Annotated in this window: 59 protein-coding genes and 1 pseudogene (2 of these 60 cut by a window edge); 38 read left to right on the forward strand and 22 right to left on the reverse strand. The window is 66.9% G+C overall.

Going from position 1 to position 54585, the window contains the following annotated elements; genetic code table 11:
- Nucleotides 1-702, forward strand: partial view of a carboxylesterase family protein gene (locus AC5P6S_RS10275; RefSeq protein ID WP_049459825.1) — the 3' portion only. The gene continues 96 nt to the left of window position 1, outside the view; the window shows 702 of its 798 coding nt (coding positions 97-798); its start codon lies off the left edge, out of view; its stop codon occupies nt 700-702.
- Between the two features lie 219 nt (nt 703-921).
- Here AC5P6S_RS10275 and AC5P6S_RS10280 read toward each other — a convergent pair whose 3' ends face one another.
- The 4 genes from AC5P6S_RS10280 to AC5P6S_RS10295 form a co-directional block, all read right to left on the reverse strand.
- Nucleotides 922-1413, reverse strand: a complete 492-nt coding sequence (locus AC5P6S_RS10280) for an REP-associated tyrosine transposase (protein ID WP_005408380.1) — start codon at nt 1411-1413, stop codon at nt 922-924.
- Nucleotides 1414-1710: 297 nt separating this feature from the next.
- Entirely contained in the window at nt 1711-2661 is a 951-nt protein-coding gene (locus AC5P6S_RS10285) for an aspartate carbamoyltransferase catalytic subunit (RefSeq protein WP_495204593.1), read from the reverse strand.
- Nucleotides 2662-2676: 15 nt separating this feature from the next.
- Complete coding sequence (gene ruvX, locus AC5P6S_RS10290) at nt 2677-3171, reverse strand: Holliday junction resolvase RuvX (RefSeq protein WP_005408378.1); 495 nt, start codon at nt 3169-3171, stop codon at nt 2677-2679.
- A complete protein-coding gene (locus AC5P6S_RS10295) occupies nt 3164-3730 on the reverse strand; it encodes a YqgE/AlgH family protein (RefSeq protein ID WP_005408377.1) in 567 nt (188 codons plus the stop codon). Before AC5P6S_RS10295 ends, ruvX begins: the two co-directional genes overlap by 8 nt.
- 91 nt (nt 3731-3821) lie before the next feature.
- On the opposite strand from AC5P6S_RS10295, the gene AC5P6S_RS10300 reads away from it, so the two are divergent.
- Complete coding sequence (locus AC5P6S_RS10300; protein ID WP_495204594.1) at nt 3822-5609, forward strand: DUF4153 domain-containing protein; 1788 nt, start codon at nt 3822-3824, stop codon at nt 5607-5609.
- A complete protein-coding gene (locus AC5P6S_RS10305; RefSeq protein WP_005408375.1) occupies nt 5606-6151 on the forward strand; it encodes a DNA-3-methyladenine glycosylase I in 546 nt (181 codons plus the stop codon). Before AC5P6S_RS10300 ends, AC5P6S_RS10305 begins: the two co-directional genes overlap by 4 nt.
- Nucleotides 6152-6234: 83 nt before the next feature.
- Here the strand turns inward: AC5P6S_RS10305 and AC5P6S_RS10310 are convergent, their stop codons facing one another.
- Both AC5P6S_RS10310 and AC5P6S_RS10315 read right to left on the reverse strand, forming a co-directional pair.
- On the reverse strand, nt 6235-6942 hold the full coding sequence (locus AC5P6S_RS10310; RefSeq protein WP_014036228.1) for a YitT family protein: 708 nt from the start codon (nt 6940-6942) through the stop codon (nt 6235-6237).
- Nucleotides 6943-7052: 110 nt separating this feature from the next.
- Nucleotides 7053-7262: a DUF4287 domain-containing protein gene (locus AC5P6S_RS10315; RefSeq protein ID WP_005412490.1), complete on the reverse strand. Its 210-nt coding sequence runs from the start codon at nt 7260-7262 to the stop codon at nt 7053-7055.
- 93 nt (nt 7263-7355) lie between these two features.
- Between AC5P6S_RS10315 and AC5P6S_RS10320 the strand changes: the two genes are divergently transcribed.
- Nucleotides 7356-8255, forward strand: a complete 900-nt coding sequence (locus AC5P6S_RS10320; RefSeq protein WP_005412489.1) for a LysR family transcriptional regulator — start codon at nt 7356-7358, stop codon at nt 8253-8255.
- 47 nt (nt 8256-8302) lie between these two features.
- Here the strand turns inward: AC5P6S_RS10320 and AC5P6S_RS10325 are convergent, their stop codons facing one another.
- The 3 genes from AC5P6S_RS10325 to AC5P6S_RS10335 form a co-directional block, all read right to left on the reverse strand.
- Complete coding sequence (locus tag AC5P6S_RS10325) at nt 8303-9286, reverse strand: aldo/keto reductase (RefSeq protein WP_100437965.1); 984 nt, start codon at nt 9284-9286, stop codon at nt 8303-8305.
- Nucleotides 9287-9493: 207 nt separating this feature from the next.
- Nucleotides 9494-10636 (reverse strand): PilT/PilU family type 4a pilus ATPase, encoded by a 1143-nt coding sequence (locus AC5P6S_RS10330; protein WP_005408369.1) that lies wholly within the window; start codon nt 10634-10636, stop codon nt 9494-9496.
- A 100-nt stretch (nt 10637-10736) separates the two neighbouring features.
- Nucleotides 10737-11774 (reverse strand): type IV pilus twitching motility protein PilT, encoded by a 1038-nt coding sequence (locus AC5P6S_RS10335; RefSeq protein ID WP_004147099.1) that lies wholly within the window; start codon nt 11772-11774, stop codon nt 10737-10739.
- Between the two features lie 87 nt (nt 11775-11861).
- On the opposite strand from AC5P6S_RS10335, the gene AC5P6S_RS10340 reads away from it, so the two are divergent.
- Together AC5P6S_RS10340 and proC are read left to right on the forward strand one after the other, a co-directional pair.
- Nucleotides 11862-12539: a YggS family pyridoxal phosphate-dependent enzyme gene (locus AC5P6S_RS10340; protein WP_049397192.1), complete on the forward strand. Its 678-nt coding sequence runs from the start codon at nt 11862-11864 to the stop codon at nt 12537-12539.
- Nucleotides 12540-12557: 18 nt separating this feature from the next.
- A complete protein-coding gene (gene proC, locus AC5P6S_RS10345; RefSeq protein WP_060381039.1) occupies nt 12558-13379 on the forward strand; it encodes a pyrroline-5-carboxylate reductase in 822 nt (273 codons plus the stop codon).
- A 176-nt stretch (nt 13380-13555) separates the two neighbouring features.
- Here the strand turns inward: proC and AC5P6S_RS10350 are convergent, their stop codons facing one another.
- Nucleotides 13556-14431: a LysR family transcriptional regulator gene (locus AC5P6S_RS10350; RefSeq protein ID WP_060381038.1), complete on the reverse strand. Its 876-nt coding sequence runs from the start codon at nt 14429-14431 to the stop codon at nt 13556-13558.
- Between the two features lie 71 nt (nt 14432-14502).
- On the opposite strand from AC5P6S_RS10350, the pseudogene AC5P6S_RS10355 reads away from it, so the two are divergent.
- Nucleotides 14503-15132, forward strand: a pseudogene (locus AC5P6S_RS10355) (short chain dehydrogenase); the annotation flags it as partial.
- Nucleotides 15133-15204: 72 nt separating this feature from the next.
- Here AC5P6S_RS10355 and soxR read toward each other — a convergent pair.
- Nucleotides 15205-15639, reverse strand: coding sequence for a redox-sensitive transcriptional activator SoxR (gene soxR, locus AC5P6S_RS10360; protein ID WP_005415534.1), 435 nt, complete (start codon nt 15637-15639; stop codon nt 15205-15207).
- Between the two features lie 29 nt (nt 15640-15668).
- Here soxR and AC5P6S_RS10365 point away from each other — a divergent pair, with 29 nt between their 5' ends.
- A complete protein-coding gene (locus tag AC5P6S_RS10365; protein ID WP_049397187.1) occupies nt 15669-17090 on the forward strand; it encodes an MFS transporter in 1422 nt (473 codons plus the stop codon).
- A gap of 88 nt (nt 17091-17178) precedes the next feature.
- Here AC5P6S_RS10365 and AC5P6S_RS10370 read toward each other — a convergent pair whose 3' ends face one another.
- Nucleotides 17179-19200 carry an esterase/lipase family protein gene (locus AC5P6S_RS10370; RefSeq protein ID WP_201861895.1) on the reverse strand — a complete coding sequence of 674 codons (2022 nt, stop codon included), beginning with the start codon at nt 19198-19200 and terminating at the stop codon, nt 17179-17181.
- Nucleotides 19197-20174 carry an Lnb N-terminal periplasmic domain-containing protein gene (locus AC5P6S_RS10375; protein WP_044569600.1) on the reverse strand — a complete coding sequence of 326 codons (978 nt, stop codon included), beginning with the start codon at nt 20172-20174 and terminating at the stop codon, nt 19197-19199. Before AC5P6S_RS10375 ends, AC5P6S_RS10370 begins: the two co-directional genes overlap by 4 nt.
- A 171-nt stretch (nt 20175-20345) precedes the next feature.
- Here AC5P6S_RS10375 and AC5P6S_RS10380 point away from each other — a divergent pair, with 171 nt between their 5' ends.
- Nucleotides 20346-20750, forward strand: coding sequence for a GFA family protein (locus tag AC5P6S_RS10380; protein ID WP_005408360.1), 405 nt, complete (start codon nt 20346-20348; stop codon nt 20748-20750).
- Between the two features lie 279 nt (nt 20751-21029).
- Here the strand turns inward: AC5P6S_RS10380 and AC5P6S_RS10385 are convergent, their stop codons facing one another.
- Complete coding sequence (locus tag AC5P6S_RS10385; protein WP_099524424.1) at nt 21030-22547, reverse strand: MFS transporter; 1518 nt, start codon at nt 22545-22547, stop codon at nt 21030-21032.
- A gap of 107 nt (nt 22548-22654) precedes the next feature.
- Between AC5P6S_RS10385 and AC5P6S_RS10390 the strand changes: the two genes are divergently transcribed.
- Entirely contained in the window at nt 22655-23590 is a 936-nt protein-coding gene (locus AC5P6S_RS10390; RefSeq protein WP_049397181.1) for a LysR family transcriptional regulator, read from the forward strand.
- 39 nt (nt 23591-23629) lie between these two features.
- Here the strand turns inward: AC5P6S_RS10390 and AC5P6S_RS10395 are convergent, their stop codons facing one another.
- Entirely contained in the window at nt 23630-24493 is an 864-nt protein-coding gene (locus tag AC5P6S_RS10395) for a DMT family transporter (RefSeq protein ID WP_099527135.1), read from the reverse strand.
- A gap of 133 nt (nt 24494-24626) precedes the next feature.
- Between AC5P6S_RS10395 and AC5P6S_RS10400 the strand changes: the two genes are divergently transcribed.
- Nucleotides 24627-26006, forward strand: coding sequence for an aminotransferase-like domain-containing protein (locus AC5P6S_RS10400; RefSeq protein WP_495204595.1), 1380 nt, complete (start codon nt 24627-24629; stop codon nt 26004-26006).
- Here the strand turns inward: AC5P6S_RS10400 and AC5P6S_RS10405 are convergent.
- The gene (locus AC5P6S_RS10405; protein WP_114618879.1) at nt 25945-26889 is read right to left on the reverse strand and encodes a LysR substrate-binding domain-containing protein; all 945 of its coding nucleotides are present in this window, start codon (nt 26887-26889) and stop codon (nt 25945-25947) included. The genes AC5P6S_RS10400 and AC5P6S_RS10405 overlap by 62 nt on opposite strands.
- Before the next feature lie 115 nt (nt 26890-27004).
- On the opposite strand from AC5P6S_RS10405, the gene AC5P6S_RS10410 reads away from it, so the two are divergent.
- Together AC5P6S_RS10410 and AC5P6S_RS10415 are read left to right on the forward strand one after the other, a co-directional pair.
- On the forward strand, nt 27005-27703 hold the full coding sequence (locus AC5P6S_RS10410) for a glutathione S-transferase family protein (RefSeq protein ID WP_043033649.1): 699 nt from the start codon (nt 27005-27007) through the stop codon (nt 27701-27703).
- Nucleotides 27704-27790: 87 nt separating this feature from the next.
- Nucleotides 27791-28465 carry a class I SAM-dependent methyltransferase gene (locus tag AC5P6S_RS10415; protein WP_005412477.1) on the forward strand — a complete coding sequence of 225 codons (675 nt, stop codon included), beginning with the start codon at nt 27791-27793 and terminating at the stop codon, nt 28463-28465.
- Between the two features lie 3 nt (nt 28466-28468).
- Here the strand turns inward: AC5P6S_RS10415 and smqnr are convergent, their stop codons facing one another.
- Nucleotides 28469-29116 (reverse strand): SmQnr family pentapeptide repeat protein, encoded by a 648-nt coding sequence (smqnr, locus tag AC5P6S_RS10420; RefSeq protein WP_414498233.1) that lies wholly within the window; start codon nt 29114-29116, stop codon nt 28469-28471.
- Nucleotides 29117-29273: 157 nt separating this feature from the next.
- Here smqnr and AC5P6S_RS10425 point away from each other — a divergent pair, with 157 nt between their 5' ends.
- Nucleotides 29274-30050, forward strand: coding sequence for a DeoR/GlpR family DNA-binding transcription regulator (locus AC5P6S_RS10425; RefSeq protein ID WP_005408351.1), 777 nt, complete (start codon nt 29274-29276; stop codon nt 30048-30050).
- A gap of 11 nt (nt 30051-30061) precedes the next feature.
- Entirely contained in the window at nt 30062-31195 is a 1134-nt protein-coding gene (locus AC5P6S_RS10430; protein ID WP_049459421.1) for an MFS transporter, read from the forward strand.
- A gap of 9 nt (nt 31196-31204) precedes the next feature.
- Here the strand turns inward: AC5P6S_RS10430 and AC5P6S_RS10435 are convergent, their stop codons facing one another.
- From AC5P6S_RS10435 to AC5P6S_RS10455, 5 genes are all read right to left on the reverse strand, one after another.
- The gene (locus AC5P6S_RS10435; protein WP_060380076.1) at nt 31205-32710 is read right to left on the reverse strand and encodes a PepSY domain-containing protein; all 1506 of its coding nucleotides are present in this window, start codon (nt 32708-32710) and stop codon (nt 31205-31207) included.
- Nucleotides 32711-32721: 11 nt separating this feature from the next.
- Complete coding sequence (locus AC5P6S_RS10440; RefSeq protein ID WP_483723695.1) at nt 32722-34860, reverse strand: TonB-dependent receptor; 2139 nt, start codon at nt 34858-34860, stop codon at nt 32722-32724.
- A 129-nt stretch (nt 34861-34989) separates the two neighbouring features.
- Nucleotides 34990-35376: a DUF2946 family protein gene (locus AC5P6S_RS10445; protein ID WP_099484769.1), complete on the reverse strand. Its 387-nt coding sequence runs from the start codon at nt 35374-35376 to the stop codon at nt 34990-34992.
- 211 nt (nt 35377-35587) lie between these two features.
- Complete coding sequence (locus AC5P6S_RS10450; protein ID WP_012479313.1) at nt 35588-35842, reverse strand: hypothetical protein; 255 nt, start codon at nt 35840-35842, stop codon at nt 35588-35590.
- Nucleotides 35843-35853: 11 nt separating this feature from the next.
- Nucleotides 35854-36078, reverse strand: coding sequence for a hypothetical protein (locus AC5P6S_RS10455; RefSeq protein WP_005408344.1), 225 nt, complete (start codon nt 36076-36078; stop codon nt 35854-35856).
- Nucleotides 36079-36564: 486 nt separating this feature from the next.
- Here AC5P6S_RS10455 and AC5P6S_RS10460 point away from each other — a divergent pair, with 486 nt between their 5' ends.
- The 23 genes from AC5P6S_RS10460 to AC5P6S_RS10570 all read left to right on the forward strand — a co-directional run.
- Nucleotides 36565-38901 (forward strand): VapE domain-containing protein, encoded by a 2337-nt coding sequence (locus tag AC5P6S_RS10460; protein WP_099484768.1) that lies wholly within the window; start codon nt 36565-36567, stop codon nt 38899-38901.
- A complete protein-coding gene (locus tag AC5P6S_RS10465; RefSeq protein WP_483723694.1) occupies nt 38902-39183 on the forward strand; it encodes a DUF7696 family protein in 282 nt (93 codons plus the stop codon).
- A 64-nt stretch (nt 39184-39247) separates the two neighbouring features.
- The gene (locus tag AC5P6S_RS10470; protein ID WP_024956102.1) at nt 39248-39475 is read left to right on the forward strand and encodes a hypothetical protein; all 228 of its coding nucleotides are present in this window, start codon (nt 39248-39250) and stop codon (nt 39473-39475) included.
- 41 nt (nt 39476-39516) lie between these two features.
- The gene (locus AC5P6S_RS10475; protein WP_060380096.1) at nt 39517-40155 is read left to right on the forward strand and encodes a deoxynucleotide monophosphate kinase family protein; all 639 of its coding nucleotides are present in this window, start codon (nt 39517-39519) and stop codon (nt 40153-40155) included.
- Nucleotides 40156-40307: 152 nt separating this feature from the next.
- Nucleotides 40308-40691 (forward strand): hypothetical protein, encoded by a 384-nt coding sequence (locus tag AC5P6S_RS10480; protein ID WP_060380095.1) that lies wholly within the window; start codon nt 40308-40310, stop codon nt 40689-40691.
- Nucleotides 40692-41046: 355 nt separating this feature from the next.
- A complete protein-coding gene (locus AC5P6S_RS10485) occupies nt 41047-41475 on the forward strand; it encodes a helix-turn-helix domain-containing protein (RefSeq protein ID WP_223846372.1) in 429 nt (142 codons plus the stop codon).
- The gene (locus AC5P6S_RS10490; protein WP_043033662.1) at nt 41472-41822 is read left to right on the forward strand and encodes a hypothetical protein; all 351 of its coding nucleotides are present in this window, start codon (nt 41472-41474) and stop codon (nt 41820-41822) included. The genes AC5P6S_RS10485 and AC5P6S_RS10490 overlap by 4 nt, the downstream gene beginning before the upstream one ends.
- On the forward strand, nt 41819-42304 hold the full coding sequence (locus tag AC5P6S_RS10495; RefSeq protein ID WP_049459412.1) for a glycoside hydrolase family 24 protein: 486 nt from the start codon (nt 41819-41821) through the stop codon (nt 42302-42304). Before AC5P6S_RS10490 ends, AC5P6S_RS10495 begins: the two co-directional genes overlap by 4 nt.
- Nucleotides 42301-42678, forward strand: coding sequence for a hypothetical protein (locus AC5P6S_RS10500; protein ID WP_024956106.1), 378 nt, complete (start codon nt 42301-42303; stop codon nt 42676-42678). Before AC5P6S_RS10495 ends, AC5P6S_RS10500 begins: the two co-directional genes overlap by 4 nt.
- 352 nt (nt 42679-43030) lie before the next feature.
- Nucleotides 43031-43585 carry a hypothetical protein gene (locus AC5P6S_RS10505; RefSeq protein WP_099527123.1) on the forward strand — a complete coding sequence of 185 codons (555 nt, stop codon included), beginning with the start codon at nt 43031-43033 and terminating at the stop codon, nt 43583-43585.
- Nucleotides 43582-44172, forward strand: a complete 591-nt coding sequence (locus AC5P6S_RS10510; protein WP_495204596.1) for a phage baseplate assembly protein V — start codon at nt 43582-43584, stop codon at nt 44170-44172. Before AC5P6S_RS10505 ends, AC5P6S_RS10510 begins: the two co-directional genes overlap by 4 nt.
- 52 nt (nt 44173-44224) lie before the next feature.
- The gene (locus tag AC5P6S_RS10515; protein WP_005408332.1) at nt 44225-44563 is read left to right on the forward strand and encodes a GPW/gp25 family protein; all 339 of its coding nucleotides are present in this window, start codon (nt 44225-44227) and stop codon (nt 44561-44563) included.
- 2 nt (nt 44564-44565) lie between these two features.
- Nucleotides 44566-45462 (forward strand): baseplate assembly protein, encoded by an 897-nt coding sequence (locus tag AC5P6S_RS10520; protein ID WP_049459408.1) that lies wholly within the window; start codon nt 44566-44568, stop codon nt 45460-45462.
- A gap of 223 nt (nt 45463-45685) precedes the next feature.
- Complete coding sequence (locus tag AC5P6S_RS10525; RefSeq protein ID WP_134948479.1) at nt 45686-46234, forward strand: phage tail protein I; 549 nt, start codon at nt 45686-45688, stop codon at nt 46232-46234.
- Nucleotides 46235-46241: 7 nt separating this feature from the next.
- Nucleotides 46242-48209 carry a tail fiber domain-containing protein gene (locus AC5P6S_RS10530; RefSeq protein WP_483723692.1) on the forward strand — a complete coding sequence of 656 codons (1968 nt, stop codon included), beginning with the start codon at nt 46242-46244 and terminating at the stop codon, nt 48207-48209.
- A 1-nt stretch (nt 48210) separates the two neighbouring features.
- Nucleotides 48211-48870: a hypothetical protein gene (locus AC5P6S_RS10535; protein WP_111173608.1), complete on the forward strand. Its 660-nt coding sequence runs from the start codon at nt 48211-48213 to the stop codon at nt 48868-48870.
- Nucleotides 48871-48976: 106 nt separating this feature from the next.
- A complete protein-coding gene (locus AC5P6S_RS10540; protein WP_024956112.1) occupies nt 48977-50179 on the forward strand; it encodes a phage tail sheath C-terminal domain-containing protein in 1203 nt (400 codons plus the stop codon).
- 2 nt (nt 50180-50181) lie between these two features.
- The gene (locus AC5P6S_RS10545) at nt 50182-50685 is read left to right on the forward strand and encodes a phage major tail tube protein (protein ID WP_005412457.1); all 504 of its coding nucleotides are present in this window, start codon (nt 50182-50184) and stop codon (nt 50683-50685) included.
- A gap of 80 nt (nt 50686-50765) precedes the next feature.
- The gene (locus AC5P6S_RS10550) at nt 50766-51056 is read left to right on the forward strand and encodes a phage tail assembly protein (RefSeq protein ID WP_005412456.1); all 291 of its coding nucleotides are present in this window, start codon (nt 50766-50768) and stop codon (nt 51054-51056) included.
- Between the two features lie 120 nt (nt 51057-51176).
- Nucleotides 51177-53624, forward strand: a complete 2448-nt coding sequence (locus AC5P6S_RS10555) for a phage tail tape measure protein (protein WP_495204597.1) — start codon at nt 51177-51179, stop codon at nt 53622-53624.
- A gap of 2 nt (nt 53625-53626) precedes the next feature.
- Nucleotides 53627-54094, forward strand: a complete 468-nt coding sequence (locus AC5P6S_RS10560; protein WP_005408323.1) for a phage tail protein — start codon at nt 53627-53629, stop codon at nt 54092-54094.
- Nucleotides 54078-54293: a tail protein X gene (locus AC5P6S_RS10565; protein ID WP_005408322.1), complete on the forward strand. Its 216-nt coding sequence runs from the start codon at nt 54078-54080 to the stop codon at nt 54291-54293. The genes AC5P6S_RS10560 and AC5P6S_RS10565 overlap by 17 nt, the downstream gene beginning before the upstream one ends.
- A protein-coding gene (locus tag AC5P6S_RS10570) for a phage late control D family protein (RefSeq protein WP_049397149.1) crosses the window boundary here: on the forward strand, nt 54284-54585 show its start. It continues 772 nt past the right edge of the window; 302 of the gene's 1074 nt are visible here — the first part of the coding sequence; the start codon lies at nt 54284-54286; its stop codon lies beyond the right edge, outside the window. The genes AC5P6S_RS10565 and AC5P6S_RS10570 overlap by 10 nt, the downstream gene beginning before the upstream one ends.

Raw genomic sequence — 54585 nt, forward strand, 5'->3', positions numbered from 1 at the left:
GCACGTGCGGTGAAGGTGGACGGGCAAACGGCTTACTACCAGGTGTTCATTCCGGCCGGCGTGCAGGCCGCCGCTCCCACCCACCTTCCGGTCGTCCTGTTCCTGCACGGCTCGGGCGAGCGCGGCGCCGATGGCGTCAAGCAGATCCACGCCGGGCTGGGGCCTTACCTGCGCGCGCATCCCGATTTCCCCGCCCTGGTGGTGTTCCCGCAGGTACCGGGCCACGAGGAATGGAGCGGCCGCAACAACCGTGCGGCAGTGGCCGCGCTGGACGCGACGATCGCCGAATTCGGCGCCGACCCGGCGCGGCAATACCTGACCGGCATGTCGATGGGCGGCTATGGCAGCTGGAACATCGCATTGGATGACCCACGCCGCTTTGCCGCGATCGTCCCCGTGTGCGGCGCGGTGCTCGCCCCGCGTGCGGTACGCCCGACCCTGTTCGTCGAGCAGGTCGCGCACGAAGCGGACCCGTACGCGGTGATTGCCCAGCGCCTGCAGCACACGCCGATCTGGATCTTCCACGGCGCACTGGATGACGTGGTGCCGCCGGACGACGACCGCAGACTGCATGCCGCATTCCAGCGCGCCGCCGCACGCGACGTGCGCTACACCGAATACCCGGAAGGCAACCACAATGCCTGGGACGCCACCTACGCCGACCCGGCAATGTGGGAATGGCTGTTCGCGCAGAAGCGCTGAACCACAGCTTCTGCTGGGAAACACCTGTTGGTGGATGCCTACCGTTGGTCGGCTTGGGTATTGGTGGGTGCCGACCGTTGGTCGGCTTGGGTATGGGTGGGTGCCGACCGTTGGTCGGCTTGGGTATGGGTGGGTGCCGACCGTTGGTCGGCTTGGGTATGGGTGGGTGCCGACCGTTGGTCGGCTTGGGTATGGGTGGGTGCCGACCGTTGGTCGGCACTACCTCTCCGCTTCGGGGTAATCCATTGCCTGGTACCTCTCATCGATCTCCCATCGGCACCAGGCATACGGATACTCTCCCACGCAGCTCGCCAAGTTCGCCCTGACCGGGTTGGCGACGATGTACATCGCATGGCGAAACAGTGATTCTTCAGAACGAATGGCGTGATCGTGATAGCTCGATTGCCAGAATGGTCCTGTCCTACCCAGCATGCGGTTGATCCGCAATGCACTGCTCGATTTGAAGCGTTGCATGATGTAGTCCAGCGAGAACGCACGGATCTCCACAAGCCAATGGATGTGGTCCGGCATGACGACATAGGCAAGTGAGTGCGTCAGGCCCTCAGCATCAATGCGACGGAACACATCCATCACCTCCTGTGCCGCAGTGGCATCATCGAAGTAGCGTCGACGCTCCTGGATGACGGTGGTCAGGATGTAGGATTGTCCGATCCGGGAATGGCGGCCAAGGCGTAGGCGTGCGCGGCTCATGGGCCCAAGCGTGCGCCTGCCGCTACTCCGGTTCTATCGGGCAATCACGTCAGTACAGGTAGGCCCGGAACCATTCAATGGCTAGGCCCGCACTTCACCGCACTGACGGTTCAGTGCCGACCAACGGTCGGCACCCACCGGATCGGATAAGGACAGATCAACCGTGCCGACCAACGGTCGGCACCCACCGGATCGGATAAGGACAGATCAACCGTGCCGACCAACGGTCGGCACCCACCGGATCGGATGAGGACAGATCAACCGTGCCGACCAACGGTCGGCACCCACCAGGGCAGGTCAGCCCAGCAGGGTTTCCAGCACGGCCATGCGCACGGCGACGCCGTTGGCGACCTGGCGCAGCACCCACGACTGCGGGCCGTCGGCCACCTCGTCGGTCACTTCCACGCCGCGGTTGATCGGGCCCGGGTGCAGCACCGCGGCATCCTTGCCCGCGCGCGCCAGGCGTTCGCTGGTCAGGCCGTACTGCGCGTGGTACTGCTCCAGCGACGGCACCAGGCCTTCTTCCATGCGCTCGCGCTGCAGGCGCAGCATCATCAGCGCATCGACGCCTTCCAGCATCGCGTCGAAATCATCGCCGACCACGCAGCCCTTCAGGGTCTCGTCGTCCGGCAGCAGCGACTGCGGGCCACACACGCGCATCTCGCCCACGCCCAGCGTGCGCAGCGCATGCAGGTCGGTGCGGGCCACGCGCGAGTGCTTCACGTCGCCGACGATCACGACTTTCAGCTTCGAGAAATCCGGGCCCTTGGCCTGGCGCAGGGTCAGCATGTCCAGCAGGCCCTGGGTCGGGTGCGAACTGCGGCCGTCACCGGCATTGATCAGCGCGGTGCCCTCGCCTGCCGCATCGGCCAGTGCGGCCACGGCGCCGTCATCGGGGTGGCGCACCACGAAGCCGCGCACGCCCATCGCTTCCAGGTTGCGAAGCGTGTCGCAGGCGGTCTCACCCTTGCGGGTAGAGGAGGTCGAGGCGTCGAAATTCAGCACGTCCGCCCCCAGCCGCTGCGCGGCCAGCTGGAACGAACTGCGGGTGCGCGTGGACGGTTCGAAGAACAGCGTGCACACCGCCGAACCGGCCAGCACCTGGCGCTTGTTGCCGACGCGGCCGACTGCGGCATCGCGGATCTGCCCTGCGCGGTCGAGCAGCTGAAGCAGCGTTTCGCGCGGCAGGCCCTCCAGGGTCAGCAGGTGGCGCAGGCGTCCGGAGGCATCGATTTGCTGGGCGGTCATGGCGGTGTCGGGCAGTCAGGGAATGGGGGTGGCGTCGTCCGGCGACGACAGCCAGCGATCGATGATCACCGCTGCGGCGACGGCATCGAGGGCAGCTGCATCACGGCGGCGCTTGCGCCCTTCGGCGCGCTCGACGGCGAAGCGGCGTGCGGCCTCGACCGAGCTGGAACGCTCATCGATCATCACCACCGGCAGCTTGAAGCGCTCCCGCAGCTGGCGGGCGAAGCCCTGCGCGCGCTTGCGGTTGGGCTGGTCCTGGCCGTCCAGGGTCAGCGGGTCGCCGACCACCAGGCCGTCGGGCTTCCATTCCTTGAGCAGGCGTTCGATCGCGGTCCAGTCCGGGCCGTTGCCGTGCACATCGACCACGGCCACCGCGCGCGCATGCGCGGCGAAGGCACTGCCGATGGCCACGCCGATCCGTCGCGAGCCGACATCGAAACCCAGAACGGTGCCATCACGACGGATCGCCGGGGCAGCAGAATCCGGCGCGGGCGTGATGGGCTCAGACATGGCCGCTGTAGTCGGTCAGCCGGAACAGGTCCACGCCGATGCGCGAGGCCGCACCCTGCCAGCGCTGCTCCAGCGGCAGCTGGAACACCAGCTCGGCATCGGCCGGCACGGTCAGCCAGCTGTTCTCGGACAGCTCGCTTTCCAGCTGCCCTGCGCCCCAACCGGCACAGCCGAGGGTGACCACGGCATTGGCCGGGCCTTCGCCGCGCGCCATCGCTTCGAGGATGTCGCGCGAGGTGGTCAGGTACAGGCCGTCGCCCACGGTCAGGCTGGAATCCCACGCCCGCGCGTCGTCATGGATGACGAAGCCGCGCTCGGGATGCACCGGGCCGCCGTTGAGCACCATGCGCGCCTGCAGGTCGCCATCACCGGTGGTGATGTCCATCTGTGCAAGCACTTCACCCAGCGTGTACTCGGAAGGCTGGTTGACCAGCACGCCCATCGCCCCGTTCTCGTCGTGCTGGCAGATCAGCGCGACGCTGCGGGCGAAGGTCGCGTCGAGCAGCGACGGCAGCGCGACGAGCAGGTGATCGGCAAGGGAGGTCGGCGTTACAGGCATGGCCCTATTCTACCTGCTGGGGGCGGGATGGTCGCGCGATGGCGTCGAACAGCGATGGGCTAGGATGGTGCTTTGCCATGGAAGGTCATCGATGCAGTCTTCAACGCCCCTGACCCTGCCGGCACGCAGCGCCATCGTCCTGCTTGCCCTGCTGCAGGGCCTGATGCTGTATGCCGCGCAGGAACTGTCCGACGCGTGGCCGTTCCGCGATATCGGCTGGCGCTACTGCTGGTACGCCTGGGTGCTGGCCATTCCCAGCGCGGTGGCGCTGAGCCTGGTGGAGCTGGGCCAGCGCCGCCTGTGGCTGCAGGCCGTGCTCGGCTCGACGGTGGTGCTGGCGCTGGCCGCCTGGATCGGCTGGAACCTCAATGGCGAGACCGCACTGGAATCGGGCGCGTTGCAGCTTCCGTTGACCCTGGGCATTGCCGTTGCGGTGTTCGTGGTCCTGCCCTGGTGGCAGTTCCAGCTGCAGCACGGGCACTGGCGTGCCAGTTACCCCGAGCTGTTCGAGCGCGCCTGGCAGAATGGTTTGACCCTGGCCCTGGCGGCACTGTTCACCGGGCTGACCTGGCTGCTGTTGTGGCTGTGGTCGGCGCTGTTCCAGCTGCTCGACGTGACCGTCTTCCGCGACCTGTTCCGGCAGGACGCGTTCATCGCACTGGCCACCGGCAGCCTGGCCGGGTTCGGCGTACTGATCGGGCGCACCCAGCACCGCGCCATCCAGATCACCCGCCAGGTGCTGTTCGCGATCTGCCGTGGGCTGTTGCCGCTGCTCTCGTTCATCGCCGTATTGTTCGTGCTGAGCCTGCCGCTTACCGGGCTGGAACCGTTGTGGAAGACCCGCTCGGCCGCCGGCCTGCTGCTGGTGCTGTCGCTGCTGCTGGTGACGTTCACCAATGCGGTCTACCAGCAGGGGGAAGACAGCGCCCCCTACCCGCTGCTGCTGCGCCGGCTGGTTGAAGCCAGCCTGCTGGCACTGCCGGTCTACGCGGCGTTGGCCCTGTATGCACTGGGCCTGCGCGTGGTGCAGTACGGCTGGACCCTGGACCGGTTCTGGGCGGTACTCGTCGCAGTGGCCATGGCCGGCTATGCCGTGGGCTATGCGCTGGCAGTGCTGCGCCGGCAGGGGCGCTGGTTGCAGACACTGGAACCGGTCAACCGCTGGATGTGCTGGGCGGTGCTGGCACTGGCGTTGCTGGGCAATTCGCCCCTGCTGGACCCGGTGCGGCTGACCCTGTCCAGCCAGTTGGCGCGCCTGCGTGCGGACCCGCCTGCAATCACCGGCAGTGACGTCAACGTGCTGCGCTTCGATCTTGGCCACCGCGGCGTGCGGGCGCTGCGCGAGCTGCAGCGTGATCCAGCCATCACCGCCGATGCCAACGCGCCACAGGTGATCGCTGCCGCGCTGGCACGTACCTCGCGCTGGGATGACGGCCACCGCCTCGACAAGGGGCCGCAGGACGTCGTCGCCCTGCAGCGCTCGTTGAAGCTGGCCAAGGGATCCAGCTCGCCACCGGACGATTGGTGGCAGGCACTGGCCACGCGCGCGATCGATGGCGAATCCTGCGCCCAGAGCGAGCGCGACTGCCTGATCGTGCATCGCGACCTGGACGGCGATGGCACTGGCGAAGTGCTGCTGTGCGAGCTGTACACCCACCGTGGGCCGGACTGCGTGCTGTACGCACGTGGCAGGGATGCCCACTGGCGCCGGGCCGGTTCGCTGTTCGGCACCGCCAGCGGCCAGGCCGAGGCGATCAACCAGGCGCTGCGTGATGGCAAACTCACGCTCGAACCGCCACGCTGGCCGATGCTGTCCATCGATGGGCGCCCCGCAGTGGCCATCGATCCCGAACCCGAATCCACCGAGTCTTCCCCATGAGCGGCTACTGCCTCATCGCCCCGGGCCATCCGGTGCATGACTACTACCACGCCAACGAGTACGGCTTCCCGCAGCGTGACGAGCGCGAACTGTTCGAGCGGCTGGTGCTGGAAATCAATCAGGCCGGCCTGAGCTGGGAAACGATCCTGAAGAAGCGCGAGGGCTTCCGCACGGCCTATGACGGCTTCGATGTGGACTGCGTGGCGGCGTACGCCGAGCAGGACATCGAGCGCCTGCTGTCGGACGCAGGCATCATCCGCAACCGGCTGAAGGTGCTGGCGGCCATCCACAACGCGCAGGTGATCCAGCAGCTGCGGGCCAGCCATGGCAGCTTCGCGGCGTGGCTGGACGCGCACCACCCGCGCAGCAAGGCCGACTGGGTGAAGCTGTTCAAGAAGACCTTCCGCTTCACCGGCGGCGAGATCACCGGCGAGTTCCTGATGAGCCTGGGCTACCTGCCCGGTGCGCATGCCGAGGACTGCCCGGTGCATGCGCGACTGCTGACGCTGTCGCCGCCGTGGCTGAGGGCCGCCGCCCGCTGATGGATATCTGCCGGGCATAGCCCGGCCTTGCCACGCGTGGGTTCCGGTAGTGCCGGCCGCTGGCCGGCAACCCCGTTGAACGGTCAAACGCCCATGTAGCGGCCGGGGCGGTGGTTGAACATCAGCACCAGGCTGAGCACCACCGCGCCGATGGCCGAGTACAGCACCTTCGACGGCGACAACACGAAGAACGCGGCCACCATCAGGCAGGCGTCGTAGGACATCTGCACCTTGCCCGCGCTCCAGCCACGGGTGCGCTGCAGGTACACCGCCAGGATGCCGATGCCGCCGAGACTGGCACGATGGCGGATGAAGAACAGGATGCCCAGGCCGGACAACGCACCGCCGACGATCGCCGAATACAGCGGGTTGATGTGCGAGAAGTCGATCCAGCGCGGCAGCAGGTCGGTCAGCACGCCACAGGCGGTGACCGCGGCGAAGGTCTTCAGGGTGAATTCCCAGCCCATGCGCCGCAGCGCCACCCAGTAGAACGGCAGGTTGACCAGCACGAACACCAGGCCGAAGTTCCAGCCCATCGCGTAGTGCAGCAGGAACGCCATGCCCGCCATGCCGCCGATCATCAGCCCGCCCTTGGCGAAGATGGCCAGGCCCAGCGAAGCCACCATCGTGGCCAGCACCATGCCTTGCACGTCCTCGGCGATCGAGTGGCGCAGCGCTTTTTCGTCGGCGGTGGTGCCGGCGCTGTCGGGCGGCGGGGTCAGCGGACCGGCGGTGACCAGATGGCCGTCAGCGTCGTCGCACGGCGCGGGGCCATGGGAGGGAAGGGACATACGGGTGGGGAACAGCAGGTGGGGAGCGGTATTAGACACGATCTGCATGACAGTTGCAGATGAAATCGTTCAGCTGAATGCGCCCCGCCCGATCTCCGGCCCGCCGCTGCTCAGCCCTTGCCGGCCAGATGGTGCGCCACCAGCGCATTGGCATGGCCATGGCCCAGCCCATGCTCACTTTTCAGGAAGCTGACCAGTTCCATGTGTTTCAGGCCCTTCTTCCCGGCCAGCAGCCCGAACCAGTGCGCCACCGGCTGCCCGTAGGTCTTCTCGATGGAGGGGAAGTACGAAGCCGGGCCCTTGGGCTTTTCAGTGCTCATGCGGAAGCTCCTTGCGTTGGATGTACCGGTACGACGAACAGGGGAGCCGGAAATCGACAGGTCCGTTCAATCCGGGAGCCGTATCATCCCGTCATGCCCCGCGAAAACCTCAACGACCTGCAGGCCTTCGTCCACGTTGCCCGCGAGGGCAGCTTCACCAAGGCCGCCGCCCAGCTGGGCGTGTCCCAGTCCGCGCTCAGCCATGCCATGCGCGGCCTGGAACAGCGCCTGGGCGTGCGCCTGCTGACCCGCACCACCCGCAGCGTGTCCACCACCGAAGCCGGTGCCCGCCTGCTCGACACCCTGGGCCCGCGCCTGGCCGAGATCGAGGACGGACTGGCCGCGCTGGCCGAATACCGTGAACGCCCGGCCGGCACCATCCGCATCAATGCCACCGGCCATGCCGCCGAGTACATCGCGTGGCCACGGCTGGCGCCGCTGCTGCAGCAGTATCCGGACCTCAAGGTGGAACTGGCCGCCGACTACGGGCTGGCCGACATCGTGGCCGAGCGCTACGACATCGGCATCCGCCTCGGCGAACGCCTGGCCCGCGACATGGTCGCCGTGCCGATCAGCCCGCCGCTGCGCATGCGCGTGGTCGGTGCACCCGGCTACTTCCGCCAGCACGTGGTCCCACGCCATCCGGACGAGCTGGCAGACCACAACTGCGTGACCCTGCGCCTGCCCACGCATGGCGGGCTGATGCCGTGGGATTTCGGCCAGGACGGCAACGAACTGAGCGTGCGCGTGAGCGGCCAGTGGACCTTCAACACCATGGGCATGACCCGCGCCGCTGCGCTGGCCGGCAGCGGATTGGCCTGGCTGCCGGAAGACCAGGTGCAGCCGATGCTGGACGACGGCCGCCTGCAGTCGGTGCTGGACGACTGGTGCCCGCACTTCGATGGCTACTACGCGTACTACCCGTCGCGCCGCCACGTCACGGTGGCGATGCGCACGGTGCTGGATGCGCTGCGCGGGCCGATGGCTGGATGAGGTGTGCGGACCAACGGTCCGCACCCACCTCGGTCCGCACCCGGTGATCAGCCCTTGGCCTGGGCCGCACGCTGTGCGTTGTAGCGCTCACCGACGATCGACACTTCATCCAGCGCCTGCGCGATGCGCTGCAGCTCCTCCGGCGCCAGCTGCAGGTCAGCCGCGCCCAGGTTCTCTTCCAGGCGGTGGATCTTGGTGGTGCCCGGAATCGGCACGATCCACGGCGCCTGCGCCAGCAGCCAGGCCAGCGCCACCTGCGCCGGGGTCGCGCCGCGTGCTGCAGCAATCGTACTGATGCGATCCACCAGCGCCTGGTTGGCGCGGCGGGCTTCCACTTCGAAGCGCGGCACGCTGTTGCGGAAATCGTTGGCGTCGAAGGTGGTGTCGGCGTTGATCGCACCGGTCAGGAAGCCACGGCCGAGCGGACTGAACGGCACGAAGCCGATGCCCAGTTCCTGCAGGGCCGGCAGCAGTTCGCGCTCCGGTTCACGCCACCACAGCGAATACTCGCTCTGCACGGCAGCCACCGGCTGCACCGCGTGCGCACGGCGCACGGTGGTGGCGCTGGCCTCGGACAGGCCGAAGTGGCCGACCTTGCCCTCGGCGATCAGGTCGCGCACGGTGCCGGCCACGTCCTCGATCGGCACGTTCGGGTCGACACGGTGCTGGTAGAACAGGTCGATATGGTCGGTGCGCAGGCGTTTGAGACTGGCTTCGGCCACGGCGCGGATGTTCTCGGGGCGGCTGTCCAGGCCGGTATCGGTGCGCGCATCCCTGAAGCCGAACTTGGTGGCGATCACCAGCTTGTCGCGGTAAGGCGCCAGAGCCTCGCCGAGCAAGTCTTCATTGGTGTACGGGCCGTACACTTCGGCGGTGTCGAAGAAGGTCACGCCGCGTTCAACGGCAGCGTGCAGCAGGGCGATGCCCTGGCTGCGCTCGACCGGCTGGCCATAGGCATGGGTCAGGCCCATGCAACCCAGGCCCAAGGCGGAAACCTTCAGGCCGCTGCGGCCGAGTTCACGTGTCTGCATCGTGGTGCTCCAGAGGGGGAACGCTGACGATACGCCTGCAGGGGCCGCCGATTGAATGGGCAGCATTGCAGTTGGTCATGACTGGAATTCATCAATCGCCAACGCGCCCGGTAGAGTCGACTGTTAGTCGACTGCTCTTTCACCGGCCGGGAAAATCCCGCGCTGCGCGCGAGAGTCGACTGACAGTCGACTCTACAGAGTCGCAGGTCACCGGATCTCGGAGATCTCCACGCCATCCAGGCCCTGTGACAGCGTGCGTGCGTCGCCGCCCTGGCTGAGCTTGATGCGCAGGCGCACTTCGTTCTGCGAATCGGCGTAACGCAGCGCGTCCTCGTAGCTGATCTCGCCGGCCTGGTACAGCTCAAACAGGCTCTGGTCGAAGGTCTTCATGCCCAGCTGGACCGAGTCCTTCATCACTTCCTTCAGCTTGTGGATCTCGCCGTCGCGGATGTAGTCCTGCACCAGCGGCGTGCCCAGCAGGATCTCCATCGCCACCTTGCGCGAGCGGCCATCGGGCGACGGCACCAGCTGCTGCGCGACCACGCCCTTGAGATTCAGCGACAGGTCCATCAGCAGCTGGTTGCGGCGGTCTTCCGGGAAGAAATTGACGATGCGGTCCATCGCCTGGTTGGCGTTGTTGGCATGCAGGGTGCACAGCACCAGGTGGCCGGTTTCGGCGAACGCGATGGCGTGGTCCATGCCTTCGCGGGTACGCACCTCACCAATCATGATCACGTCCGGCGCCTGGCGCAGGGTGTTCTTCAGCGCGGCTTCCCAGCTGTCGGTATCGATGCCGACTTCGCGCTGGGTGATGATGCAGCCCTCGTGCTTGTGCACGAATTCGATCGGATCTTCGATGGTGATGATGTGGCCGGTCGAGTTCTGGTTGCGGTAACCGATCATCGCTGCCAGCGACGTCGATTTACCGGTGCCGGTGGCGCCGACGAACAGGATGATGCCGCGCTTGGTCATCGCCAGCGTCTTGATGATCGGCGGCAGGCTCAGTTCTTCCACCGTCGGAATGCGCGTCTCGATGCGACGCAGCACCATGCCGACCTGGTTGCGCTGGTAGAAGCAGCTGACGCGGAAGCGGCCGACACCGGACAGGCCGATGGCGAAGTTGCATTCATGGGTCTTCTCGAATTCCTCGCGCTGCGCCGGAGTCATCACGTTGAGGACCAGGTCGCGGCTCTGCTGCGGCGTGAGCGGGGTCTGCGTGATCGGCGAGATCTTGCCGTTGACCTTCATCGCCGGCGGCATGCCGGCCGTGATGAACAGGTCCGAGGCGCGCTGGTGCGCCATCAGCTTGAGGAACGAAGTGAAATCGATGGTGGTCGCGGTGGTGTTCACGGCAGGCTCCCGGAAAGCGGTTTACCAGGTAACGGTCGGTGGAGGAAACAACACGGGAACAGCAGCGCACTGGCGCACGCTGCCCCGTTACTGCCCCGCCTTACTCGAACAGGCGCTTGTCCTTGGCGTACTCACGGGCCTGGTTTCGGGTGATCAGGCTGCGCTTGACCAGGTCCTGCAGGTGCTGGTCCAAGGTCATCATGCCGTACTGCTGGCCAGTCTGGATGGCCGAGTACATCTGCGCCACCTTGTCCTCGCGGATCAGGTTGCGGATGGCCGGGGTGCCGACCATGATTTCCCACGCTGCGGTACGACCGCCGCCAACCTTCTTCAGCAGCGCCTGCGAAATGACCGCGCGCAACGACTCGGACAGCATCGAGCGCACCATCGGCTTTTCGCCGGCCGGGAACACGTCGATGATGCGGTCGATGGTCTTGGCCGCCGAGCTGGTGTGCAGGGTGCCGAACACCAGGTGGCCGGTTTCCGCCGCGGTCAGTGCCAGGCGGATGGTTTCCAGGTCACGAAGTTCGCCCACCAGGATGATGTCCGGGTCCTCACGCAGCGCCGAGCGCAGTGCTTCATTGAAGCCATGCGTGTCGCGGTGCACTTCGCGCTGGTTGATCAGGCACTTCTGCGAGGTATGCACGAATTCGATCGGATCCTCGACGGTGAGGATGTGGCCGTATTCGTTCTTGTTGATGTAGTCGATCATCGCCGCCAGCGTGGTCGACTTGCCCGAACCGGTCGGGCCGGTCACCAGGATCAGGCCCTGCGGCTGCTGGATCACTTCGCGGAACAGCGGCGGGCAGGCCAGGTCCTCGAGGGTGAGCACCTCGGACGGAATGGTACGGAACACCGCACCGGCACCGCGGTTCTGGTTGAACGCGTTCACTCGGAAGCGCGCCAGCGATGGAATCTCGAAGGAGAAGTCCACTTCGAGGAATTCCTCGTAATCGCGGCGCTGCTTGTCGGACATGATGTCGTACACCAGCGCATGGACCTGCTTGTGGTCCAGGGCTGGGATGTTGATCCGGCGAACGTCGCCGTCGACGCGGATCATCGGCGGCAGGCCTGCGGACAGGTGCAGGTCGGACGCTTTGTTCTTTACGGAAAACGCCAGCAGTTCGGCGATATCCATGAGCGGCTACTCCCCAATAACGGCTTCGACTGGAAGGATCTTTCCCCGGGCGGCAGTATAGCCTCCTGATTCAACGGAACGCGTTACGTGGCCACTTCCCTGCCCCAGATCCTGAGCAACCTGCATGCCGCCGCCGAGGCCGCTGGCAGGCCCGACCCACGCCTGCTGGCGGTGTCCAAGACCCAGCCGGCCGAGGCCGTGGCCGCGCTGGCCGCGCAGGGCCAGCACGCCTTCGGCGAGAACTACGTGCAGGAAGCACTGGCCAAGATGCAGGCGCTGCAGCACCTGGCGCTGGAATGGCACCTGATCGGCCACCTGCAGTCGAACAAGGCCGAGGCCGTGGCCAGCCATTTCGACTGGGTGCAGAGCGTGGACCGCCCCAAGCTGGTGACCGCGCTGGCACGCCATCGCCCGGCCGCGCGAGGCCCGCTGAACGTGCTGATCCAGGTCAACATCGACGACGAATCCAGCAAGCATGGCTGTGCACCGGAAGAAGTGGATGCACTGGCCGCAGCGATTGCCGCCGAACCCACCCTGCGCCTGCGCGGACTGATGGCGATTCCCGCGCCATGGCCCGAAGCCGAGCGCCGTCGGGATGCATTCGTGCGCATGCGCACACTTTTCCAGTCGCTGGCTGCCCAGCACGCGCAGATCGACACGCTGTCGATGGGCATGAGCAGCGACTACGCCGAAGCCATCGCCGAGGGCGCCACCCTGGTGCGCATCGGCACCGCCCTGTTCGGCGCGCGCCCGCGCCCGGCCTGATTTTTCAAGGAGATTTCCATGGCAGCTGATTCCATCACCTTCATCGGCGGCGGCAACATGGCGCGCAGCCTGATCGCCGGCCTGATCCGCCAGGGCGTGCCGGCCGCGCACATCCACGTCGCCGAACCGGTGGCCGAACTGCGCCAGGCGCTGGCCGCCGACTTCGGCGTGCAGGTGCATGACAACGCGAGCGATGCCGCCGCGCAGGGTGGCACCTGGCTGCTGGCGGTGAAGCCGCAGGTGCTGCGCGAAGTCTGCCAGTCTCTGCAGGCGCTGGCACAGGCGAGCCGACCGCTGGTGGTGTCGATTGCCGCCGGCATCACCAGTGCGCAGCTGCAGCGTTGGCTGGGGGGCGACCTGGCAGTGGTGCGCGCGATGCCGAACACCCCTGCCCTGCTCGGCGCAGGTGTGACCGGCCTGTTCGCCACACCGTCGGTGGACATGCAGCAGCACGCGCGGGCCGAGCAGGTGCTGGCCAGTGCCGGGCGCACGGTGTGGATCGACAGCGAGGGGCTGATGGATTCAGTGACTGCCGTTTCCGGCAGCGGCCCGGCCTATGTGTTCCTGCTGGCCGAAGCGATGGAAGCGGCGGGTATTGCCCAGGGCCTGCCGGCCGACGCCGCGCGCACGCTGGTGGTGCAGACCCTGCTGGGTGCCTCGCGCATGCTGGATGAGGCTGGTGAAAGCCCGGCGGAACTGCGCCGCCGCGTGACCTCGCCCAACGGCACCACCCAGGCCGCGATCGAGAGCTTCCAGGCCGGTGGCTTCGAGGCTCTGGTGGATACGGCACTGCGCGCTGCGCAGGTGCGTGGGCAGGAACTGTCTGCGGTGAATGATTGACCCCGATGTGTGCCGACCAATGGTCGGCACCTACCATCATCCACGCATGGCGTGGATCTATTGATACCTGTCGCCGCTGGAATGCACGGTGCTCTGCTGTCTGCGGTGAATGATTGCCCCCGATGTGTGCCGACCAACGGTCGGCACCCACCATCATCCACGCATGGCGTGGATGCTCATTGCCCCAACGTCGTCATGACGAAATCGACGAAGCACTGCAACCGCGGGCGCGGTCTGCGGTCGGGCAGGTAGATCAGGTGCATCGGCCGCGGTTCGGGCAGGTAGTCGCGCAGCAGCGGCTTCAACCGCCCGGCTGCAATCTCCCCGGCCAGCAGTGCGGTCGGCTGCAGCACCAGCCCGGCTCCGGCCACGGCGGCTTCGCGCAGTGCAACACCATCATTGCAGGTCAGGCGCGCTTCCCAGTCCACCTGTTCACCGTTGGCCAGCTGCCAGCCGTGGCCACCGCGCCAGGCCAGATGGCTCAGGCAGTCATGCCCTTCCAGATCGGCGGGCGTACGCGGCGTGCCGCGCCGGCGCAGGTAGGACGGCGCCGCGCACAGGCTCATCGCATACGGTGGCAGCGGCCGCGCCACCACCTCCTGCGACGGCAGCGGCCCGACCCGGATCGCCACGTCGAAGCCGTCCTCGATCAGATCCACACGGCGGTTGCTCAGATCCAGTTCGACGTTCAGCTGCGGCTGCGCGCGCAGCAGGCCGGCGAGCTGTGGCGCCAGCACGCAGCTGCCCCAGGTGGTGGGTGCGCTGACCCGCAGCAGCCCGCGCGGTTGCACCTGCAGTCCAGCCACGTCGGCCTCGGCCTGCTGCACCTGCTCCAGCACCTGCCGGCACCCGGCCAGGTAGGCGCTGCCGGCTTCGGTCAGGCGCTGGCGGCGGGTGTTCCGTTGCAGCAACCCGGTGCCCAGGTGCGCCTCCAGCTGCTGGATGTACTTGCCGACCATCACCGCCGAGACCTGCAGCTGTTCAGCGGCCCCTGCAAAGCTGCCGCACTCGGCTACCGCGACGAAAGCCTGCATGCAGCGAAGGGTATCCATTGCTAATCCGGAGTTAGGAATCTGCAAAGCATACGCCGCTTACCTAACCCCGCTGTGACGGCGCAGACTGCGTTCACTCCCTCACGCAAGGAACGGCCATGAAGATCCTCCTCGTTGGTGCCAGCGGCACCCTCGGCCAGGCAGTCGCCCGCCAGCTCGGCCAACAGCATCAGATTCTCGCCGCCGGCCGCAACAGTGGCGAACTGCGCGTGGACCTGACCGACGACGCCAGCGTCGCCGAACTGTTCTCGCGTACCGGCCCGGTTGATGCGGTGATTTCCACCGCCGGCAAGCTGCACTTCGGTCCGCTGCAGGACATGACGCCGGCGCAGTTCAACCTCGGCCTGCAGGACAAGCTGCTGGGCCAGGTGCGGCTGGCACTGGCGGCGCAGCACCATCTCAACGCCGGCGGCTCGATCACCCTGACCAGCGGCATCGTCAGTGCACAGCCGATCCGCGATGGCGTCAACGCCACCTCGGTGAATGCCGCGCTGGAAGGCTTCGTGCGTGCCGCCGCGTTGGAACTGCTGCCGCGTGGCCTGCGCATCAACGTGGTCAGCCCGAACGTGCTGATCGAATCGATGGCGGCCTACGGACCCTACTTCCCGGGCTTTGAAGCGGTGAGCGCGCAGCGCGCGGCGCTGGCCTTCAAGCGTGCAGTGGAAGGCATCCAGAGCGGCGAGACGATCACGGTCTGGTAAGAAAAAAGGGACGGAGGGGATCAAGTCGTCAATGCACAAACGACATAATCCCCTCCGTCCCCTTTTCGCGGGTCATTCCCAGCGCATCGGGCCGTCGCCGCGTTCGCCAAGCACATCGCCGGGGTTGGCCAGGCGGCAATGCTGCAGCGACAGGCAGCCACAGCCGATGCAGCCGGTCAGTTCATCGCGCAGCAGCTGCAGCATGTGGATGCGCTCTTCCAGCTCGGTGCGCCAGCGCGCGGACAGCTTGGCCCAGTCGGCCTTGGTCGGCGCGCGGCCTTCAGGCAGGCTCTCGAAGGCGCGGCCGACCGCTTCCAGTGGCATGCCCACCCGCTGCGCCACGCGGATCACCGCCAGCCGGCGCAGCACGTCGCGGCTGTAACGGCGTTGGTTGCCCGAGGTGCGCAGACTGCTGATCAGCCCCTTGCGCTCGTAGAAATGCAGCGCGGAAACGGCCACGCCACTGCGCTGGGAGACCTCGCCAACGCTGAGTTCCTGGGATGCCATTGCTTGACCTCAACTACAGTTGAGGTGGCATGCTGCTATCTTCGCCGCCAGTTGACAAGCGCGGCCCGTATCTGACCTGTATGACCCCGACCCTCTCTCCCACTGACACCGGCCTGCCGGCTGAAACGTCGATCCTGTCCGCGCGTTACCGCGCCACGACCATCGGCATGGTCGCGCTGGTCGCGCTGCACGCCTTCGAAGCACTGGCCGTCGCGGCCGCGATGCCCACCGTGGCCGAAGCACTCGATGGCCTGCGCCTGTACGCGCTGGCTTTTGGCGGCACCCTGGCCACCAGTGTGATCGGCATGACCCTGGCCGGTCGCTGGGCCGATCGCCACGGCCCTGCGCGGCCACTCTGGCACGGCCTCGGCTGCTTCGTGCTGGGCCTGCTGCTGGCCGGCTTTGCGACGCGCATGGGCATGCTGGTGGCCGGGCGCCTGATGCAGGGCCTGGGCGCGGGCGCGATTTCGGTCTCGCTGTACGTGATGGTTGGCCGCAGCTACCCCGAACACCTGCGACCGAAGGTGTTCGCCGCGTTCTCGGCCGGTTGGGTGGTGCCTTCGATGGTCGGCCCGGCGTTGAGCGGGCTGATCGTGCAGCATCTCGGCTGGCGCTGGGTGTTCCTGGCGGTACCACTGCTGGCGATACCGGCGGCACTGCTGCTGCGCCCCGCGCTGGCACGCATGCAGCCCAGTCCCGCCAGCACCGCCGACGATGGGCGTGGCAACGTGGTGCGCTGGGCCAGTGGTGCCTCGCTGGCCGCGTTGCTGCTGTACTTCGGCGGTCAGCAACAGGGCCTGCCTGCCCTGCTCTGCATCGGTGTGGCGATGCTGGCGCTGTTGCTCTGTGTGCATCGGCTGCTGCCGGCCGGAACCCTGATCCTGCGCCGTGGCCTGCCCAGCGTGATCGCACTGCGCGGCATCGCTGCGGCGGCGTTCTTCGCCTGCGAGGCCTATCTGCCCCTGCTGCTACAGCGCGAACGCGGGCTCTCGCCCAGCTGGGCCGGCGCAGTGCTCAGCCTCGGTGCGCTGGGCTGGTTCGCCGGCTCGTGGCTGCAGGGCCACCAGCAGCGTGGCTGGTCACGCCAGCAGCTGCTGCGCGCCGGCACGATGATGATGACGGTCGGCATCGCCGCCACGCTGGCCGTGCTGTTCAACGTAGTGCCACTGCCGGTGTCGCTGCTCGGCTGGGCCGTGACCGGCTTCGGTATGGGCATGATCTACGCCAGCCTGTCGGTGTTGACGCTGTCGTTGTCGGCGCCGCGGGAGCAAGGTGCCAACACCTCGGCACTGCAGCTGAGCGAGGCCCTGTCGGTGACCACCGCGCTGGCGGTCTCCGGCGCATTGTTCGCGTTGTTCGTGGAAAGCACCCCGCACACCGGCTACCTGCTGTGCCTGGCCATCACCTTCGGCCTTGCGCTGTTGGCCACGGTGATCGCGCGACGGGTGTAGCGCCGCCGCGCATCGCGGTAGTGCCGGCCGCTGGCCGGCAACCTCACGAACGCTGGAATGTCCAGATGATGACGGCCAGGGGCCGGCATTACCGCGTACCGGCCCCCACATCATCGATGTCCCGATGCAGGATGCGCCGCACTTCCAGCACCGCCTGCGGGGTCTCCTGCACGCTGTGGCCGGAGATGATCACCTTCTCGGACAATGCACCCGGCAGGTGCGCACTCCAGTACGGCACCAGCCCGTCATCGGATTTGTCCACCGGCAGTTCCGGTTTGCGCTGGGCGATGATCGAGTGGTACTTCAGGCCCGCTTCGATCGGCAGCTGTGCGGCGGCCTTCACGAACGGATCGCTGGCCTTGAGGTTGTCGATGCTGTTCGGAATCTTCGGCTTGGCCGTGCCATCGACCTGCTGTTCGGCCTGCGCCAGTGCCAGGAACACATCCTCGAATTTGCCGAGGATGGTCAGCGGCAGGCGTACCAGGCGACCGATCAGGCGCCCGACCTTGTTGCCGGCAATGTCGGTGCCCTGGTGCGGCGCGGCGATGAAGATCGCGCGTTCCACGTTCGGCTGCGCCTTGAAATGCAGCAACGGCCCCAGCTTGTTCTGCACCCGCTTCAGGCGCTCGCCCTTCAGGTCGTAGTTGGCCAGCAGGTCATTCCACAGTACGTCGCCCGAGTCACTGACCAGCAGGCGCGCCAACACGCCGCCCATGCTGTGGCCGATGTAGACCATGTCCTTCGATGCACGCGTGCTGCCGTTGGGATCGAAGTGCTTCAGCGTGTCGTTGAATGCATTGGCGATCTCGTAGCGGTTCAACGCGATCGGCGCATTGGTCGGGTAGTAGACCTGCCACACCTGGAACTGCTGGCGCAGCTCGGGGTCGCCCATGATCTCGTTGGCCAGGTTCACCCAGGCTTCCGGGCTGCTGGCCAGGCCGTGCAGCATGAAGATGATGCGACGATTCGGGTCCCACGGCTGCATCAGGTAGATGTGCGGTTCGCCGATGCCCTCGCTCATGCCGAACAGGGTGCGCAGCGATTGCCGGGCGAAACCGCTCTGCGCCAGCCACAGGCCATAGGCGGCGGTGAAGTTGCCGGCCAGCGGCACCTGCTCGCCATGCAGGGTGATGCGCTCGGTGGCTTCGGGCGAATAAGCGTCCAGCTCGACCCGGCGCGTGCGCATCACATCGTCCAGGTTGCTGCCCTCGAAGCGCAGCAGTGCGGTGACGTTGATCGAAGACATCTCGCTGAACTCGGGCACCGAATCGTCATGGCGATGACGGCGGCCACGGCGTGCGTCGTCCTCATCCTCCTGCGGTGTCTCGGCCTTGGGGCCCTCGGGTGCGATCACCGGTGCAACCAGCTTCGGCGGGTCCATCACCATCACCAGCTCGGCACCGAAGCCATCGCGGCGATAGGTACTGCGCAGGCCGACGAAGCTGACCGTGCCGGCCGGCACCAGCTGCGCGGGAATGCTCTTCAGGTTCAGCTGCTGGTAGTTGGAGGCCAGCGACCAGCTGCCGACCGTGAGCGGCTTCGTGTAGTCCTCGCCGGCCAGCGCAGCGGCGCGTGCGCGCACGAACAGCACCACTGCCGCCTTCTCGGCCGCGTAGTTGTAATAGTCGCGCACCTGCGTCTGGCGGTCCTCGAAGGCACGGTCGGACGGTGAGCGGCCGCTGTAGAACAGGTAGGCATAGGCATAGCGCGCCGCTTCCAGCCAGGCATCCAACGCCGCATCGCTCATCGGCGGATCGCCGGCAGCCGTCTTCTTCGGCGTCATCGCCAGCGCGGCCTTCACCCACAGTTCGGACAGCGCCGACAACCGCTGCTCGACATTGAGGTCGTCGGTCATCAGCAGCGTGCTGCGGCAGACCAGGAAGTCCTTTTCGCACTGCGACTCGTCCAGGCCTGCCGCGCTGAGCGTCTCGCGCGCGGCCGGGCTGAGCTTGCCCGTGTTGAGCACGTCGGCACGCTTGTTGACCAGCGAATCGCTGGACTTGACCTGCTTGACGGTAACCATCGCGCAACCGCTGCTACCCAGCAGCAGGGAGGCAGCGAACAACACCGGCAGCAGGCGCTGCCAGCGGCGTGGGAGGAATCGGGTCATTGCTGCGGGTCCTGCTCGGTGCCGGGCACGCCCTGGCGGATTACGGTGGAGAAGTGGTCGCCGCTGCCCAGGTCCAGCGCACGCTGGGTGATGCGGCCCTTGTCATGCAGCTCGGCGTACGGCACACCTGGAGCGAGCGCGCCGACCTCCTGCGCGTACTCGGCCAGGTAACCGGACAGCAGCAGGCGGTAATCCAGCGGCAGGCGCGGTGCGATGTGCCGGGCCAGGTCGAAGACGATGGTGGTGCAGTTGCTGGTCAGCGTGTTGTAGAAGCCGGGCTTGGCATCCAGTTCGCGGGCCTGCGCGATGTACGCAGCGAACAGTTCCTTCAGCTGTGCGCGGTTCATGCCATGCAGCCGGTACAGGTAGACATCCTCGCCGCGCGCGTTGGTGCGGGTGCGGATGATGTCGGTCTCCTCCGAAGCTACCAGGGTCATCTCGAACTTGCGGAAGAAGCCGCCCAGCGCAGAGAACGATTCACCGCGCTCCTTGCGGATCTCCAGCGAGAACACCACGTGGCGGCCGTCCTCGAAACCAAACGAGATCAGGGTGTGGGCGATGGCCGGGCCCATCCAGTACGACAGCACCAGATCGGCCGAGCGCAACTGGTCCAGGTCGTACTCGCGGCGCACCCAGCGGGCGTCGTAGTCGTTTTCGCTGCGCCAGCTGAAATCACGCACGTTGTCCAGCACGACGTGGCGGCCATCGAAAGACACCACGTGCAGGCGCTGGGCCACGTCATCGGCCCACACGCGGTCCTGGCGCGGGGTCAGCAGCAGCCACCACAGGCCGGCCAGCGCCAGCGATGCCCCGAACGCCAGGCCCAGGCGGCGCGAGGCACGGCCCCGCGCGACCCGCCACGACACCCACAGCGCTACCAGCAGCCACAGCCCGGCGACGCCGGTAGCCAGCCAGCCCGGCCCCGGCAACTGATAGGCCAGCAGCCCGGTCACCCACAGCGCCAGCAGCGCCATGGCACTTCCTGTCATCCATCGTCCTGCGGCTTTCACTGGCATCCTGTCGCGGTCCTGAAGCCGCATAGTTAGCCACAAGCGGGTTCACCGTGGCATCTACGGCCCGTTCAGGCACATCGGCGCACCGTCTGCGGCGGCCCCCGCGGCCAGACGGATCACACAGGAGCAATGATGGGCATCACTTCCGTGGCCGGCGTTCCGGTCCAACCCCAGCACCGCGCAACCTGCCACTGCGGCACCGTCGAGCTGCTGCTGGACCTGCCGGACGGCATCGTCGATCCCCGCCGCTGCGACTGCTCGATGTGCCGGCGCCGGGGCGCCATCGCCGCCAGCGTCCCCCGCCAGGGCCTGCAGGTGCTGCGCGGGCAGAACCATCTGCGGATGTACCAGTTCAACACCCATGTGGCCGAGCACTACTTCTGTGGCGTGTGCGGCATCTACACCCATCACCGGCGCCGCTCCAACCCCGACCAGTACGGCTACAACGTGGCCTGCCTGGAAGGCATCGACCCGTTCGCGTTGGGGGTGATCCCGGTCAGCGATGGGGTCAACCACCCATCAGACCGCACCGGCTAGTGGCGCGTGCGCCGCGGCGGGGTGGCCACCTTCTGCCAGGGCGCCATGCCGCTGCGCCCCGCCCGCGCGGGTCGTTTCAGCCAGGGCCGGCGCGGCGGTGCCGGTGGCGCATCCGCGGCCGGGGGAGGAAGCGGTCGACGGCCAGGCCAGAGATGATCGAGCAGCCACATGGCAGGTCTCCGTGGGGGACGGGGACGACCAAGCCTAGGCCCGGGTGGGCATAGGCAGCGTGAGCGGGACACGACAACGGGATGACGGCGAAGGCGGGCGATGAGCCTGCTACGCAGTACGCCCGACCAACGCGTCTTTGCGTTTCCGCAGCAACAGGTGCAACAACGCAGCACATGCGGCGGTCAGCAGCGCCAGTACACGCAGCAGTGTTGCCAGCGCCTCGCTACTGGCGTGCTGCAGCTGCATGCGGCTCATCGCCGGTAGCAGTGCCTGCGCCTGTTCCCGCGCCCCGGTGGCCAGATAGGCACCGGCACGCGCCAGCGATGCCGGCGACGCGCCCTGCAGCTGATGGCCGATCAGCAGCGCAAGCAAGGCAGTGACTGCGGCCAATGCGATGCCTTCACCGGCTACACGCACGGTCCCGAAGATGCCGGCGGCCATGCCCGCACGCTGTACCGGCACCACGCTGACCGACAGCCCATCCATCAGCCCCCATGGCAAGGCCGTCCCTGCACCGACCAGCATCAGCCACGGCACCCACTGCGAAGGCGACGGCTGCGATGCATGGCGCGACAACAGGTACAGGCCAGAGGCACAGACCAGCAGTCCCAGCGTGCACAGCCGCGCACTTCCAACGCGCTCCGCCCAGCGCGCAGCCAGCATCGGCAGCACCAGCATCGGCGCGGACAGGGCCAGCATCTGCAGCCCCACCAGGGTCGCGCTCTGTCCGTGCACTCCCAGCAGCTGCAGAGGCAATACCACCAGCAGCACCACGTAGCCGAAGCAGGTTGCGACCGGCAGCAGCTGGACACCGAGGAACGCCGGTTGCGAGAACAACGAGAGGTCCAGCAGGGGTGAGCGGTGCAGTCGTTCGATGCAGATGAACGCTGCGCCCAGCAGCAGCGTCGCCAACAGCGCCAGTTGCACGCGCACGGTATGCAGGCCGAACTCGCCCAGCCACAGCAGGGCCAGGGTCAACGCTGCCAGCATCAGGCTGAAGCCCAGCATGCCGCCGACATCCAGCCGCCCGCGTTCACCGTGGCTTTCGGGCAACACACGCGCGCCCAGTACGAAGGCGGCGAATGTCAGCACGCCGCCGACGGCGAACACACTGCGCCATCCCAATGCCTGCAGCAGCAGACCCGCAAGCAGCGGCCCCAGCGCCAACCCCGCACCAAATGTGGCGCCCAGCAGAGCGAAGACACGGCCACGCATCGGCCCCTGCCAGGCATGCGCGAGCGCAGCCGTGCCCGATGCCAACGCCGCTGCGGCGGCAACGCCCTGCAACCCACGCGCCAGATCCAGCGAGGGTAGCGTGGGAGCAAGGCAGACGGCGATCGTGGCAATGGTGAAGCCTGCTGTGCCCAGCAGGAACAACCGCCGCCGGCCATAGCGGTCGGCCAGGCCACCGGCAGCGAGCAGCAGGCTGCCGAAGGTGAGCATGAAGGCGTTGGTCACCCAGGCCAGCACGCTCGGCGACGACGCCACGGAACGGGCCAGCGCGGGCACCGCGACCGCACCGGCCGAGAAGGACAACGGCAACGCCAGTGCGGCCAGGCAGACGGCAAGCAGGGTCCAGCGCTGCTGCGTCTGGACAGGTACAGGGAGCATCGAAACCGGGGCCATGCGGGCCTCCATCCATCAGGGGCATTGATGATGGACGGGCCGCTATCCCTGAAAAACAGGCCCGATGGACGTTGATTGCGTCCCACTGTTCCGTAATCATGCCCCGCATGGACTCCATTTCTGCCCTGCTCGCCTTCGTCCGCACCGCGGAGGCCGGCAGCATCGTTGGTGCTGCGCGTGCACTTGGCCTGTCCGCGTCGGCGGTCGGCAAGCGCATCGCCCGCCTTGAACAGGAGCTCGGCACCCGGCTGTTCCAACGCACCACTCGCCGCGTGCATCTCACCGACGAAGGCGAACTGCTGCTGCAGCGCTGCCGGCGTGCACTGGACGAGCTTTCCGAAGCACAGGCGGACCTGGCGCAGCGACAGCACGCCCCCAGCGGGCTGCTGCGCATCGGCCTGCCCACCATCGGGTACCGCTTCCTGCTGCCGGTGCTGCCCGGCTTCCAGCAACGCTATCCGCAGGTGCAGCTGGAACTGGACTTCAACGACCGCATCGTCGATGTGGTCAGCGAAGGCCTGGACGCGGTGATACGCAGTGGTGAACTGGCCGATTCCAGCCTGACCGCACGGCGACTGGGCGGCTTTCGTTTCATCCTCTGTGCGGCGCCGGGCTATCTGCAGGTGCATGGAACGCCCGGCGATGTGGGCGAGCTGCGCCTGCATACCGCGCTGCGCTTTCGTTACCCCACCACGGGAAAGCTGCATCCCTGGCAGCTGCCGGGCATCGAAGGCGATGCCGGAGCGCGCCTTCCCACGGCGATGACCTGCAACAACATGGAGGCCGTGCTGGCCGCTGCGATCGGTTGCATGGGCCTGGCCTGGATGCCTGACTTCCTCGCTGCTGACGCGCTGGCCGATGGCCGCCTGCAACGGGTACTGCCTGCGCTGCCCACGCACCAGGGGCAGTTCTCGCTGCTATGGCCCGGTGGGCGCCATCCCAGTGCACGCCTGCGGGTATTCATCGACTATGCCGTTGCGCATCTGTTCCAGGGCGCCCCGGAAAAGGGGACGGAGGGGATTAAGTCGTTTCAGGCACAGTAGGACCGATTACGACTTAATCCCCTCCGTCCCCTTTTTCGTTCAGCGACTGAAGCGGCGCGCGCCGGCCACGCAGATCACCGCGACCACGGTCACCAGCACCATGCTGAGGCTGACCGATTCGTGCAGCAGCAGCGCGGCCAGGGCCAGGCCGAAGAAGGGCTGCAGCAGCTGCAGCTGGCCGACGGCGGCGATACCGCCCTGGGCCAGCCCGCGATACCAGAACAGGAAGCCGAGCAGCATGCTGAACACTGCCACGTAGCCCAGTGCCCACCATGCCGAGGCATCGACCGCGGTGAACGAGGCCGGGCGCATCAGCACTGTCAGCGGCAGCATCACCGGCAAGGCCAGCAGCAGTGCCCAGCTGATCACCTGCCAGCCGCCCAGATGACGGGCCAGCCAGCCGCCTTCGGCATAGCCCAGCCCGCAGACCACGATGGCCGCCAGCATCAGCAGGTCTGCCTGCAAGGACGCCTCGATGCCGTTGCGCACCGCATAGCCGACCACGCAGGCACTGCCCAGCAACGAAAACAGCCAGAACGCCGGGCGCGGTCGATCGCCGCCGCGCAGCACGCCGAACACCGCAGTGCTCAGTGGCAACAGCCCGAGGAACACGATGGTGTGCGCCGACGATGCGTGACGCAGCGCGAGTGCGGTCAACAGCGGAAAGCCGACCACCACCCCGAGGCTGACCACTACCAGCCCGGGCAGGTCATTGCGCCGCGGCCACGGCTGGCGCAGCAGAAGGAGCAGGCCAAGGCCGAGCACGGCGGCAATGGTGGCGCGTGCAGCAGTGACGAATCCGGCGTCCAGCTGCAGCACCGCCAGGCGGGTGGCCGGCAGGGAGCCGGCGAAGATCACCACACCGATGAAGCCATTGATCCAACCACTCGCCGACCGTTCCACGCCTGTACTCCTGAAGGTGCCGGACGATGCCCGGCTGGACCTGCATGGAAGCATCCGGCGCGGGAAGACCCCAGCTACAATCCAGTACAGTCGCAAGTAACTGTACTGCCCACACTTCCACTACGGTTCCGCTATGCCGCGTCCGCTCACCCGCATCGAATCGGTCATCCAGACCGTCCGCACCCGCATCAGTGCGCGGCTGGATGGCCCTGGCTCACGCCTGCCCTCGGTACGTGCGCAGGCGGCGGCGATGGGAGTTTCAGTCTCCACCGTGGTCGAGGCCTACGAGCGCCTGGCGGCCGAAGGCCTGATCAGTGCACGCGCAGGCTCGGGCTTCTACGTCAGTGGCCCGGCCGCACCGCTGGCGCTGGCCGAAATGGAGCCGCGGCTGGATCGCGCGGTGGATCCGCTGTGGGTATCACGGCAATCGCTGGAAACGCCCGCGGGCGACCTCAAGCCAGGGTGCGGCTGGATGCCCAGTGACTGGCTGTATCACGATGGCGTGCGCCGCGGCCTGCGCCGGCTGGCGCGTGCCGATGCCATGCAACTGGTCGACTACGCCGCCCCGCTCGGGCTGCCCGCGTTGCGCCAGCTGCTGCAAAGGCGCAGCGCCACGCTTGGCATCGATGCACCGGTGGAGCAGATCCTGCTGACCGAATCCGGTACGCACGCGGTCGATCTGCTCTGCCGCTTCCTGCTCAAGCCCGGCGACTGCGTGCTGGTCGATGACCCGAGCTACTTCAATTACCACGCGCTGCTGAAGGCGCACCAGGTGCAGGCCATCGGCGTGCCGTACACGCACAGCGGCCCGGACCTGGAGGCGTTCGCGCAGGCCCTGCAGGCACATTCGCCGCGGCTGTACATCACCAATTCCGGATTGCACAACCCGACCGGCGCGGTACTTTCCGCAAGCACCGCACACCGCCTGCTGGGCCTGGCCGAACGCAGCGAACTGATCATCATCGAGGATGACATCTTCGCCGACTTCGAACTGCAGCCGGCACCGCGGCTGGCCGCGCTCGATGGGCTGTCACGGGTGATCCACGTCGGCAGCTTCTCCAAGACGCTGTCGGCAGCGTCGCGCTGCGGCTACATCGCCGCGCGCCACGACTGGATAGAGGCATTGACCGACCTGAAGCTGGCGACCAGCTTCGGCGGTGGTCATCTGGCCGCGCAGTTGATGCACATCGCGCTGACCGACAGCGGTTACCGCCGCCACATGCAGTCGATACGTTCGCGGCTGGCCGATGCACGCCGGCACACACTGCGGAAACTGCAGACGCTGGGCATCATGCCGTGGCTGCAGCCGGAAGCCGGCCTGTTCCTGTGGTGCCAGCTGCCCGATGGCCGCGACGCCGCCGCACTGGCGCGGCAATGCCTGCGCGAGGGCATCGTGCTGGCGCCGGGCAACGCGTTCAGCCAGTCGCAGCGCGCGGCCGACTATGTACGTTTCAACGTTTCGCAGTGCCAGGACCCGAAGATCTGGCAGGTACTGGCGCGCGCGCTGCGTTGAGCTGGTAATGCGCGACCAGCGCATCCACCACCACGCGCACGCCCGGCAACTGGCCGCGACGATGCGGCAGCAACACGCTGGTGGTGACTTCGCCGGCATGCCACGCCGGCAGCACCTGCTGCAGGCGGCCGGCGGCGATGGCCGCAGCACACAGGCTGTGTGGCAGTACGGTGATGCCAAGACCCGCTTCTGCCGCCGCGATCAGCAGCTGCGATTCATTGCCGACCAGCGCCACCTGCGGCTCCACCTGCACGGTGCGGGCGTCGGCGCCGTGCAGCGTCCAGCGCGTTGCATGGCGCGCGGTCAGCAGGCCGGCATGCGCGCGTAGCTGTTCGGGCGTGTCCAGTGCCGGCGCGGCTGCCAGATAACCAGGGGACGCCACCAGCACGATGCGTTCGCTACCGAGCATGCGCTGCACCAACCCGGAATCCGGCAGCGGACCGAAGTGGCTGCGCAGGGCGATGTCGATGCCTTCCTGCGCCAGGTCGATGAAACGATCACTCACTTCAACTTCGATACGCAGCCGTGGATAGCGGCGGGCCAACGCGGGCAGGCACGCGGCGAGCTCCCCCTGCACCACCGGAATCGAAGCGCTGATCCGCACGGTGCCGCTGGGTTCGGCCTGGCGGTCGCGGACGATGGCCTCGGCGGCCTCGACCTCAGACAACGCTGCGCGTGCGCGCTCGAAGAACTCCTGGCCGACCTCGGTCAATGCGAAGCGGCGCGAACTGCGCTGCAGCAGCCGCACCTGGAGCTGTTCTTCCAGCAGCGCCACGCGCTTGCTCAGGGTCGAGCGCGGCAGGCCCAGATGGCGCCCGCCTGCAGCGAACCCGCGCTGCTCCACCGCGGTCACGAACAGGGCCAGATCGTTGAGGTTGAGCATGCGCAACGTCCACAGATGTGGACTTCAGGATGCCATTCAAGCGGCTTCCGGGGCAATGTCCACGCAGGCACGCTTTCCTCACCCGCCGCATCGCGGCTTGAACCGGAAACCTGCCATGACCCCGATCCTCTTCTACGGCGTGCCCTCGGGCTGCTCGTTCGGCTCCATCGTCGCCCTGGAATGGCTGCGCCAGCCGTATCACCTGTGCCGCATCGACATGCCCGGCCAGGTGCAGAGCGAAGACTACCGCCGCCTCAATCCGCTGGGTGAAACCCCGACCCTGCGCACCGCGCAGGGCGAGCTGCTCAGCGAGAGCCTGGCCATCCTCAACCATCTGGCCGCGAAGGGCATCGCGCAGGGGCTGGGCTTCGCACAGGGCACGCCCGGCTTCGATCGCCTCAACCACCGGCTGGCCTATCTCAACACCAGTTTCTTCGGTGCCTACGCGCCGCTCTGGCACGCACTGGAGCATGCGCAAGGCGATGACGGCGAGGCGCTGCGTGCCTATGGCACCACCAAGGTGCGCCACGCCCACCAGGCGCTGGAGCAGATGATCGGCACAGGCCCGTGGCTGCTGGGCGAACAGCGCAGCTTCGCCGATGCGTACTTCGCCGGCATCGCGCGCTGGAACGACTATCACCAGGTGGTCGATCGTCGCGAGTTCCCCAGGGTGCAGCAGCTGTTCGAGCGCCTGCAGGACGACGCCGGCGTGCAGTTCGCCCACGCCATCGAAGCGCAGCAGCCGGCAACCAGCAGCGGTGGCTTCCTCGGCGAGGTGCGGCTGGAAGACGTGCTTGAGGCAGCAGCGGCCTGAGCCCTGTCCTGCCCGTGTGGCAGCGGCGCGCAATGCCTCTTGCGCGCCGCGCTACAGTGGTATGTCCCCCGCCGCAGGAATCCGCGCATGTCCACGTTCTCCGATCCGCAGGCGGTGGCCCGCTATGCCGAAGCGCCGCTGCGCCAGGTGCCCGGTTTCCTCGCGTTGCAGCAGATGAGCCGCCTGCTGCTGGCCGAACGCGTTCCCGCGCAGGGCCGTGTGCTGGTGCTGGGCGCCGGTGGCGGGCTGGAGCTGAAGGCTTTTGCCGAGGCGCAGCCGGGCTGGCAGCTGCTGGGCGTGGATCCGGCCGCGCCGATGCTGGCCCTGGCCGAGCAGACACTGGGTCCGCTGATGCCGCGCGTGCAACTGCTGGAAGGCTACATCGACGATGCGCCCGATCTGCGCTTCGATGGGGCCAGCTGCCTGCTGACCCTGCACTTCCTCGATGCCGCGCAGCGCCTGCACACGCTGCGCGAGCTGCACAGGCGCCTGCAACCCGGCGCGCCGCTGGTGGTGGCCCACCACAGCGTGCCGCAGGATCCGGCCGGCAAGCTGCGCTGGTTGCAGCGCTACGCAGCGTTCGCCGAAGCCTCGGGCGTTGCCCACGCCGATGCACAGCGCGCGATCGAGGCCATTGCCGAGCGGCTGCCGCTGCTGGCCCCCGAACAGGAAGTGGCGCTGCTGCAGGAGGCCGGCTTCGATGGTGTGGAGCTGTTCTATGCCGGCTTCAGCTTCAAGGGCTGGGTGGCGTACACCGGTTGATGCCTACGGCACCACCGTGATGCCGATGCGCTGCATCAACAGCGCCACCTGCTGCACGTCCAGCGTGGCGCCACGCAGGTTGGTGCTGCGCAGGTCCAGCTCACCCAGCTCCGAGTTGGTCAGGTCGCAGTCGGTGAAGTTGGCGCTGTTCCAGTCGATGCCCTCGAACTGGCCGCCGGACAGGTCCGAGCCGGCGAAGCTGGCGCCACTCACATTCGCGCCATCCCATCGGTTTTCCCACAGCTCGCACTTTTCCAGCGCTACCCGCGAGAAATTGGCATAGCGCAGGTTCGACTTCTTGATGAATGCGCTGCAGAACCAGCTGCGCGTGGTGATCTGGTTCATGAAGCTGGCGTTGCTGAAATCCGCGCCCTGCGCACGGCACTCGCTGATCTCCAGGCCCAGCGCCTTGATGAAATTGAAATGGCACATGCTGATATCGCAGCTGCGGAAACTGGCTTCCTTCAGCGTGGCGCCATTGAAGCGGCAGCCAGCACGGCTGTCGGCATCGTAGAAACTGCAGTTGATGAACTCGGTACCGGTCAGGTCGGCGCCGGAAAAATCGCACTCGTGGAACTGCTGGTCGACCACTTTCTGGCCGGTGTACTGGTCCGCGCTGATGCGCAGCTTGCGGTGAACGGTGGGGGACATCAGGGATCCCATGCCAAGTGCCCCGCCATGATGCCGGTCCGCGAGGGCGATCCATAGACCCCGGGGCGGGCGGGTTCACCGGCAGTCCAGCCGCCCTGTGCCCTCCCGCTGAATGCACGTTATTGCACGTTTATGCACGAACGTGCAGACTTATAGCATGAGCTCCGATCCCAGCCCCCTCCCCGCCCAGCGCACGCGCCAGATCCTCGAGGAACTGCGCCAGCAGGGCCGCGTGGTCGCCGCCGAACTGGCGCGCCGCTATGCCGTTTCAGAAGATTCGATCCGCCGCGACCTTCGTGAACTCGCCGCCCAGGGCCTGTGCCAGCGCGTCTACGGCGGCGCCGTGCTGCCGCCGCCCAAGGAACGGCCGCTGCGCGAGCGCCTGACCCGCGACCGCGGCGACAAGGCCGAGCTGGCCGCCCGCGTCTGCGCGCTGCTGCAACCCGGCCAGGTGGTACTGCTCGATGCCGGTTCGACCAATCTGGCGATCGCCCAGCAGCTGCCGGCCGCTCTCGGGCTGACGGTGATCACCAATGCCCCGCAGATCGCCACCGCCGCCAGCATGCTCGAAGGCACTTCAGTGCAGCTGATCGGCGGGCGCCTGGCCAGCGGTGGCGGTGCGGTCGGTGCCGAGGCGTTGGCCCAGGTGCAGCGCCTGCGTGCCGACGTGTACCTGCCCGGCCCCTGCGCGGTGGACGGCGACACCGGCGTGTGGGCGATGGATGCGGAAGAAGCCACGCTGAAGCGCGCGATGGTGGCCTGCAGCAGCCGTGTCATCGTCGCCGCCACCACTGAAAAGCTCGGTGCCCGCGGCAACTGGCAGATCGCCAGCCTGGACGAGATCGACGACCTGGTGCTGACCACCACCGCACCGCCCGCCTTGGCGGCTCGCTTCCACGCCGCCGGTATCGCGGTGCACCCCACGCCTCCCTGACCGTACTGCTCATGTCCCTTGCCAACCGCGCGCGTGCCGAACAGCACGCGACCCGCGCTGCGTTCTTCATTCCCGGCTTCGCCACCGCGTTGTGGGCCACCCTGGTGCCATTCGCCAAAGCGCGCACCGGGATCAATGACGCCACGCTGGGGCTGGTGCTGCTCTGCCTCGGTGCCGGCTCGCTGCTGGCGATGCCCTTGTCCGGCGTGCTGGCCGCACGCCTCGGTTGCCGCCGGGTGATGGTGGCCAGCAGCCTGCTGATCTGCCTGACCGTGCCCGGCCTGGCCCTGGCGGGTTCGGCCTGGACGCTGGGCGTGGTGCTGTTCGTGTTCGGTGCGGCCGTGGGCGCGATGGACTGCACGATGAACGTGCAGGCCGTCATCGTCGAGCGCGAAGCACGGCGGGTGATGATGTCTGGCTTCCATGCTTTCTTCAGCATTGGCGGCTTCCTCGGCGCGGCCACCATGACCGTGCTGCTGTCCGCACAGTTGCCGCCCTTGGCATCGGTGCTGATCGGTGTCGGCACCATGCTGCTGGTGACGCTGTTGTCGGCGACCTACTGGCACAGCGAACGCATGCCGCACGACACACCGATGCTGGCCCTGCCGCATGGCATCGTGCTGTTCATCGGCGTGCTGGCGTTCGTCGCCTTCCTCGGCGAAGGTGCGATGCTCGACTGGAGCGCGGTGTTCCTCAGCGATGTACGTCGCGTCGATGCCAGCCTCGCCGGCGTCGGCTATGTGACCTTCACCCTGACCATGACGGTCGCGCGCCTGTTCGGCGATGCACTGGTGGCACGCGTGGGCCGCCAGCGCGCGATCGTGTTCGGCGCGCTGCTCGCCGCTGCCGGCGTGCTGGTGCTGACCCTGGTCACGCCGTGGCAGGCATCATTGGCGGGCTATGTGCTGGTCGGCCTCGGTTGCGCCAACATCGCGCCCGCGCTGTTCTCGCTGGCCGGCCACCAGACCCGCATGCCCGGCGCGCTGGCCATCACCGCCGTTTCCACGCTGGGCTTTGCCGGCATCCTTGCCGGACCGGCGTTGATCGGCTTTGCCGCCAATCATTTCGGTCTGATTGCTGCGTTCATCGGTGTGGCCACGGCCTTGTTGCTGGTGGCCGTGTCCACACGTTGGCTGCGGGTTTAGTCCAAGGCATCAGCGCCGCCTGCGCCGCAGTTTCATCCGCAACCGGCGGTAGCCGATCACCGTGGCCGTTGCACACAACGCAGCGCCAGCCAGGCTCAGCAGCAGCAACACCGCCAGCCGGGCGGTGTCCTGACGCAGCATCGCCGGCAGGTCCCAGCTGTGCAGGAAGTAGAACAGCCAGCGACCCACGCGCTCGCGACGCCCCATCGTCAGCAACGGGTCGCCAGTGGCCAGATCGAGGTAGACCCGCGTCGCCTCGGCATCGTCGAAATCAGCCACCGCCACCGGGAAGCGGCGTACCGCTGCGCCGTTCATGGCTTCCGGTGCACGCGGGTAGAAGTACGCATCCGCTGCGAGCTGGACCCAGTACCCCTGCATGGGCGCATCCGACAACGCCCGCACCTTCTGCTGCAGCCATGCGGCCGGCAGCAACCGCGCAACCTGCAGATGACCATCACTGCCGGACACAATGCGGGTCTCGCCCTGCCCGTCCAGCAACACCGCGAACAGCTCACCACCGATGCGTCGCCACTGGATCTCCACCGGCTTGAAGCGCGCGTCGTCGACGGCCGCCAGCAGCGCCGCCGGTTCACCCAGCGCGCCATCCACCGCTACCGCGCCGCCACGATAGCGTCCGCTGTCGATCGCCTCGCGCGTGCTGCTGAAGACGCCCAATGGATTCATCGACATCAGGCCGCTGAAGATCCAGGTGAACACGAATGCCGCTGCCACCAACCCGATCAGGTGGTGCCAGCGCATCCAGGGCTCGACATACGGCGTCTTCGCGCCAGTGCGGTAGTGCCCACAGAAGCGCCAGCGCCACACACCCACCACGATGCCGCTGATCGCCGCCACCGTGCACAGCGCGGACAGCACGATCACCACCCACGTCCACACCGGATCGACCGACTGCATGCGCAGGAAGTACAGCCAGTGCAGCCACGCACCCACGTAATTCCAGCGCTGCTGCACGCGCGGCGCGTCCAGCACCACTTCGCCGGTGTGCGAGGACACATACACATCCCCCGGCTGCGCACCGCCCACTTCAACCCGGTACAGCGGCCGATGCGCATCCAGCGAGCGCGAATGGGTCCAGCGGTCCTCATCCACGCGCATCGCACCAACGAAGGCCTGCCCACCGGCGAACTGCGCGGCCGCCGCTTCGGCGCGCTGGGCGGAAACCGGCAGCAGCGCCTGGCCGGTCCGTACCGACCACGCACCGACGTTGCTGCCGCTGCGCACCACATACGCCGCTTCACCGCCTACCGTGGTCAGGGCCACGGCTTCCGGCTCGGCCTGTACAGCATCCGGCAGCGCCGACAGTCCTCGCCAATCCCTTGCATCACCCAGCACCGGCAACGCCGCCAGCCGTTCGCCGGGCGTCAACTTCGGGTAGCCGACGAACAGCATCACCATGCCGCTGACAAACCACAGCAACATCAGCAGGCATCCGCCGATGCCCAGCCAACGGTGCACCAGGTAGGTCCAGCGCTTGGCGGTGGATCGCAACGTCATCGCCAGCGTCCTCAGAAGCGATGATCGACGGTGAATTCGACGCGCCGGTCCGCACCCAGCAGCCACTGCGTGCTGGTGTAGTACGCGGTGGCGTAGTACGCCTTGTCGAACACGTTGAACAGCCGCGCCGACAGCCGCGTGCGCGGTGCCGCCTGCCAGGTCAGTGCCAGGTCGGTGGTGCTGTAGCCGGGCAGCTCCAAGGTGTTGGCGTTGTCGGCGTAGCGCTTGCCGACGTAACGCACGCCGCCCGCCGCACTCCAGTCCGGTGCAAACTGCCAGCTCAGCCACACATTGGCCAGGCGCTCGGCCACGTTCGGTGGCACGTTGCCATCACGCGACACCAGCACCGCCCGCGAACCGGTGGTTTCCAGGAAGTCCTCGAACTCGGCCTTCAGCACCGTGGCATTGGCATCGAGCGACCAGCGCGGCGCGAAGTTCCAGTTCAAGGACGCCTCAATGCCACGCGAGGTCTGTGCGCCCACCTGCACGCGGCGATCCGGCACCAGCGGATCGCGGCTGAGCAGCCCGGTCTTGCGGATGCGGTACGCCGCCAGCGTCCACTCGCCGCCATCGAAGGCCTGCTTCAGGCCCACCTCGATCTGCCGGCCCTTGGCCAGGTCGAAGGCACCGTTGGCGGGGCTGATCATCAACAGGCCACTGACCGGGTCCGCCGCCTGCGAGTACTGCGCATACAGGCTCAGCGTCGGCCGCAACGCGAACACCGTGCCTGCACGCCAGCCGGTGCTGCGGTAGGTCTTCGAGAACGCGTTCTGGCCGCTGATCAGATCGGTACGATCAATGCGCGCGCGGTCGTGGCGCAGCCCACCCAGCACCGACCAGCGCTCGCTCAGCGCCAAGCGGTCTTCCACGAACAGCGCGTACTGCTCGGCACGATTACGGTAGCGCGGCAGGTTCGGCGCGTCGCTGGTGAACTGGCCCGGCACCGGATCGAACGGATCGACCGGGCCCGAGCTGCCGGCATAGGTGTTGTTGGTGTGCTTGAAGTGCGCGCGGTTGGCATCGAGGCCCACGGCGAAGCTGTTGGCCAGGCCCGCAATGTTCCCCTGTACCCTCAGCGTCGAGGTCAACCCGGTCTGGTCCTGGTCGTGGGTGATCTCGGTATTGCCTGAGCGATCGATCAAGCCGGTAGCGCGGTTGTAGACGTAGGCTTCGGCATTGCGCCAATCGCGCTGGCTGTCGATCTGGTAGAGGCGCGTGCGCCATTCGACGCTTGCGTTCGGCGTCCACAGCGCATCGAGCTGGGTCCAGCGGTCGCGGTAGCGGATGTCGCTGTCTTCCACGTTGTAGTTGCGGTGGCGCAGCGCCTCCAGCTGGCGGCCATCCACCAGTGGCGTGCCGAAGTAGCGCATCGGTTGCTGATAGCCTTCCGCATGGGTGAGCGACAGCTGCAGATCCGCACGCGGTTGCCACAGCAGTGCGCCGGAGAAGGTGGCATCACTACTGCGCCCGCGATCAACCCAGCCACCGCTGTAGTTGCCACTCACATCCAGCCGGTAGGCCAGCTCGGGCGTCAGCGCGCCGCCACTGCCGAAGCCCAGACGTGCGGTGTCCTCGCTGCCCACGGTCACGCTGATCTCGTTCTCGATGGCACCGCGCGTCGGCTTCTTCGGCACGATGTTGATGACCCCGCCAATGGCACCATCGCCATGGATGACCGAGGCCGGACCGCGCAGCACTTCGATGCGCTCGATGGACCAAGTATCGAACGGAAAGGTGATGCCCACGCCGCCATACTGGCGCAGCCCGTCATACAGGCGCATCACGGAAGCGCCATCGGTGAAGCCACGGCTGGACAGCGCACTCAGGCCGTTGCCCGGGTGCGGCATCGCACTGATCGCACCGGCGCGGCTGATCGCATCATTGAGGTTGGTGTCGCCGCGCTGTTCCAGCTGCTCGCGCGAAATCACCGTCAGGCTGGCCGGTGTCTGCAGCACGCTCAGGCCCAACGCAGAGCCTGCGCTGGAGGTGGAAGACAGCTCGCCGCTGCGGGTATCGACCACGCGCACGGTATCCAGCGTGGTCGGTGGTGCCGCATCGGCGGCAAGTACAGAGGCGGTGTGCAGGAGCAACGCGCACATGGCAGGCAGCGTCGCCCGGCGCAGGCGCGCGGAGTTGGGGTTCGTTTTCATCTGTTCACGGCATGCAAGGCCACCCTGCAGTGGCAGGGCAGCTCAGGGAGTTCGGCGAACGCGCACGCAGTCGCGCCAGGCCAGGCCTGGCAGCTTGGGAAAATCAATCCAAAGGCGTGCGCGCAGGGCTCAGACAGCCATGAAGACCGGTGGCCCGCGCGCTCCCAATGTGCCGCTGACCCGCTGCGGCAACGCCTGCACTGCACCACGCAGCGCACGGCATATCGATACCATCGGTGCCAACAGCAGCAATGCCGCCACCAGCAGGGTGATCAGCCGCGCGGCGATCAGGCAGTAGTCGCAGTCCACGCCCATCTCATGCGCGGCGTGTGGATCGGCGGGCGGCTTCTTTGAGACCTCGCCCTGCTGCATCGCCATCGCGTGGTGGTCGTGATGGCCCTCCATCGCATGCTGCGCATGCTGGGAATGGTCCATCGCCGCTACCGGCACAGCCGCTGCAACGTGACCATGCGCCAGCCAGCGGCTCACCAGCGGGGCAAGCAGCACCAGCAGCATGGCTAGCCATGCCAGGGCCTGGAACCGGCGGTGGAGGACAGAACGACGCACCCGGCCATTCTACGGGCCTGCGGTCAACCTTGGACCACGTTCAGGGTTGCCCGGCGGCCAGTGCGACGTTATGACGCAGCCTCCAGCGCAGGGGATCGTCCACTGCCCGAGGGGGACGGAAGGCAGCCTGGCCGGCCCCTTCCGCCCCCGCACCGGATGACTAGAACCGCGCCGGTTGCTGCACCGCGCGCTCCAGGAACATGAAACCCGCCTGCAGGCTGTTGCGGGCGTTCTCCAACCAGCGCTCCGGATCGGCTACCGCAAATCGCTCCTGTGCATCCACATCACCCGAGTCGGCCAGATCAGCCAGCTGCAGATGGATGTGGTTCTCCACCAGGCTCACCAGCACGGCGAGCTCGGCCGATAAACCGGCGATGCGTTCGGTGAAGCCAGCGTCGTTGCTGTTCAGAGACATGTCCCCTGTTCCTATGCGTTGCGGTGTTGATGGATGGCTTCGAAACGCTCGGCACAGGCAGGCCCGCAGAACAGTCTTGCCGGATCGTTGTCGAAGTCCTCGCTACAGTCCGGGTTGTGGCATTCCCCCATGGGAGTGAGAGGGGCAACGTTGCTGGCCCGCGTTGCGTGCTGGGCCAGGGCGCGTTGCAGGTGGCGCGCTTCCATTTCCTGCGCTTCGTCGATGGTGTCCGTCATGCGGGTTGTATTTTATCGAGGGGTGGTCGCACCGATTGAGAACGTCGCAACGACGGTCAACGACGCGGATTCCGCGGCGGATCGGCGTTCGTGGTTGCAGTGGATTTCAGGCATGCAGGCTCCTTGTGCACGGGCGCCCGAAGGCGCGATGGAGAGAAACGATGGGCCGTCGTTGACGGCGATCGCATCATCCGAAAACCGGTTCTCGCCAACTGCGACGCATCGGCACGATCACAGTGATCTGCGAACGCCATCGCAGATCCAACGCGTACTGGGTGGCGCCATCGCGGTCAGGGATGCAAGGTGCTGGAAGGTGTTGCAAATGAAGCCCCGTTCCGACACCATGACCGTATCACCACTTCCATCACATCCTGACCACACTGCGTCGGTCGGCCGCTGCGTGACCTGCGCACGCCGGACACTGCACAGCACGTTGGCCGCCATCGGCCGCCGTGGACCGATCCACGTTCCCAGGGGCCTTGTCGAATGCACACACCGCATCCCACGCAGGACATCGTTCCCGCGTTCCTGCAGGCCATGCACGCGCACGGCATCGTGCCGGACGCGCGCGGCCGCGACGCGCTCAACGCCGATGGCACGCTGGTGCGCTTCCATGTGGAAGGCGACCGTCGTGGCACGCGCAATGGTTGGGCGGTGTTGTTTGGAGACCACGTGCCGGCCGGCGAGTTCGGCAGCTGGCGGACCGGCACCCGCCATGCCTGGTGCGCGAAATCGCCGACCGCGTTGAGCGCCGCCGAGCAGCGTGCCATCAGGCAACGCCAGGAGGCGGCCCGCAGCGAGCGCGAACGGCATCAGCGCGAACGCGAGGACGCCGCCGCCAAGGCGGCCAACGTGCTGTGGAACCGTGCCATTCCTGCCGATGCCCACCACCCGTATCTCGTACGCAAGGGCATCCACGCACATGGCCTGCGTGTGGCGCCATGGCCGGTGCGCAACAGCGATGGCCTTGTCTTCCGCCACATCGACAGCGCCCTGCTGGTACCGGTGATGAACAGCGCGGGCCGTATCGTCTCGTTGCAGGCGATCTTTCCCCGCGTGGATCCAGCACTTGGCCGCGACAAGGACTTCCTTTCCGGTGGCCGCAAGCAGGGCTGCTTCCATGTCATCGGCAAGCCGGTTACCGGCCAGCCGATCGCCATTGCAGAGGGCTATGCCACCGCCGGATCCATCCACCAGGCCACGGGCTGGTGCGTGGTGGTGGCCTGGGATGCAGGCAACCTTGGCGCGGTCGCCCGAGCCTGGCGCGGCGCCATGCCGGACGCGTCATTCGTGCTGTGTGCCGACAACGATCAGTGGACGCGGCAGCCGCTGGACAACCCTGGCGTCACCCTGGCCACGCAGGCTGCCGCGGACATCGATGCCCGCGTGGTCTGGCCCGAGTTCGCCACGCTGCATGGCGACGATGACCGCCCTACCGACTTCAACGACCTGCATCTGCGCGAGGGGCTGGACACCGTGCGTGCCCAGTTGTTGCCCCCCATGCCGCCGGCAGGGGGCGACGACGTGGCACTGGACGATGCGCCGTCATCGGCCAGCGCGCGCTACCAGGTGCCTGGCAACCTGTCCGCATTCGATGCCTTCACCCCGTTTCCCGATACCAACGCGCGCGGGCGGCCGTTGCCAACCGCCCGCAACCTGGCCGAACTGTGCCGTCGTACCGGTGTGACCGTGCGCTACAACGTCATCCGCAAGGATCTGGAGATTCTGGTCCCTGGGCTGCAGACGACCGTGGACAACGCCAAGGAGGTCGCGGCGGGCGAAGTGATGGATTGCATGCACCGCGCCGGCATGGCCACCGCCAGCTTCGAGACCAACCTGTGCCAGGTGGCCGAAGCCAATCCCTACAACCCGGTCGCCAGCTGGATCACCTCACGGCCGTGGGATGGCCAGTCCCGCCTGCAGGCGTTCTTCGATACAGTGCAGGAAGCCAAGCCCACGCACATGGCCGACGGCCGCGTGCTGAAGGAAGTCCTGATGCGGCGCTGGCTGATCTCCGGCGTGGCTGCGGCGTTTGAGCCCGATGGCGTGGTCGCGCGCGGCGTGCTGACGTTCGTTTCGAAACAGAACCTGGGCAAGACACGCTGGGCGCGGCAGCTGGCGCCGGTAGAGCTGCAACTGATCGCCGACGGTGTGGTGCTCGATCCGGCCAACAAGGACAGCGTCAAGCAGGTCATCTCCAGATGGATCGTCGAGCTGGGCGAAGTCGATGCCACCTTCCGCCGTACCGATATCGCGGCGCTGAAATCATTCATCTCGCGCAGCCATGACGAGATCCGTCGCCCCTACGCGCGCACCGAATCCCGCTATGCGCGGCGCACCATCCTGTTTGCCAGTGTCAACGACGAACGCTTCCTCCGCGATGCCACCGGCAACACCCGCTGGTGGACCGTGCACGCCGTGGCGCTGGGCGAACCGGCGCGGATCGACATGCAGCAGGTCTGGGCTGAGGCCCATGCGTTGTACTGCAGTGGCGAGACCTGGCACTTGAGTGCCGAGGAACTGGATGCGCTCAATGCCACCAACAGCGAACACGAGCCCATCTCGCCGATCGCCGAACTGATCGATCGTCATTTCGACTGGTCGCTCCCTGCCGAGCACTGGAGCGCGCACTACCGCGCCACCGAGATCGTCATCGCGGTGGGCATCGACAGGCCCAACCGTCGCGAGGTGAACGAGGCCGCCGCCTACGTGGTGAAGCGGCATGGCGTGCGCACCCGCGTGGTGGGCAAGGAGCGGGCCAAGGTCTGGCTGATGCCACAGCGCAGACGCAGTCTGGCCGAGCACGCGGCAGGGCCGTTCTAGATGCCGCGCCTCCATGATGGTCGCGACGTTGACAGCAGCAGCGGCGACTGGCGCCTGCACTGCGAAGCACGTCGCCTGCTGCAACTGGACGGCTACCGGCGCGTGGGCACCGACGGGCGCTGGACGACGGTCAGTCCGCGCCGGCACCGCCAACAGTATCTCGAGGGTGTCCTGGCCGCACGCGGGCCGGTTGAGCGTGAGCGTCTGGCAGCAGCGGCATTGCGGCTGTGGATCGTCAGCCCGCCCAACCGCACCATGATGCAAGTAGATGAAAGGTGTTGACTGGGAGCATCTACAGGGGCAAGATGCAGGTATCGGCCCGCCACCTTCCAGGAGCGCTTCCGCCATGTCCCGTCCCCGACTGCATGCCTTCGAAGGTGAGCAGCTGACCGTGCAGCAGATCCACCAGCGGGTACCGGTGCTGTCCGAGCGGACCATCCGCGACCACCTTGCTGCCGGCCGGCGTACCCGCACCGCCATGTTGTGCTTTGACCCGATCGCCGCAGCGGCCCGGGGAGGGCGCATCACCCAGCGCATCCTCCGCGCCCGCAGCGTCGTCGGTCGCGATTCCTGATCCTCCGGCACCTGCCGCATTTCTCCAGGAGTAGATTCCGCATGATTCCCGCCTCCCTCGACAGCGGTCATCGCCTGATTGCCGACACACTGGCCGCGTTCCGTGCCGGCCCTGGACTGGGCAGCGTTGCCCTGCGGCCGGCGCCACGCTCTCGTGTGCCGCTCTACATCGGCATCGCCGGCAGCAAGCGCTCGGGCAAGGACACACTCGCCAATGGACTGGCGTCGGCGTTGTCACTGCCATGCGACAGCTTCGCGGGCCCGCTGCGGCAATTGGTCGCCACCCTCCTCGGGCTCTCCCTGCACGAACTGGACAGCCGCAAGGAGGACGCCATCGACTGGCTGGCCGAACTCACCCCGCGCCACCTGATGCAGACCGCCGGTACCGAGTGGGGGCGTGACCGCGTCCATCCCGAGCTGTGGGTACGCTCGCTGTTCGCACGCCTGCCCGAGGGCGGGCTGGTACCCGACGTCCGCTTCGCCAATGAGGCCCGCGCGATCCGGCGTCGTGGTGGTGTCGTGATCCGCGTCAATCGCCCAGGCCATCGCAGCAGCGACCCTCATGCCAGCGAGCAGCCGCTGCCGCATGAGCTGGTCGACATCGAAGTCGACAATGACAGCACCCCGGCCGATCTGGTCCGCAGATCGCTGGACCAGCTGCGTTCGCGCGGTGTGATCTGATCCGGAATGCCGGCCCGCCATCCGGTCCATCCCCCGAACCCAGCGCAGGCCCCGACCCATCATCGGCGAAAATGATGTAAGGTCATCCCCCATCACCGACGACACCTGTCGTCACCCTGCATCCCCAACCCATTTCGCAAAGAGGAAACGCCATGGAGGTCGAACAGTTCACGTCGACGCGCCTGAAGGCCATCGAGTTGTTCAAGTCCCAGCCCAAGGGCAGCAAGGACATCGTGAGCCTGGATGCGATCTTCATCTCGCTGTGCACGCTGGCCACTGCCCGGGCGGGCGCAGGCAGCGCCCAGCAGGCGCGTACCGTGGCCCGCCCGGGCAGCCAGCAGCCGCCCGCGCCATGGTTCGTCGAAACCCTTGCGGCCCTGAAGGGCAAGGGCGAGTCGATCACCGTGGCGCGCTTCCTGATGTTCGCCAACCGCTTCCCGGTCAAGCGCATGGACCAGGTCAACGCGGCACGCTGGCTGCGCGACGCCGGGTACATCCCCCGCAAGACCGGCGGCAACCTGGTGTTCGATCTTTGATCCAGCGCCCCCTGCAGTCCTGAAGCCCCGGGATCGTCCGGGGCTTTTTCGTTTCCGGCCAGTACACGGCGCATGAGGCTGTGTGGCAGGTGGCCGTCCTCACCCTGTACCTGCCCCATCCCCTTGATCTGCCTCTGTTCCTGCCAGGTGAGGACAACGAGTACGGATGTGCAGGAAAACACCAGCGGCCAGAGCAAGCGGATTCGGCTCACTGCAAGCAGGCATGTCGTGCTCCTCCCCCCTCCTCACGCACGACTGAACGTCTTCAGCGCACCGATATAAAAGTAGATGAAAGGTGTTGACTGGACAGGCGGGATGGCAACAGTGGAGATCAATGCCACTGAAGACATCCTCCATGAACGCCCTGCCCGACAGCATCCAGACCCTGGCCGAGGTCATCGGCGAATCCGCAGCCCTCACGCTGGTGCGTGCCTGGCCGCCGACCACCTCCAGCACCACCGGCCGTCACCGCGTCATTGTCTACGTCCCCTCCACCCTGCCCGACCAGCACCGGCTGATCGACATCCTTGGCCACGACGTCGCCCAGCGGCTGGTCGCGCACTTCGGCGGCGAACTGTTGTTCCTGGCATCCTGCTTCGCTGCCGGCGCGCACGAACGCCGCGAGCAGATTGCCCGCGCGGTCGCCAGCGGCATGCCACGCGACCATGTTGCGCGTGAGTTCGGCGTCTCACAGACCACCATCAAGCGCGCCCTGCGCGGTGCGCGCACCGCGTTGCCACCGGCTGTCCACCCGGCCCTGCTCAAGGGATACGCACGCGCATGAACGAGAGCGACCTGCTGGCCGGCGTGCCGGATTGGGCCAAGTACCTGGGCGGGACCTCGGGCGTGCTGATCGCGGTGTCGCTGTGGCTGCGCCAGTGGTTGTCGTCGGCCAAGGTCGACCGCACCGCCGATGAAGCCACCAGCAACACCCTGCGCACCCTGCAGGAACAGCTCGCGGCCGAACGTACACGCGCTGATGGGCTGATGCACGAGCGCGAGGCAATGGCCCAGGAGATCGGGCAGCTGCGCGGTGAAGTCAGCGCCCTGCGTGCACAGATCGCCCAGCAGAGCGTACAGATAGACGCCCTGCTGGCCCTGGTGCGCAAGCAGCCGGGGGCCGCCGCATGACCGCCGCTGCAGCCAGCGCCCTCGGTGGCACCAACGTTGCTGCGTTCCTGGACATGCTGGCGGTGTCCGAAGGCACCGATATACCCAGCCAGCGTTCGCGTGACCGCGGCTACGACGTCATCGTCGGTGGCCAGCTGTTCACCGACTACCGCGACCATCCCCGCGTGCTGGTGTCGCTGCCGCGCTACGGCATCAAATCCAGCGCCGCCGGCCGCTACCAGTTCCTGCGCAGCACCTGGGATGACCTGCGCGCGCGACTGGGTCTGCCTGACTTCGGGCCGGTTTCGCAGGACCGCGCGGCCGTGGCGCTGCTCAAGCAATGCGGTGCCTACGAGCTGATCCGGCTGGGCCGCTTCGATGCCGCCGTCACTGCGGCCCGGCGCATCTGGGCATCGCTGCCGGGCGCCGGCTACGGCCAGAAGGAGCACGCGCTGGAAACACTGCGCGCGGCGTACCGTGCCGCCGGCGGAGCCCTGCAGTGACGCCCGCGGCACTGAGGTTGGGCATCGGGTTGCTGGTCCTTGCCGGCAGCCACGCGAGCTGCGCCTGGCTGGGATGGACCCTGCGCGACCGCACTGCGGACCTTGCCGTTGCCACCACCCGGGCAGCGCAGCAGGAGGCCCGCACCGATGCAGTCCAGCGCGCGAACCAGCAGGCCCTCGCCAACAGCGCCGCAGGCGCGCAGGCCGAATCACAGCGCCTGGCCCACCAGGCCCGGCACACCGAACAGTTCAACACCCTGCAACGGGACATCGAGACCCATGCCAAGACTCCTGGTCGTGATCGCGGCGACGCTGACGCTGAGTTCGTGCGCATCTGGCGCGAGGCCAACGCCGGCCACGCCCTGCCGCGCTGACCTCAGCATCGCACCTGCCCAGCTGCTTCCCCCACCCCGCCTGCCGGACCTGCACGCAGCCAGCGATGACGCGCTGCTGCGCAATCACGTTGCGGTCGCACAGCAGTACCACGCGCTGGCCGACCAGCTGAGTGCGCTGCTGTGCAGCCTCGGCAGCCAGCGCGGCATCACCATCAATGGCGCCGTGCCGGCAGCACCCGCCGACTGCGGCAGCAGTGCCACTCCCACGCACTGAGCCTGCCGGATACGGCCACGCCTGCAATGCCACCCCACTGCGGTGATGGCAACACTGGCTGCAGACCGCGCGCGCCGCACGGGCCACGCCCTTCTTCCCTTCCCTGCATGAGCTGACATGGCGAACGATTCCTTCCCTCCCACGCTCGATCCGCTGATTGCCGCGATCGAAGCCGCTATCCGCGCACGCTTTCCGGGGTTTGCAAGCGTCGAGTTCCATCGCGACGCCAACGCTGAGGGGATGCCCCTGCCGGCCTGCCTGCTGGCGATGACCCGCTGTGACCGCAGCAGGGACAACAATGATGGCAGTGGCCTGCTGCAGGCCACGCTGCGCTTCGAAGCGCGCATTGCGCTGCCGGCAACCGATGCAACCACAACGCTGCAGCTGCGCAACGCGGCCCTCGCCCTGGCGACCTGGCTGCACCAGCTCGGCCGCTTCCCCGGCGTTGCCAGCGGTGCGATCGATGTGATTGCAGCATTGCCGGAAGACCCCGCGGCGGCACAGCCGGGCCTGCGCACTTGGATCGTCGAGTGGTCACTGCCGGTCGCGCTGGGCGACAACCCGTGGGACGACGCCGGTGGCGTGGTGCCGCAGGCGTCCTACAGCTTCGCGCCGGAGATCGGCCGCGCCCATGAGTCCCGCTACCAGCCGTTGCCGGAGCGCGCACGATGAGCGCCGAACACGCGCGGCTGATCGGCAACCTGCTGATGATCGGCGTGGTGCGCGAACTGGACGAGGCGAACGGGCGCGTTCGCGTCGATGCCGACGGCATGCTTACCGACTGGATTCCCTGGCTGGAACGCGGCGCGGGACCGGGCGTACGCACCTGGTGCGCACCCGAACCCGGCGAGCAGGTCGTACTGGCGTGCCCCTATGGCGACCCGGGCCAGGCGCTGGTACTCGGCAGCCTGTACCAGGACCGCTTTCCGCCGCCGGCCGACTCGCGCCTGCGGCAGCGCACCGCGTTCGCCGACGGCAGCAGCGTCGAGTACGACCAGGAAACCACCACGCTCAACGTCCATGTCGGCAGCGGCAAGGTCATCGTCACCTGCGCGAATGCACAGGTGATCGCCAGCGAATCGATCGTGCTCGATACACCCTCGATCAAGGCGACCGGCGATCTGGATGTCAGCGGCGCGATCAGCGCCGGCAAGGACATCAGCACACCGGGCGAAGTCAAGGCCGGTGCCATCGGCCTGAAGGCACACACGCACACCGCACAGGGTCCGACCGCACCCACCACGCCCGCGCAGCCCTGAGCGGCCACGCCTGCAATGCCCTGAAAACCCGCACTCCACGACGATAGAGGCCATGCGAGGAATCGACGCCAACACCGGCAAATCACTGGATGGGCTCGCCCATCTCCACCAGTCCGTGCGTGACATTCTCACCACGCCTCTTGGCTCCCGCGTACTGCGCCGCGAATACGGTTCACGCGTATTCGAACTGATCGATGCGCCGACCAACCGCTCGCTGCGCATGGACCTGATCGCGGCCACCGTCGACGCGCTGGCGCGATGGGAACCGCGTCTCCACGTCGAGAACGTCGACGTCTCCCTCCCCGCCCCCGGCGTGATGATCCTGGCAGTGACCGGGATCCACCTGCCGGACGGCGAGGCCATCACCATCGAAGGAATCGAGGTTCGCTAACCGTGGCATCCGGCTCGTTCACCAGTGTCAATCTGTCCCAGCTGCCTGCACCGGCGGTCATCGAAGTGCTCGATTTCGAAGCCATGTTCGATGAATCGCTGACCGCACTGCAGGCCCTGGATCCCACCTTCGACGCGCTGCTGCCGTCGGACCCGGCCTTCAAGATCCTGGAGGTCTGCACCTACCTGCGCCTGCTTGATCGCCAGCGTGTCAACGACGCCGCGCGTGGCGTGATGCTGGCCTATGCCGGTGGCAGCGACCTCGACCACCTCGCCGCGATCTTCGGCGTCGCCCGCCAGGTGCTCGACCCGGGCAGGCCGCAGGAAGGCATTCCACCGCGATATGAGAGCGATGAGGACTTCCGCCGCCGCATCCAGCTGGGCCCGGAAGGGTTCAGCGTGGCGGGGCCGGAAGGTGCCTATGTATTCCATGCGCTGAGCGCGGACCCGCGCGTGCTCGACGCCAGTGCGACCAGTCCCGCCCCCGGCGAAGTGGTGGTCTCGGTGCTGTCGCGCGAAGCGGATGGAACCGCCACCCAGGGGCTGCTGGACATCGTCGAGGCGAAGCTGAGCGCCGATGACGTGCGACCGCTGACCGACCACGTGCTGGTGAAGCCGGCCACGATCGTCACCTACTCGGTCGACGCCACGCTGTTCACCTTTGCCGGCCCGGATTCGCAGGTCGTGCTTGCCGAAGCGCGCACCCGCCTGGACCGCTACATCAGCGAGTCACATCGTCTCGGCCGCGATGTCACCCGTTCGGGGTTGTTCGCCGCATTGCATGCCGAGGGCGTGCAGCGCGTGGAGATCGTCCATCCGGCTGCAGATGTGGTGGTGGACCGAACCCAGGCCACGCACTGCACCGGCGTGACCCTGACCCACGGCGGCACCGATGAATGAGCCGAGCACGCGCCTGATCAACGCGCGCCTGCGCGGCGCGATCGATGGCCGCAACCGCACCTTCCGCCACCCCGGCGGCGCGCTGGCGAGCCTGCAGGCGGTGTACCGCACCGATGCACGGGGGCGGCAGCCGTTGCAGGGCAGCGTCATCGAGGGCAGCAGGGTCACCCTGGCCGCTGCACCGGCGCCCGGCGAGGTCATCGATGGTGACGCCCAGGTGGTGGTGCCCTCGGCGGCGAACCTGCTTCCCGCCAACGCCACCCACGCCGAGCGCGCGCTTGCCCGCGCCATCGTCGCACGTCCGTTGCCGGTGGACATCACCGCGCTGTGGGATGCCGATCGCTGTCCGACCGCACTGCTGCCCTGGCTGGCCTGGGCGCTGTCGGTGGACGAATGGAAGGCCTACTGGCCCGAGGCCGTGAAGCGCGCCCGGGTGCGTACGGCCATCGCCATCCAGCGACGCAAGGGCACCGCCGGCAGCGTGCGCGACGTGGTGGCCGCCTTCGGTGGATCGGTGCTGATCCGCGAGTGGTGGCAGCTGCAGCCCAAGGGCGCGCCGCACACCTTCGAAGCGGTGATGACCATCGCCAACCAGGATGGCCAGTCCGCCACGGCGATGTTCGTCGAGGACGTCATCGGCGAAATCACCCGGACCAAGCCGGTGCGCTCGCATTTCACCTTTACCCAGGGCATGCAGGCCGACGCCGCCATCGGCGCACTTGCAGCCGCCCACGCCACGGCCTTCCGCCGCCTTCAACTGATCGGAGAGTAACCCCCGCATGCGCTTGAAAATCACCGATGCCGGCTTCGCCAAGCTGGTCAATCCGCCGAACACCGGCACCAACGCCGTGCTGATCACCCAGATCGGCCTGACCTCGACCGCCTTCGTGCCGTCGGCGGGGCTCACTGCACTGCCCGGCGAGATCAAGCGCGTCGCCACCTTCGGCGGCCAGGCCGTGGGCGATGACACCGTGCACGTCACCATCCGCGATGACAGCGCCACCTCCTACACGCTGCGCGGCTTCGGCCTGTACCTGGCTGACGGTACGCTGTTCGCCAGCTACGGCCAGGCCGATCCGATCATGGAGAAGTCGGCCGCATCGATGCTGCTGCTGGCCACCGACACACGCTTCAGCGGGATCGACACGACGCAGATCCAGTTCGGTGATGCCGGCTTCCTCTATCCACCGGCCACCACCGAGGTCGTCGGCGTGGTCGAGCTGGCCACCAGCACCGAAGCCGAAGATGCGACCGACACCCAGCGCGTGGTGACTCCGCGTGGCATGCGTGCTTACACCGACAAGCGCTTCGGCGCCAGCGCCCCGACCGCGCTGGCGAAGACACTGCTGTCTGCGGCGAACACCGCGGCGGCGCGCACTGCGCTGGAACTGAAGAGCGCCGCACTGAAGGACACCGGGCATGGCAACGGCCTGGACGCCGACACCCTGGACGGCAAGCACGCCTCCGAGTTCGCCCTGGCCGGTGACTTCGCCACCGTGGGCCACAAGCATGTGATTGCCGATGTGACCGGGCTGCAGTCGGCACTGGATGGCAAGGCGTCCAGGAGCGGCAACACGTTCACCGACCAGCAGTTCATCAGCGGCACGTATCCGTTGCTGGGCTTCGGTGCCGCCGGTGCCGAGCAGTCCTTCATTGGCGGCTGGGCAAATTCCAGCCTGTGGCGCGTATGGAGCGCGGACCGCAGTGCCAGCAGCGAAATCACCATCAAGCATGGCGACACGCCGCGCTGGAACGGCTCGGCGATGTGGCATGCCGGGAACTTCGCGCCTGAAGCGAAGATGGACAAGAGTGGCGGGACGTTCACCGGCGCGGTTTCCATCTCCAACAACTCACTGCGCCTGTCCGGCTGGGGCAGCACGCTGACCGATGGTGTCATCTACTTCGGCACCGGTGACAGCTACATTTTCAAGTCAGGTTCCTCCTTCACCTTCCGCAATGTGGAGGGTGCCTATAGCGCAACGCTCAGCGCAGGCGGGAACATCTGGACCAGCGGCAACTTCGATCCCGGCGGGAAGATCAACAAAGCCGGCGACATCATGAACGGCACGCTGAACATGTATGTGGGTCAAGGCAGCACCCAGGTCGTGCACCAACGGTTCGGCTGGGGCAACAACGTGACCCGATGGGCGACAGCCATGGAGAGCGACGCCACACTTTCGCTTTACTCCTACGACTTCAATGGAGGAACTCCGACGCAGCGCGCGAGCTTCAGCAATGTCCAGTACCGGGAGAACACATTCGTCGGCGGCGTCACTTCCGCAGGTGGCAATGCCGCATTCATCATCAAGGACCGTGGGAACGCGAATCAAGAGTTCCACATCTACAACACGGACAACGTGTTCCGGATCTGGTCGTCCACTGCGCAAGTGGATCGACTGCAACTGAATGCCGCGGGGGCTCTCTGGACGGCCGGCGGCTTCGATACTGGCTCTTCACGCAAGCTGAAAAACATCGAAGGCGCACTTCCCTATGGCCTGGCAGCTGTCGAACAGATGGAACTGGCAGCCGGCCACTACAAGCCCGAGTACAACGACGACGGTCGTCGCCGCCTGTTCTTCGTCGCCGAGCAGCTGGCCGAACTGGTGCCGGAAGCGGTCGACCTGGAAGGCGTCGAGTTCCAGGGTGAGCGCGTGGCATCGGTCAAGCTCGACCAGCTGCTGCCGGTCATGGCCAAGGCCATCCAGGAACTGGCCGCCGAAGTGCGCGCACTGAAAGCGGAGCGCTGACATGCCCAGCGGATATCGCTCTTCCGGTGTCGACTTTGACGACCTGTTCGATCCGTACGTTGAAGGTCCACTGGCGCAGGATTCGGGCCGCCGTATCGGCGGCGGCGACCTGAGCCGCCGCTATGCCCACATCCAGTACGGCAGCAAGCGTGCCGACGTAGGCCATCGCATCAACGGAATGGACGTGTCCAACCTGTGGGCGGCCCGGGGCACCGCAAGCTACCGGCCGCCCTTCCATGGCAAGGACTACTCAGCCGGCAATGGCGCCAAAACAAACTCATTCGGCGATGTCACGGCGTCGGTGCAGATCAGCCTGCTGTCCGACGGCAACTTCACCGTCCACAGCAACAGTTACGGCGGTGGCAACGATGCCACCGCCCAGGTGGATTCCGGTCGCTGGGCACCGGCCGGTGCAAACCCCAGCCAGTACGAAGTGCAGTTCACGGCCAGCAACACAGGTGCTGCTTCGTTCAGCACAAGCGCACCGTCATTCTCCTCACTTGCGACATCGCGCTCGGCAACCGTATCCATCAGCATTCCTGCGGCATCTTCCATGTACGAGAGCATCACGGTTGAGATAGCCGTTCATCTCCGTCGTTCCGGTAGCCCCGCTCAGGTTTCAACCGTATACGCCAACGTCGCCGTTTCGGGCTGGTACTGATTGCACATCGGGCCACCGCTGCAATTATCGCGACCGCCACATTCTCCGAACATTACCCCGTCGCCTGCACAAGCCGGCACACACCCACACCGAGGAAGAACCCCGAATGACCGAATTTCTCCATGGCGTACAGGTCGTCAACATCGATACCGGTGCCCGATCGATTGCCATCGCCTCCAGCAGCGTGATCGGCATCGTCGGCACCGCACCGCTGGCCGACACCGAAGCGTTCCCCATCAACACGCCCGTACTGGTGACCTCGCCGTCGCAGGCCGCCAAGCTGTCGGCGACCACCGGCACCGATGCCGGCACCCTGCCCGGTGCGCTCGACACGATCTTCGACCAGTCCAGTGCCGTCGTCGTCGTCGTCCGCGTCGAGAAGGGCGCCAATGAAAGCGCCACCCTGGCCAACGTGCTGGGCGGCGTGAACGCCCAGACCGGCGCCTACGAAGGCGTGCATGCGCTGCTGGCCGCCAAGTCCATCGTCGGCGTCAAGCCGCGCATCCTGGTCGCACCCGGCTTCACCCATGTGCACCCGGCCGATCCGGCCAAGCCGGAGGCCGTGCTGGCCAACCCGGTCGTAGCGGAACTGCTCGGCATTGCCGACAAGCTGCGCGCAGTGATCATCAAGGATGGCCCGAACAGCAACGACGACGCTGCCAAGTCCACCGCCGCCCTGACCGGCTCCAAGCGCGTCTACGTGGTCGACCCCGCGCTGCTGGTGCAGTCCGGTGATGCCATCGTCACCCGCCATGCCTCCGGTGCCGTGGCCGGTGCCATCGCCCGCAGCGACAACGAGCGCGGCTGGTGGGCGTCGCCGTCGAACCTGGAACTCAACGGCGTGGTCGGTACCGCGCGTGCGATCGACTTCGGCCTGTCCGATGCCACCAGCCGCGCCAACCTGCTGAACCAGGCCAACGTGGCCACGGTCATCCGCGAAGGGGGCTTCCGCCTGTGGGGCAACCGCACCACCAGCATCGATCCGAAGTGGCAGTTCCTGTGCGTGGTGCGCACCGCCGACATCATCGCCGACAGCCTGGAAGCCGCCCACCTGTGGGCCGTCGACCGCGGCATCAGCAAGACCTACGTCGATGACGTGCGCGAGGGCGTCAATGCCTTCCTGCGCGGCCTGAAGACCCAGGGCGCGATCCTCGGCGGCAACTGCTGGATCGACCCGGAACTGAACGCAGCGGACAGCGTGGCCCAGGGCCGCTTCTACTGGGACTTCGACTTCACTCCGACCTACCCGGGTGAGCAGCTGACCTTCCGCATGCACATGAACAACAACTACGTCTCGGAGATCTTCTAAGCATGGCGCGCAAGATCCGTAAAAACTTCAACTTCTACGTCGACGGCAAGGGTTATGCCGGCAGCGTGATGTCCTTCACCGCCCCCAAGCTGTCGCTGAAGACCGAGGACTTCCAAGCCGGCGGCATGCTCGCCCCGACCGAGATCGTGCTCGGCCATGAAAAGCTGACCGCCGATGTCGAGTTCGCCTCCGACGACGCGGAGATCATGAGCAAGTTCCACGTCATCGAAAGCAAGGAATACGGCTTCACCGCCCGCGAGGCGCTGGAAGGCGACGACGGCGAAGTGACCCAGGTCGTGCACAACATGCGCGGCAAGGTGAAGCTGCTGGACCGTGGCGAAACCAAGGTCGGCGAGAAGGGCACGATCAAGGTCAGCCTGGCGCTGAGCTACTACAAGCTGACCCATGGTGCCCAGGTAGTGCAGGAGATCGACGTGGTCAACATGATCGCCCGCCAGGGTGGCGTCGACGTCCTGGCCGGCATCCGCGGCGCGCTGGGCATCTGAGCCCACGCCGCACCGAAGAACCCGGGGGCGCCTCGCGCCCCCGCATCCATCGCACCGCATCGCATTCCAGGAACGCATCCATGTCCAGCAAGACCAAGACCCCCACCGACACCGTCATCGAGCGCGATGGCTTTGCCGAGATCACCCTCACCCGTCCGCGCCAGGTCAATGGCATGGAAACCGCCGTGCTGCGCATGCGCGAGCCGACCGTGGAAGACATGGAGCGCTACCAGGACGACAAGGGCAGCGACGCCCAGCGTGAGGTGCGGATGATCGCCAACCTGTGCGAGATCTCGCCGGACGACGTGCGCAAGATGCCGTTGCGCGACTACGCACGACTGCAGGCAGGCGTCGCGCTTTTTACCACCTGACCCTGCCACAGATCAGGCAGGGAGTGCTCGCCCTGGCCGGTCATACCGGCTGGGGCCTGCGCGAAATCATGACACTGCGGGTGTCGAAGTTCATCTGGTGGATTCAGGGATTGCCGGTACATGGCCAGTAACGTTCAAACGACAACGATCACGATCGGCGGTGAGGTGTCCAAGTCGCTGAAGGACGCATTGTCCTTCGCCAATGATGGCGTGAAGCGCCTCGGCGATGAAGCCGGCAAGCTGGAGCTCAAGCTCGCCGCGATGAAGAAGTCGGGCACCGCATACACCCGCATGCGCGCGCAGGCCGATGCGCTGCGCGCCTCACAGGAAGCGCTGGAGCGTGTCGAAGCCAAGCGCACCGCCAACCTGGAGAAGCGCGAGAAACTCGGCGCCTCGTTCAAGGCAGCGCGCGGCACACTCGGCACCGCCGTCACCGCACTGGCCAAGCCGGTCGAGAACGCCTCCGGCTTCGCCCGCCAGAACCAGCAGATCGGCGTGGCAGCCAACCTCAGCCGCGCGCAGGTGAGTGCGCTCGGCCAGGCGATCCTGCAGCAATCGCGTGCAACCAACCAGGGCGCCGACGATCTGCAGCGGTCGATCAAGCTGATGGTCGCGGCCGGCATGGACGCACAGTCGGCCCAGGCCAGCCTCGGTGCTGTCGGGCGGACCACCACCGTCACCGGTGCCAGCATCGATGATGTGGCCCAAGCTGCGGCCGCCCTGCAGCAGTCGTTCGATATCGATCCCTCGCGCATGCAGAACGCGCTGGACGTGCTGGTGGTGAACAGCCAGCAGGGCAGCCTGGGCCTGAAGGACATGGCCCAGGTGCTGCCGGTGCTGGGTTCCTCGTTCGAGGCGATGAAGCTGCAGGGCACATCGGCGGCGGCTACGCTGGGTGCGGCACTGGAAGCCACGCTGGACTCGGCAGGTGGCGCCGACAAGGCCGCCAGCAACATGAAGAGTTTCATGTCCGAGGTGCTCTCGCCGGACATTCAGGAGAAGGCCAAGAAGAGCCTGAACCTGGATCTGCGCAAGATCATCGGCGATGCACAGACCAGCGGCGGCAATCCCTTCGATGCTGCGATGCAGGGGATCATCCAGGCGACTGCGGGCGACCAGAAGAAGATCGGCACCCTGTTCAGCGATGCACAGGCGAAGAACTTCGTCCAGCCCATGATCGAGAACTGGGACACCTACATCCGTGTCCGCGACAAGGCCTTGAATGGATCGGCGGGTACCACCGATGCGGCCTATGCCGACGCGATGCAGACCGATCCGCAGAAGATCGAAGGTGCCAAGATCGCCGTGGACAACCTGTCCAAGGCCTTCGGTACGGCACTGCTGCCCGCGGTGGGCGAGGCCGCGGTCAAGCTGACCGAGCTGTTGAACGGGGTTACCTCGTTCGTACAGGAAAACCCGAAGCTGATCGCCAACACCACGCAGATCGTGGTCGGCATGCTGGGCATGCGCGCGGCGGTACTCGGCGCTCGCTATGCCTGGACTTTCCTGCAGGGCCCGATCCTGGGCGTGCAGAAGGCCTTCCAGCTGTTCCGTGGCGGCAGCCTGCTGGCACAGCTGGGGCGCTTCGGGCCGATGGCCATGCGCCTGGCATCGGGTTTCCGCATCGTCGCAACTGCCATTGGTGCCATCGGCGGTGGCCCCATCGCCGTTGCCGTCGCCGCCATCACCGCCGGCGCCCTGCTGGTGCGCAAGTACTGGGAACCGATCAAGGCATTCCTGGGCGGCGTCTGGGAAGGCCTGAGCGGTGCAGGCACCGCAGCGATGGGTGAACTGATGCGCGCGTTTGAACCACTGCGCCCCGCCTGGGAAGTCATGAGCGGGCTGATCGGCCAGGCCTGGGACTGGCTGTCGAAGATGCTGGAACCGGCGCAGTACACCGGCAATGAATTGTCACGCGTCGCCCAGATCGGCTCGCTGGTGGGTGAGGCACTGCTGACCAACTTCCGGCTGGTGATCCAGGTCATCGGCGGCGTGGTGGGGGCGGTGGTGTGGCTGGGCGAGATGCTCGGCACCGTCGCCGGCTTCATCAGCGAGACCCTTGGCAACATCTGGGAGTCGATCAGCCAGAAGGCGACCGCAGCGTTCGACCGCATCCTGGAAAAGCTCAAGCCAGTCATCGAAGGCGTCGGCTGGTTCATGGACAAGCTTGGTGGTGGCGTAGGGGCTGCCAACGACAAAGCGCTGGAGGTCGCCGAGGGCGGGCTGCAGACCGCAGTGGGCGCCGCCAACATCTACAGCGGCATGAAGGCGCGCGGCGGTGGTGGCATCGGCGACTTGGCGCGCGTGGCGTACGCGGTCGGCACCAACGACAACGATGGCCTGAACCGCCGCATGGCCGAGCTGAGCGGCGCGCAGGGACGCCGTGCGCCGGACATGCCCTCGCCCACGATGCGCGCACCGACCACCGTGCAGCAGCAACAGACCAACAACATCACCATCCACCAGCAACCCGGTGAATCCAGCGAATCGGTGGCACGCCGCACTGCAGACGAGCTGCAGCGTCGCAACGCGGTTGCCGCCCGTGGTGGTCTGGCAGACAGGAACTGAGCATGAAACGCGAATTCGTAACCGGCACTGTGGACAAGCTGCTGTCGCAGTTCAAAGCCAATGACTCCGGCAACGCCCCGGTCCTGCTGATGCTGGGCGGCTTCAAGTTCAGCCTCAACACCGCGGTCTTCCGGGAGATCCAGCAATCCAACGAGTATCGCTGGCAGGCGCAGGACCGCATCGGCCAGATGGCGGCCCTGCAGTACACCGGACCGGGCTCAGCCAGCATGACCCTGCCGGGCGTCATCTACTACCAGTTCCGCGGCGCCGGCAACGAGCTCTCACAGCTGCGCAAGCTGGCCGCGCAGGGCACGCCTCATCGACTGCTGACCGGCAAAGGCGGCAACCTGGGCCTGTGGGTCATCGAGAAGATCGATGCCACCGCCAGCGAGTTCACCGCCGACAGCGCGATCCTGAAACAGGAATTCACCCTTTCACTGCGGAAGCACAGCAATGGCACGAACGTATAGCACCCGCGACGGCGACGTCGTAGACCGTATCGCGTACGCGCATTATGGCGAGCAGTCACCGGCCATCCTGCGCGCGGTGTTCGATGCCAACCCGGGCCTGGCCGCACGCGGCCCGGTACTGCCTGCCGGCGTAGCGATCACCCTGCCGGAGGTGCAGCGCCCGGCCAGCGAGCGCAAGGGAGTCGCCCTGTGGGATTGAACATCACACCGGCCTTCCGCGTGGTGGCCAACAGCCAGGACATCACCGACAAGATCATGGCGCGCTTCAAGTCGCTGCGCATCACCGACGAGACCGGCAACACGTCCGACACGCTGGAACTGCAGCTGGCCGACCACGATCCGTCCGATCCGATCCAGCTGCCACCGGTTGGCGCGGAACTGGAGGCCTTCATCGGCTATGACGGCGAAGTGCGGCGCGTAGGCCTGTACATCTGCGACGAGGTGGAGATCTCCGGCTTTCCCGGCAGCATGACGCTGCGCGCCCGGGCGGC

This window comes from Stenotrophomonas sp. YJH_SMC_119 (genome assembly GCF_059368315.1).

Bases quoted from the DNA above. Each gene is read 5' to 3' on its own strand.
- AC5P6S_RS10375 (WP_044569600.1), bottom strand. From the start codon at position 20,174: ATGGCGCTGCTGGCGCTGTGGGTGACCGGGCTGCTGGCCTATCAGTTG.
- AC5P6S_RS10565 (WP_005408322.1), top strand. From the start codon at position 54,078: ATGGCACGAACGTATAGCACCCGCGACGGCGACGTCGTAGACCGTATC.
- AC5P6S_RS10310 (WP_014036228.1), bottom strand. From the start codon at position 6,942: ATGTCCCTTCCCTCCCATGGCCCCGCGCCGTGCGACGACGCTGACGGC.
- AC5P6S_RS10440 (WP_483723695.1), bottom strand. From the start codon at position 34,860: ATGAAAACGAACCCCAACTCCGCGCGCCTGCGCCGGGCGACGCTGCCT.
- AC5P6S_RS10410 (WP_043033649.1), top strand. From the start codon at position 27,005: ATGACCCCGATCCTCTTCTACGGCGTGCCCTCGGGCTGCTCGTTCGGC.
- AC5P6S_RS10555 (WP_495204597.1), top strand. From the start codon at position 51,177: ATGGCCAGTAACGTTCAAACGACAACGATCACGATCGGCGGTGAGGTG.
- AC5P6S_RS10405 (WP_114618879.1), bottom strand. From the start codon at position 26,889: ATGCTCAACCTCAACGATCTGGCCCTGTTCGTGACCGCGGTGGAGCAG.
- AC5P6S_RS10545 (WP_005412457.1), top strand. From the start codon at position 50,182: ATGGCGCGCAAGATCCGTAAAAACTTCAACTTCTACGTCGACGGCAAG.
- AC5P6S_RS10350 (WP_060381038.1), bottom strand. From the start codon at position 14,431: ATGGATACCCTTCGCTGCATGCAGGCTTTCGTCGCGGTAGCCGAGTGC.
- smqnr (WP_414498233.1), bottom strand. From the start codon at position 29,116: ATGTCCCCCACCGTTCACCGCAAGCTGCGCATCAGCGCGGACCAGTAC.
- AC5P6S_RS10415 (WP_005412477.1), top strand. From the start codon at position 27,791: ATGTCCACGTTCTCCGATCCGCAGGCGGTGGCCCGCTATGCCGAAGCG.
- AC5P6S_RS10285 (WP_495204593.1), bottom strand. From the start codon at position 2,661: ATGACCGCCCAGCAAATCGATGCCTCCGGACGCCTGCGCCACCTGCTG.
- AC5P6S_RS10470 (WP_024956102.1), top strand. From the start codon at position 39,248: ATGTCCCGTCCCCGACTGCATGCCTTCGAAGGTGAGCAGCTGACCGTG.
- AC5P6S_RS10455 (WP_005408344.1), bottom strand. From the start codon at position 36,078: ATGACGGACACCATCGACGAAGCGCAGGAAATGGAAGCGCGCCACCTG.
- AC5P6S_RS10295 (WP_005408377.1), bottom strand. From the start codon at position 3,730: ATGCCTGTAACGCCGACCTCCCTTGCCGATCACCTGCTCGTCGCGCTG.
- AC5P6S_RS10300 (WP_495204594.1), top strand. From the start codon at position 3,822: ATGCAGTCTTCAACGCCCCTGACCCTGCCGGCACGCAGCGCCATCGTC.
- AC5P6S_RS10435 (WP_060380076.1), bottom strand. From the start codon at position 32,710: ATGACGTTGCGATCCACCGCCAAGCGCTGGACCTACCTGGTGCACCGT.
- AC5P6S_RS10530 (WP_483723692.1), top strand. From the start codon at position 46,242: ATGCGCTTGAAAATCACCGATGCCGGCTTCGCCAAGCTGGTCAATCCG.
- AC5P6S_RS10315 (WP_005412490.1), bottom strand. From the start codon at position 7,262: ATGAGCACTGAAAAGCCCAAGGGCCCGGCTTCGTACTTCCCCTCCATC.
- AC5P6S_RS10385 (WP_099524424.1), bottom strand. From the start codon at position 22,547: ATGGCCCCGGTTTCGATGCTCCCTGTACCTGTCCAGACGCAGCAGCGC.
- AC5P6S_RS10480 (WP_060380095.1), top strand. From the start codon at position 40,308: ATGGAGGTCGAACAGTTCACGTCGACGCGCCTGAAGGCCATCGAGTTG.
- AC5P6S_RS10485 (WP_223846372.1), top strand. From the start codon at position 41,047: ATGAACGCCCTGCCCGACAGCATCCAGACCCTGGCCGAGGTCATCGGC.
- AC5P6S_RS10380 (WP_005408360.1), top strand. From the start codon at position 20,346: ATGGGCATCACTTCCGTGGCCGGCGTTCCGGTCCAACCCCAGCACCGC.
- AC5P6S_RS10365 (WP_049397187.1), top strand. From the start codon at position 15,669: ATGCTGCTATCTTCGCCGCCAGTTGACAAGCGCGGCCCGTATCTGACC.
- AC5P6S_RS10425 (WP_005408351.1), top strand. From the start codon at position 29,274: ATGAGCTCCGATCCCAGCCCCCTCCCCGCCCAGCGCACGCGCCAGATC.
- AC5P6S_RS10475 (WP_060380096.1), top strand. From the start codon at position 39,517: ATGATTCCCGCCTCCCTCGACAGCGGTCATCGCCTGATTGCCGACACA.
- AC5P6S_RS10370 (WP_201861895.1), bottom strand. From the start codon at position 19,200: ATGACCCGATTCCTCCCACGCCGCTGGCAGCGCCTGCTGCCGGTGTTG.
- AC5P6S_RS10390 (WP_049397181.1), top strand. From the start codon at position 22,655: ATGGACTCCATTTCTGCCCTGCTCGCCTTCGTCCGCACCGCGGAGGCC.
- AC5P6S_RS10495 (WP_049459412.1), top strand. From the start codon at position 41,819: ATGACCGCCGCTGCAGCCAGCGCCCTCGGTGGCACCAACGTTGCTGCG.
- ruvX (WP_005408378.1), bottom strand. From the start codon at position 3,171: ATGTCTGAGCCCATCACGCCCGCGCCGGATTCTGCTGCCCCGGCGATC.
- AC5P6S_RS10505 (WP_099527123.1), top strand. From the start codon at position 43,031: ATGGCGAACGATTCCTTCCCTCCCACGCTCGATCCGCTGATTGCCGCG.
- AC5P6S_RS10540 (WP_024956112.1), top strand. From the start codon at position 48,977: ATGACCGAATTTCTCCATGGCGTACAGGTCGTCAACATCGATACCGGT.
- AC5P6S_RS10450 (WP_012479313.1), bottom strand. From the start codon at position 35,842: ATGTCTCTGAACAGCAACGACGCTGGCTTCACCGAACGCATCGCCGGT.
- AC5P6S_RS10515 (WP_005408332.1), top strand. From the start codon at position 44,225: ATGCGAGGAATCGACGCCAACACCGGCAAATCACTGGATGGGCTCGCC.
- soxR (WP_005415534.1), bottom strand. From the start codon at position 15,639: ATGGCATCCCAGGAACTCAGCGTTGGCGAGGTCTCCCAGCGCAGTGGC.
- AC5P6S_RS10490 (WP_043033662.1), top strand. From the start codon at position 41,472: ATGAACGAGAGCGACCTGCTGGCCGGCGTGCCGGATTGGGCCAAGTAC.
- AC5P6S_RS10305 (WP_005408375.1), top strand. From the start codon at position 5,606: ATGAGCGGCTACTGCCTCATCGCCCCGGGCCATCCGGTGCATGACTAC.
- AC5P6S_RS10535 (WP_111173608.1), top strand. From the start codon at position 48,211: ATGCCCAGCGGATATCGCTCTTCCGGTGTCGACTTTGACGACCTGTTC.
- AC5P6S_RS10325 (WP_100437965.1), bottom strand. From the start codon at position 9,286: ATGCAGACACGTGAACTCGGCCGCAGCGGCCTGAAGGTTTCCGCCTTG.
- AC5P6S_RS10465 (WP_483723694.1), top strand. From the start codon at position 38,902: ATGCCGCGCCTCCATGATGGTCGCGACGTTGACAGCAGCAGCGGCGAC.
- AC5P6S_RS10430 (WP_049459421.1), top strand. From the start codon at position 30,062: ATGTCCCTTGCCAACCGCGCGCGTGCCGAACAGCACGCGACCCGCGCT.
- AC5P6S_RS10320 (WP_005412489.1), top strand. From the start codon at position 7,356: ATGCCCCGCGAAAACCTCAACGACCTGCAGGCCTTCGTCCACGTTGCC.
- AC5P6S_RS10280 (WP_005408380.1), bottom strand. From the start codon at position 1,413: ATGAGCCGCGCACGCCTACGCCTTGGCCGCCATTCCCGGATCGGACAA.
- AC5P6S_RS10445 (WP_099484769.1), bottom strand. From the start codon at position 35,376: ATGCTGCTGGTGCTGCTTGCCCCGCTGGTGAGCCGCTGGCTGGCGCAT.
- proC (WP_060381039.1), top strand. From the start codon at position 12,558: ATGGCAGCTGATTCCATCACCTTCATCGGCGGCGGCAACATGGCGCGC.
- AC5P6S_RS10550 (WP_005412456.1), top strand. From the start codon at position 50,766: ATGTCCAGCAAGACCAAGACCCCCACCGACACCGTCATCGAGCGCGAT.
- AC5P6S_RS10560 (WP_005408323.1), top strand. From the start codon at position 53,627: ATGAAACGCGAATTCGTAACCGGCACTGTGGACAAGCTGCTGTCGCAG.
- AC5P6S_RS10335 (WP_004147099.1), bottom strand. From the start codon at position 11,774: ATGGATATCGCCGAACTGCTGGCGTTTTCCGTAAAGAACAAAGCGTCC.
- AC5P6S_RS10400 (WP_495204595.1), top strand. From the start codon at position 24,627: ATGCCGCGTCCGCTCACCCGCATCGAATCGGTCATCCAGACCGTCCGC.
- AC5P6S_RS10460 (WP_099484768.1), top strand. From the start codon at position 36,565: ATGCACACACCGCATCCCACGCAGGACATCGTTCCCGCGTTCCTGCAG.
- AC5P6S_RS10510 (WP_495204596.1), top strand. From the start codon at position 43,582: ATGAGCGCCGAACACGCGCGGCTGATCGGCAACCTGCTGATGATCGGC.